At 40.0% G+C, this 41,377-nt stretch carries 46 protein-coding genes and 1 other annotated feature; of the genes, 21 read left to right on the forward strand and 25 right to left on the reverse strand.

What is annotated here, in order from left to right; translation table 11 throughout:
* Together KHB02_RS08105 and KHB02_RS08110 are read right to left on the reverse strand one after the other, a co-directional pair.
* Window positions 1–580 (reverse strand): hypothetical protein (locus tag KHB02_RS08105; RefSeq protein ID WP_241113776.1); only part of this gene is annotated, 580 nt, incomplete at its 3' end.
* A 15-nt stretch (window positions 581–595) separates the two neighbouring features.
* Complete coding sequence (locus KHB02_RS08110; protein WP_213140125.1) at window positions 596–886, reverse strand: hypothetical protein; 291 nt, start codon at window positions 884–886, stop codon at window positions 596–598.
* Window positions 887–1,072: 186 nt separating this feature from the next.
* Between KHB02_RS08110 and KHB02_RS08115 the strand changes: the two genes are divergently transcribed.
* The 4 genes from KHB02_RS08115 to KHB02_RS08130 all read left to right on the forward strand — a co-directional run bounded on the left by KHB02_RS08115 (window position 1,073) and on the right by KHB02_RS08130 (window position 5,038).
* Entirely contained in the window at window positions 1,073–2,143 is a 1,071-nt protein-coding gene (locus KHB02_RS08115; protein ID WP_213140126.1) for a CotH kinase family protein, read from the forward strand.
* Window positions 2,144–2,294: 151 nt separating this feature from the next.
* Window positions 2,295–2,810 (forward strand): hypothetical protein, encoded by a 516-nt coding sequence (locus KHB02_RS08120; protein ID WP_213140127.1) that lies wholly within the window; start codon window positions 2,295–2,297, stop codon window positions 2,808–2,810.
* A 56-nt stretch (window positions 2,811–2,866) separates the two neighbouring features.
* On the forward strand, window positions 2,867–4,183 hold the full coding sequence (locus tag KHB02_RS08125; RefSeq protein WP_213140128.1) for a hypothetical protein: 1,317 nt from the start codon (window positions 2,867–2,869) through the stop codon (window positions 4,181–4,183).
* A 186-nt stretch (window positions 4,184–4,369) separates the two neighbouring features.
* Window positions 4,370–5,038: a DUF2642 domain-containing protein gene (locus KHB02_RS08130; protein WP_213115724.1), complete on the forward strand. Its 669-nt coding sequence runs from the start codon at window positions 4,370–4,372 to the stop codon at window positions 5,036–5,038.
* 157 nt (window positions 5,039–5,195) lie between these two features.
* On the opposite strand, the gene KHB02_RS08135 is transcribed toward KHB02_RS08130, so the two are convergent.
* Window positions 5,196–6,269, reverse strand: coding sequence for an NAD(P)H-dependent flavin oxidoreductase (locus tag KHB02_RS08135; protein ID WP_213140129.1), 1,074 nt, complete (start codon window positions 6,267–6,269; stop codon window positions 5,196–5,198).
* Window positions 6,270–6,435: 166 nt separating this feature from the next.
* Here KHB02_RS08135 and KHB02_RS08140 point away from each other — a divergent pair, with 166 nt between their 5' ends.
* A complete protein-coding gene (locus tag KHB02_RS08140; protein ID WP_213140130.1) occupies window positions 6,436–6,828 on the forward strand; it encodes a thiol-disulfide oxidoreductase DCC family protein in 393 nt (130 codons plus the stop codon).
* A 59-nt stretch (window positions 6,829–6,887) separates the two neighbouring features.
* Here KHB02_RS08140 and KHB02_RS08145 read toward each other — a convergent pair whose 3' ends face one another.
* On the reverse strand, window positions 6,888–7,439 hold the full coding sequence (locus tag KHB02_RS08145) for a GNAT family N-acetyltransferase (RefSeq protein WP_213140131.1): 552 nt from the start codon (window positions 7,437–7,439) through the stop codon (window positions 6,888–6,890).
* Between the two features lie 459 nt (window positions 7,440–7,898).
* Between KHB02_RS08145 and treP the strand changes: the two genes are divergently transcribed.
* From treP to KHB02_RS08190, 9 genes are all read left to right on the forward strand, one after another.
* Window positions 7,899–9,323 carry a PTS system trehalose-specific EIIBC component gene (gene treP, locus KHB02_RS08150; protein ID WP_213140132.1) on the forward strand — a complete coding sequence of 475 codons (1,425 nt, stop codon included), beginning with the start codon at window positions 7,899–7,901 and terminating at the stop codon, window positions 9,321–9,323.
* A 65-nt stretch (window positions 9,324–9,388) separates the two neighbouring features.
* On the forward strand, window positions 9,389–11,056 hold the full coding sequence (gene treC, locus KHB02_RS08155) for an alpha,alpha-phosphotrehalase (protein ID WP_213140133.1): 1,668 nt from the start codon (window positions 9,389–9,391) through the stop codon (window positions 11,054–11,056).
* Between the two features lie 14 nt (window positions 11,057–11,070).
* Window positions 11,071–11,784, forward strand: coding sequence for a trehalose operon repressor (treR, locus tag KHB02_RS08160; RefSeq protein WP_213140134.1), 714 nt, complete (start codon window positions 11,071–11,073; stop codon window positions 11,782–11,784).
* Window positions 11,785–11,870: 86 nt separating this feature from the next.
* The gene (locus tag KHB02_RS08165) at window positions 11,871–12,548 is read left to right on the forward strand and encodes an SOS response-associated peptidase (protein WP_213140135.1); all 678 of its coding nucleotides are present in this window, start codon (window positions 11,871–11,873) and stop codon (window positions 12,546–12,548) included.
* A gap of 259 nt (window positions 12,549–12,807) precedes the next feature.
* Entirely contained in the window at window positions 12,808–13,056 is a 249-nt protein-coding gene (locus KHB02_RS08170; protein ID WP_213140136.1) for a hypothetical protein, read from the forward strand.
* Between the two features lie 13 nt (window positions 13,057–13,069).
* Window positions 13,070–13,312, forward strand: a complete 243-nt coding sequence (locus KHB02_RS08175) for a hypothetical protein (protein WP_378581689.1) — start codon at window positions 13,070–13,072, stop codon at window positions 13,310–13,312.
* A gap of 32 nt (window positions 13,313–13,344) precedes the next feature.
* Window positions 13,345–13,587: a hypothetical protein gene (locus KHB02_RS08180; RefSeq protein ID WP_241113777.1), complete on the forward strand. Its 243-nt coding sequence runs from the start codon at window positions 13,345–13,347 to the stop codon at window positions 13,585–13,587.
* 136 nt (window positions 13,588–13,723) lie between these two features.
* Complete coding sequence (locus tag KHB02_RS08185) at window positions 13,724–14,341, forward strand: RraA family protein (RefSeq protein WP_213140139.1); 618 nt, start codon at window positions 13,724–13,726, stop codon at window positions 14,339–14,341.
* Window positions 14,342–14,445: 104 nt separating this feature from the next.
* Window positions 14,446–15,552, forward strand: a complete 1,107-nt coding sequence (locus tag KHB02_RS08190) for an ion channel (protein WP_213140140.1) — start codon at window positions 14,446–14,448, stop codon at window positions 15,550–15,552.
* Window positions 15,553–15,583: 31 nt separating this feature from the next.
* Here the strand turns inward: KHB02_RS08190 and KHB02_RS08195 are convergent, their stop codons facing one another.
* Window positions 15,584–16,021, reverse strand: a complete 438-nt coding sequence (locus tag KHB02_RS08195; protein ID WP_213140141.1) for a GNAT family N-acetyltransferase — start codon at window positions 16,019–16,021, stop codon at window positions 15,584–15,586.
* A 215-nt stretch (window positions 16,022–16,236) separates the two neighbouring features.
* Between KHB02_RS08195 and KHB02_RS08200 the strand changes: the two genes are divergently transcribed.
* Window positions 16,237–17,073, forward strand: a complete 837-nt coding sequence (locus KHB02_RS08200; protein ID WP_213140142.1) for a DUF4405 domain-containing protein — start codon at window positions 16,237–16,239, stop codon at window positions 17,071–17,073.
* 55 nt (window positions 17,074–17,128) lie between these two features.
* Here the strand turns inward: KHB02_RS08200 and KHB02_RS08205 are convergent, their stop codons facing one another.
* The 4 genes from KHB02_RS08205 to KHB02_RS08220 form a co-directional block, all read right to left on the reverse strand.
* On the reverse strand, window positions 17,129–17,374 hold the full coding sequence (locus tag KHB02_RS08205; RefSeq protein ID WP_213140143.1) for a hypothetical protein: 246 nt from the start codon (window positions 17,372–17,374) through the stop codon (window positions 17,129–17,131).
* 35 nt (window positions 17,375–17,409) lie between these two features.
* The gene (locus KHB02_RS08210; protein WP_213140144.1) at window positions 17,410–17,844 is read right to left on the reverse strand and encodes an SRPBCC family protein; all 435 of its coding nucleotides are present in this window, start codon (window positions 17,842–17,844) and stop codon (window positions 17,410–17,412) included.
* A 67-nt stretch (window positions 17,845–17,911) separates the two neighbouring features.
* On the reverse strand, window positions 17,912–19,069 hold the full coding sequence (locus KHB02_RS08215) for an acyltransferase family protein (RefSeq protein WP_213140145.1): 1,158 nt from the start codon (window positions 19,067–19,069) through the stop codon (window positions 17,912–17,914).
* Between the two features lie 224 nt (window positions 19,070–19,293).
* Complete coding sequence (locus tag KHB02_RS08220; RefSeq protein ID WP_213140146.1) at window positions 19,294–20,886, reverse strand: long-chain-fatty-acid--CoA ligase; 1,593 nt, start codon at window positions 20,884–20,886, stop codon at window positions 19,294–19,296.
* A gap of 171 nt (window positions 20,887–21,057) precedes the next feature.
* Between KHB02_RS08220 and KHB02_RS08225 the strand changes: the two genes are divergently transcribed.
* Window positions 21,058–21,462 (forward strand): hypothetical protein, encoded by a 405-nt coding sequence (locus KHB02_RS08225; RefSeq protein WP_213140147.1) that lies wholly within the window; start codon window positions 21,058–21,060, stop codon window positions 21,460–21,462.
* Between the two features lie 90 nt (window positions 21,463–21,552).
* On the opposite strand, the gene pdxR is transcribed toward KHB02_RS08225, so the two are convergent.
* Window positions 21,553–22,968, reverse strand: coding sequence for a MocR-like pyridoxine biosynthesis transcription factor PdxR (gene pdxR / locus KHB02_RS08230; RefSeq protein ID WP_213140148.1), 1,416 nt, complete (start codon window positions 22,966–22,968; stop codon window positions 21,553–21,555).
* A gap of 230 nt (window positions 22,969–23,198) precedes the next feature.
* Here pdxR and KHB02_RS08235 point away from each other — a divergent pair, with 230 nt between their 5' ends.
* The gene (locus tag KHB02_RS08235; RefSeq protein WP_213140149.1) at window positions 23,199–24,215 is read left to right on the forward strand and encodes a DUF3231 family protein; all 1,017 of its coding nucleotides are present in this window, start codon (window positions 23,199–23,201) and stop codon (window positions 24,213–24,215) included.
* 24 nt (window positions 24,216–24,239) lie between these two features.
* On the opposite strand, the gene crcB (KHB02_RS08240) is transcribed toward KHB02_RS08235, so the two are convergent.
* The 4 genes from crcB (KHB02_RS08240) to KHB02_RS08255 all read right to left on the reverse strand — a co-directional run bounded on the left by crcB (KHB02_RS08240) (window position 24,240) and on the right by KHB02_RS08255 (window position 25,893).
* The gene (gene crcB, locus KHB02_RS08240; RefSeq protein WP_213140150.1) at window positions 24,240–24,602 is read right to left on the reverse strand and encodes a fluoride efflux transporter CrcB; all 363 of its coding nucleotides are present in this window, start codon (window positions 24,600–24,602) and stop codon (window positions 24,240–24,242) included.
* A complete protein-coding gene (gene crcB, locus KHB02_RS08245; RefSeq protein ID WP_213140151.1) occupies window positions 24,599–24,973 on the reverse strand; it encodes a fluoride efflux transporter CrcB in 375 nt (124 codons plus the stop codon). The genes crcB (KHB02_RS08240) and crcB (KHB02_RS08245) overlap by 4 nt, the downstream gene beginning before the upstream one ends.
* A 114-nt stretch (window positions 24,974–25,087) precedes the next feature.
* Window positions 25,088–25,228: a YrzI family small protein gene (locus KHB02_RS08250; protein ID WP_213140152.1), complete on the reverse strand. Its 141-nt coding sequence runs from the start codon at window positions 25,226–25,228 to the stop codon at window positions 25,088–25,090.
* A 155-nt stretch (window positions 25,229–25,383) separates the two neighbouring features.
* Window positions 25,384–25,893, reverse strand: a complete 510-nt coding sequence (locus KHB02_RS08255) for a YbaK/EbsC family protein (RefSeq protein ID WP_213140153.1) — start codon at window positions 25,891–25,893, stop codon at window positions 25,384–25,386.
* A 272-nt stretch (window positions 25,894–26,165) separates the two neighbouring features.
* Between KHB02_RS08255 and KHB02_RS08260 the strand changes: the two genes are divergently transcribed.
* Window positions 26,166–26,957 (forward strand): GNAT family N-acetyltransferase, encoded by a 792-nt coding sequence (locus KHB02_RS08260; protein WP_213140154.1) that lies wholly within the window; start codon window positions 26,166–26,168, stop codon window positions 26,955–26,957.
* Window positions 26,958–27,083: 126 nt separating this feature from the next.
* The gene (locus KHB02_RS08265) at window positions 27,084–27,995 is read left to right on the forward strand and encodes a DMT family transporter (protein ID WP_213140155.1); all 912 of its coding nucleotides are present in this window, start codon (window positions 27,084–27,086) and stop codon (window positions 27,993–27,995) included.
* A 131-nt stretch (window positions 27,996–28,126) separates the two neighbouring features.
* Here KHB02_RS08265 and KHB02_RS08270 read toward each other — a convergent pair whose 3' ends face one another.
* The 6 genes from KHB02_RS08270 to ilvA all read right to left on the reverse strand — a co-directional run bounded on the left by KHB02_RS08270 (window position 28,127) and on the right by ilvA (window position 34,649).
* Window positions 28,127–28,846, reverse strand: a complete 720-nt coding sequence (locus KHB02_RS08270; protein WP_213140156.1) for a YebC/PmpR family DNA-binding transcriptional regulator — start codon at window positions 28,844–28,846, stop codon at window positions 28,127–28,129.
* Between the two features lie 224 nt (window positions 28,847–29,070).
* A complete protein-coding gene (locus KHB02_RS08275) occupies window positions 29,071–29,271 on the reverse strand; it encodes a CLC_0170 family protein (protein ID WP_213140157.1) in 201 nt (66 codons plus the stop codon).
* Window positions 29,272–29,290: 19 nt separating this feature from the next.
* Complete coding sequence (locus tag KHB02_RS08280) at window positions 29,291–30,502, reverse strand: Ger(x)C family spore germination protein (RefSeq protein WP_213140158.1); 1,212 nt, start codon at window positions 30,500–30,502, stop codon at window positions 29,291–29,293.
* Window positions 30,492–31,592: a GerAB/ArcD/ProY family transporter gene (locus KHB02_RS08285; RefSeq protein WP_213140159.1), complete on the reverse strand. Its 1,101-nt coding sequence runs from the start codon at window positions 31,590–31,592 to the stop codon at window positions 30,492–30,494. The genes KHB02_RS08280 and KHB02_RS08285 overlap by 11 nt, the downstream gene beginning before the upstream one ends.
* Entirely contained in the window at window positions 31,540–33,144 is a 1,605-nt protein-coding gene (locus KHB02_RS08290) for a spore germination protein (RefSeq protein WP_241113778.1), read from the reverse strand. Before KHB02_RS08290 ends, KHB02_RS08285 begins: the two co-directional genes overlap by 53 nt.
* Before the next feature lie 245 nt (window positions 33,145–33,389).
* Window positions 33,390–34,649 carry a threonine ammonia-lyase IlvA gene (ilvA, locus tag KHB02_RS08295; protein ID WP_213140160.1) on the reverse strand — a complete coding sequence of 420 codons (1,260 nt, stop codon included), beginning with the start codon at window positions 34,647–34,649 and terminating at the stop codon, window positions 33,390–33,392.
* A gap of 70 nt (window positions 34,650–34,719) precedes the next feature.
* Window positions 34,720–34,976 (reverse strand) — a binding site (T-box leader).
* 223 nt (window positions 34,977–35,199) lie between these two features.
* Here ilvA and KHB02_RS08300 point away from each other — a divergent pair.
* Window positions 35,200–35,706 carry a gamma carbonic anhydrase family protein gene (locus KHB02_RS08300; RefSeq protein ID WP_213140161.1) on the forward strand — a complete coding sequence of 169 codons (507 nt, stop codon included), beginning with the start codon at window positions 35,200–35,202 and terminating at the stop codon, window positions 35,704–35,706.
* A 76-nt stretch (window positions 35,707–35,782) separates the two neighbouring features.
* On the opposite strand, the gene KHB02_RS08305 is transcribed toward KHB02_RS08300, so the two are convergent.
* From KHB02_RS08305 to KHB02_RS08320, 4 genes are all read right to left on the reverse strand, one after another.
* Window positions 35,783–36,364: an SCO family protein gene (locus tag KHB02_RS08305; protein WP_213140162.1), complete on the reverse strand. Its 582-nt coding sequence runs from the start codon at window positions 36,362–36,364 to the stop codon at window positions 35,783–35,785.
* Between the two features lie 62 nt (window positions 36,365–36,426).
* The gene (locus tag KHB02_RS08310) at window positions 36,427–37,434 is read right to left on the reverse strand and encodes an ABC transporter substrate-binding protein (RefSeq protein ID WP_213140163.1); all 1,008 of its coding nucleotides are present in this window, start codon (window positions 37,432–37,434) and stop codon (window positions 36,427–36,429) included.
* Between the two features lie 21 nt (window positions 37,435–37,455).
* Complete coding sequence (locus tag KHB02_RS08315) at window positions 37,456–38,217, reverse strand: ABC transporter permease (protein ID WP_213140164.1); 762 nt, start codon at window positions 38,215–38,217, stop codon at window positions 37,456–37,458.
* Window positions 38,201–38,986, reverse strand: coding sequence for an ABC transporter ATP-binding protein (locus KHB02_RS08320; RefSeq protein ID WP_213140165.1), 786 nt, complete (start codon window positions 38,984–38,986; stop codon window positions 38,201–38,203). The genes KHB02_RS08315 and KHB02_RS08320 overlap by 17 nt, the downstream gene beginning before the upstream one ends.
* A 214-nt stretch (window positions 38,987–39,200) precedes the next feature.
* Here KHB02_RS08320 and KHB02_RS08325 point away from each other — a divergent pair, with 214 nt between their 5' ends.
* Window positions 39,201–39,656 (forward strand): YndM family protein, encoded by a 456-nt coding sequence (locus KHB02_RS08325; protein WP_213140166.1) that lies wholly within the window; start codon window positions 39,201–39,203, stop codon window positions 39,654–39,656.
* A gap of 128 nt (window positions 39,657–39,784) precedes the next feature.
* Here the strand turns inward: KHB02_RS08325 and KHB02_RS08330 are convergent, their stop codons facing one another.
* Complete coding sequence (locus tag KHB02_RS08330) at window positions 39,785–41,110, reverse strand: MDR family MFS transporter (RefSeq protein ID WP_213140167.1); 1,326 nt, start codon at window positions 41,108–41,110, stop codon at window positions 39,785–39,787.
* Window positions 41,111–41,377: the final 267 nt, after the last annotated feature.

Here is a 41,377-nt window from a genome sequence, read left to right on the forward strand (position 1 = left end):
TATTTTCATAAAATACATTTTTTACAGAGTTATTATTTCTTTTTACCCTTTCCGCCCTTTTTTCCTTTGCTGCCATGACTTCCGCTGCTGCCGTGGCTTCCCGAACTGCCATGGCTTCCGCTGCTGCCGTGGCTTCCTGAACTGCCATGGCTTCCACTGCTGCCGTGGCTTCCTGAACTGCCATGGCTTCCACTGCTGCCGTGGCTTCCCGAACTGCCATGGCTTCCACCACTTCCTGAACTTCCGTGGCTGCCATGCTTTTTCGGACCAGGGCCAGGTTTTTTATGTTTTTTATGCTTTTTATGATGACCAGGGCCTCGACCCCCACTTGATCCTCCGCTGCTTCCGTGACTGCCGGTGCTGCCGCCCTTGCTTCCACTGCTGCCATGTGATCCGGTGCTACCACTGCTGCCCTTACTGCCATGTGATCCAGTGCTACCGCTGCTGCCGGTACTGCCATGTGATCCAGTGCTACCGCTGCTGCCGGTACTGCCATGTGATCCAGTGCTTCCACTGCTGCCCTTACTGCCGCCGCTTCCAGTGCTTCCGCTGCTGTGATGTTTCTTTGTACCAGGACCATGCTTCTTATGTTTTTTCAACGGGCCTTTTCCACTGCTGCCAGACTTGCCAGAACTACCGCTGCCCTTTGAGCCTGTGCTGCCAGTACTTCCGTGACTGCCAGTGCTTCCGTGACTGCCGGTGCTTCCATGACTGCCGGTACTTCCATGACTGCCGGTACTTCCATGACTGCCGGTACTTCCATGACTGCCGGTACTTCCATGACTCTTTCCGCCTTTGCCTTTCTTATGTTTACCAGCAGGATTATTATGCATAAATGCAAGTACACCATTTGCTTCTGCTTGTTGTAATAATTCTTCAACGCCAAGATTTAACACCATTTATACACCACTTTCCAATACAATTTATTTTCTCTTTCAATTTATGAAATTGGCGTTTGTTTTGATATAGACAGATATATATTTTTCAAAACTAAAAGTCATTTAGGAAACAAATACACACCTCCAATATATATTGCATATATCTAGATAAAATATGGTATAGGGGTATTAAAGTGTTAAAATACGAAATTTTAATAAATCCTAAATGGTTAAGAAAATTGGAATATGATATTTGGAATGACGATTTAGTCCCAGCTGTGTTAAAGATTGGAAACAATCGCTATAAAATCAGCCTTTCGTACCGCGGCAATGTAATTAGAGATAAGAAAAAGAGATCCTACCGGATTGTATTTGAAAAGCCATTTACAAAGAATGGCGCCCATGAACTTCATCTTAATGCCGAGTTCTCAGATATATCCTTGTGCAGGAACAAACTATCACTAGATTTTTTTGATCGGATCGGCGTTATATCTCCTCACTCACGCCATATACTTTTATACGTTAACGGATATTGTAAAGGTATTTACTTAGAAATAGAATCATTAGACCAATACCTCCTGGAAAAAAGAAATTTACCGGATGGTGCCATTATTTACGCAACCAATAATCGAGCGAACTTCTCCTTAATAACGAAAAAAAATGAACCAAAAAAGAGGCTCGACCAGGGGTATACGCTAAAATATGGCAATAAAGAAGATATGGAACATTTACGGAGTTTCATTGCGATGATAAATGTGCTAAAAAATGAGGATTTTAAAAGAGAAATCGTCAATATATTGGATGTAGACAAATATTTAAGATGGCTTTGTGGCGTGGTCTGTACACAAAACTACGATGGATTTATCCATAATTATGCACTCTACAAAAATGGAGAAACAAATTTATACGAAATCAGCCCTTGGGACTATGACGGTACCTGGGGAAGAAACCTCCATGGCCGGCTCCTTGATTATGATTACGTCCCCGTTACAGGATATAACACTTTAACTGGGCGAATTCTACACTTCCCGGAATTTAAATCGAGATATAAAGAAATTCTATCCTCTATTTTAGATAATGATTTTACCGTAGAGGTTCAAGCACCGATTATCAATGAGCTATTGGAAAAAATAAAACCCTACATCAGCCTAGATCCTTATATTGAATTGGATGAGGAAATACTGGACGAGGAAAAAAATGTCTTTTTTGAGTTTATTCGAAATAGAAATGCCTATCTTAGCAGCGAACTTTCTATTTTAATTTAGGCCTTAAGTATATGGTTTTTGACCATATTTTTTTTGCCTATTTTTCAGGTACTTGTTAAAAAAAGGCTACTTTATTAGTACAACATCATCCCATGATACATATAGATGCAGTGTAAATGTTTATCTAAATATAAGGAGGAAACTATGGGTTATGAATAAAGAGTCGATGATGCAATATGTGGGCAAAACGATTCGTGTCGATCGGGGTGGCCCTGAATCCAGGATGGGAAAAGTATTGGCCGTTTTTGAAGATTATTTTGTTCTTTTAACTGAAAGTGATGGCGTGGTTTATTACAAAACCAATCATATTAGAAGTGTGACTGAGAGTTCAAGGGATCTTTTGAAACTCGGTGTGAATATTCCAAAGAACTTCGAATACAAAACTGGCGAAAACTTTGTCAAACTATTAGAAAGTATTCGTTATCAATGGATACGAATTAACCGCGGAGGAACTGAAGCCTTAGAAGGAGTACTAAATGATGTAAGTAAAGATATTGCTTCTTTAATTGTGAAAGAAGAGGTCGTTCGTTTTTCTATGAAGCATATCCGAAACATTAGTTATGGTTTATTGCTTGAGGGCAAATCCGGCGGCAGTAAGAACGACGAGAGCAATGATGAAGATGAGAATGAGGAAGATGAAGGTTCGAGAGAGGAAAGTAACGATTAAAAATGAGTCGCTTCTCCTATGAGGAGCGACCCATAATCTCTTTAGGAGGCTGAATAATGGGATTAGAGAAATTTACTGCTGCTTTAGATTTGCTAAAAGGCTTCTATGTGAATCTATATGTAGGTGAGGAAGTTTATAAAGGTAAATTGCTTGGCGTTGAAGAAGACCATGTTGTCTTAGAAACCGACCAGAAATTTATCTTTTACTACCGAATTGATAAAATTCAGGCCATTACGAAGAATACAAGAGACTTTAAAGTTCTAAATTCTAAGACACCATTTCAAAAAACACAAAGCTTGATCGCTTTATTAAATTCATTTCAACACACCTGGGTCACGATTCTAAGTATCCATAAGCAAAGATTTAGCGGCGTGCTTAGTGAAGTAGATTCAGATTTTGTTACTTTGATTAATGGTGAAGAACGAATTTTATTAAAATTAGACTATGTGTCCAATATTCTCAAAGGATTTATAAAAGAAGAAAAAAAAGCCACGGAAAATAAGGAAGCAGCAGAAGGACAAAACAAGACAGAAAACAAACAAGAACAATCGAAGGAAAAAGCAGCTGCTAAAAAGGATAATAGTAACCAAAAATCGGATAAAAAGGATGCTGAAGCAAAAGCCGATACACACTCTGAAAAAAATGAAAAAGTGGAAATCAAGGAAAAAGATGAAATCAAGGAAAATGATGATAAGCATCAGGCGGCGGACCAAGAGCTTGCAGGCTGGTCAAAGCCATTTAAATTGGAAAGCCCGGTCGCAAATATTGAAGAGGATGAAAGTCATTCAAGTTCCGGAAATGAGGAATCAAAACCGGAGGAAAAACCAGCTCCAGTATTGCTTAAGACTGTAGTAAAAAAGAACAGCGATAATCAAAATGATAATAAATCTAAAAATCAAGAGAAAACAAAACAGGTTGTTTCACAAAAAGAAACAGCGAAAGAAAAAAATGAGCAAAAGGCAAAACAAGTGGCAAAGTCTGATACTACTGCTGCTAAAACAAAGGAAAAAACAAAATCGGAAGCTGTATCACGAAATAAGAAAGAAATGAAAACAACGGAAACCGCTCCAGCCAAATTAAAAGATAAAATAACAGCAGAAACCGCGCAATCCCCATCTGCTACCACAAAATTTGAAAAGGGCCAAAAAGAAAAGAGATTTATATGGAATGCCTTCGAGCAGGAAAAGAAATCCTCCCGTTTTGCCGGTGAAGGAGCAGTCGGTTCAAATGTAAATCCTTCCCCATTCGAGGGTGAAATCGTGTCAGGATCGATGGTGAAATCTTTACCATTTGCCGAAATCGCATCTGGCTCCAGCAAGAACTCATACTCGTTTGCTGAACCTGCAAAAATAAAGAGATTCAGAGTTTATTAATAAAAAAAGCTGTTTATTATTTATGACAATATCAAGTAATCATTCAACCATTTTAATTGTCCACACTAATCCCCTTTTACAAAAGTGAGCTGGGGTCCATTATGTTCATCCACTTTTTTATTGAAAGGGTATGTTGAAGCCCCTCTCTTTTTGTAAACGTCACTTCTTTGGAAAGGAGTGTGTGAAATGAATTTTAAAGAAGCAATTGGAAAATATATCAAAATTGAAATTGCCGGCAAGAAACTTTTAAGCGGCATGCTGATTGATGTTGGCGGTGATTTGTGTGTATTGTTTAACGGGACTGATTATCTTTATATCCCTACCATTCATATACAAAACTGGCAGTATCTCAAACAGGATGAAATTGAGGAAATCACAATCAGTAATGAACCTACCCCTATCTATAATCATAATGAAGATATCTCTTTAAGAAAAATCCTTACATCTGCGAAGGGTATTTTTACAGAAATCTACGTTACAAGTAAACAAGCACTGCATGGTTACATTATCAGCATCATGAACAATTATTTTGTGTTTTACTCACCTATTTATAAAACCATGTTTATCTCATTAAATCATTTAAAATGGCTTATACCTTACACAAATAATAAAAGACCTTATGGCCTAAGCAACTCCAATTTACCTGTTAATCCAAGCAGTATCACCTTTGCTCGATCATTCGAAATCCAAATAGAAAAACTAAAAGGAGAACTGGTTGTCTTCAACATTGGAGAAAACGAAAATGTCATTGGCAAAATCCAAAACATAAAAAACAACTTCGTCGAATTAATCTCAGCCAAAGAAGACCCAGTCTACCTCAACCTCCATCACATCAAAACCCTCCACATGACGTAGCAACTATCTGTGCCCATCTGCCCGCAAAGTAAACAAGCTCTAGGCACAAAATAAAGTGGTGTCAGGCACCGCCCGTGGAAAATTAAGAAAGGCTGAATCATATTCTTATTGTTTCTGATTCAGCCTTGTTGTTTTTTTGGTAGGCCTTTTTTCAAAGTTATAACTTTGTTTGAAGTTTTTCAGCCTCTGATATTATCCTGCCGATTAATTTGCTCACGGTTATGTTTCTAGCCAGCCTTGGACTTTGTCCGGACCAGAGTGACATATATTCGTGGTTTCCTTTGGCGGCCGAGGCTTTTCTAATTGCCTTTGTCAGTTCGTTCTGCACTGGATAGTCTGGTAGATGATCCTCCATTTGTTCATGTTTTTCGATAAACCGATTGTTAATCCCCCTAGCCATTTTACCGGAAAAGGCTTTGGTCAAAACAGTTTGGTCCTCCTCCGCTTCTAAAATTGCCTGCTTATGCAGTTTATTGGCTCCGCTTTCTTCACATACCAAGAAGGCTGTCCCCATTTGCACTGCTAAGGCGCCCAAACATTTGGCCGCCATAACTCCACGCCCGTCCATGATCCCGCCTGCCGCGATAATCGGAATACGTACACTGTCAGTTGCTTGTGGAAGGAGGGACATCAAACCGATTAAACTTTGTTGGTCCCCGCCTAAAAACGTTCCGCGGTGTCCGCCCGCTTCCATCCCTTGGACCACAACCGCATCCATCCCTGCTTCTTCATTCAATTTTGTTTCCTGTACTGTAGTGGCCGTTCCAATCAGGATAATGGTATTCTGTTTAAGTTTGGCTGTGATTTCTGCTGACGGCAGCCCAAAGGTAAAGGAACACACTGGGATTTTTTCTTCGATAATGATATCCACCTGTTCATGAAACTTCTTTAGGTCTTCTTCGAAACTAGGGAGACTTGGATTACCCTCTATTCCCAATTCCTCCTGCAGAGGTATTAAAACGGATTTGGCATTGTTAATCTTATCCTCATCGACATGATAAGTACTTGGAACAAATAAATTCACACCGAAATTACTTGAAGTTAACTCACGAATTTCATGAATTTGCTGCCTCAATTGACTTGGACTTAAATAACCCGCGCCAATCATTCCGAGCCCACCGCTATTGGAAACAGCGGCAACTAATTCCGAAGTTGTCACCCCTCCAGCCATTGGCGCCTGAATAATTGGATACTTAACTTCCAGCAACTTCGTTAAAGAATTTTCCCACATATTCTACCTCCTCTATACAAACTTAACTATAACGATTAAATTCGTTATCCTGCAAGATAAATTCGGAAAATAATGATATTTCTGGTAAGCAACAATGAGAAACCGCTCCAATATTATGGTAAGCTATCGATATAAACAAAGTGTGAATGGATAAGTGGGGGTCTAAATGGAACGAATTATTTTGTATGATGGGGTCTGTAATCTTTGCAATAAGAGCGTCCAATTTATTATAAAAAGGGATTCCTCAGGCCAATTCAAATTTGCATCCCAGCAAGGTGTCGCCGGACAAAACCTGCTCAAGAAATTCACCTTACCCCCTAAGATGAACAGTTTTGTGCTAATAGAAAATGAAAAAATCTACCTTGAATCAACGGCAGTACTTAAAGTTTGTAAGGATCTTTCAGGGGCATGGAGACTCCTCGCTGTTCTGTTCGTCATCCCCCTCCCCATTCGTGACCGGCTTTATAAAACAATTGCCAGCAACCGATATAAGTGGTTCGGAAAAACAGAAAGCTGCATGCTTCCAAAACCGGAATGGAAAAATAGATTTTTAGATTAATGCTGCTAAACTAAAACAAAACAGCCCCTCTAGGTGCTGTTTTTTCCTTTTTAAAGATTTCAAGAACCGGTAAACGACCTTTTATGAAAAGCACCAATATACTTAAAAATTTCCTCACCGCTATCAGGCAGCGCAGTGTCAGGCCCTAATTTAATAAACATGGCCCGATAAGGTTCAGGTACCCATATATAATGATGAATGTAATCAGTTATGATAAAGCCGCATTTTTCCCAAAAGCGAATTCTTGCGAGGTTTTCGTCGGTCTGGTCAGATTCAACCTCTATAACAAGATTCTCACATTGGCCTTCCTGTGCCGCCCATTCTTTAATATAAGTAACCATGTTTTTACCAATTCCCTGGTTTTGATACTCCTCTGGGACAGCGAGGTAATCAATTAATAACGCAGATATTCCAGCAAGTTTTCCGCTGATTGCCATTGCCGTTGCCTGATTATCCAAAAATCCCACGTGCAAACAACAAAGCTTCTTCCTGAACATGTTTCGGATAATCTTCTCCGGCTTTGCTCCCTTACCAAGAAAAGCCTCTTCATAAATAGGAAAAACCTTACCCCATATAGCCTCATCAAAGTAGTCAATTGTTTTAAATTCCAATAATGGACAACCTCCATAAAGTACTTTCTATCATCATACACATAAAATTCCATTTAAAAAAAGACCCTTGAACAAAGTCAAGGGCCAAAGCGAGAACCTAGCGGTCACAACTAAGTCTCAAATTAGGAGGTCTAAACTCAGAAGAATTTAAACAACTATAGTGTAACATTTTCTAAAAATTCATTCAATAGTTTAAAGTGTTAAAGACTAAAAGTATTTTAAAAATTCAGGAAAACACTATACTTTTTTACCAACCCTCCCCATCATTTACTTAACTTTTCCAATAAAATTTCATTATTGACAAACATGTATATACAAGTCATAATGAAAACGTAATCAAAACTTGTATATACAGGTAGAAACCAACAGGTAAACTCATACAAAACCTGTATAAAATTAAGGGTTTGATAAAAATATAGGAAACAAATGGGTATTACCCATTCGTTAGGGGGAAATCAGATGAGTAAATACACAGATCCTTCAAAGGAATTACTCAAACATATTGGCGGTAAAGAAAACATTGCTGCCGTTACTCACTGTGTAACTAGAATGCGGTTTGTTTTAAAGGATCCATCGAAAGCCGATGTAAAAAGTATTGAATCAATCGGACTTGTTAAAGGTACATTTACCCAAGCTGGCCAATTTCAAGTCATTATTGGAAATGAAGTTTCTAGCTTTTATAATGAATTCGAAAAAATTGCAGGTGTTGAAGGCGCTTCAAAAGAAGAAGCAAAAATTGCAGCGAAGAAAAATCAAAACTGGCTGCAGCGGATGATGGGGCATTTAGCCGAAATCTTCACACCATTAATTCCAGCCCTTGTTGTCGGCGGTTTAATCCTTGGATTCCGAAATATTATTGGCGACATTAAACTATTAGATGATGGAACAAAAACAATTGTAGAAGTTTCTCAATTTTGGGCCGGAGTCCACTCATTCCTTTGGCTGATTGGTGAGGCGATTTTCCACTTCCTCCCTGTCGGCATCACCTGGTCTGTAGCCAAGAAAATGGGCGCATCGCAAATTCTTGGTATCGTTCTCGGAATTACCTTAGTATCACCGCAATTGCTAAATGCTTATGCCGTTGCGGGAGCGAAAGAAATTCCTACATGGGATTTTGGTTTTGCACACATTAAGATGATTGGTTATCAAGCTCAAGTAATCCCTGCGATTCTAGCTGGCTTAACTTTAGGCTTCCTTGAAACGAGACTGCGTAAAGTAGTGCCAAATTCAATTTCGATGATTGTTGTGCCATTTTTTGCACTGGTTCCGACTGTATTAATTGCTCACACAATTTTAGGGCCGATCGGCTGGCAAATTGGTTCAGGCATTTCTCATGTGGTTTATTCAAGCTTAACCTCTTCCTTCGGCTGGTTGTTTGCAGCAATCTTTGGATTTGCTTATGCTCCACTAGTCATAACAGGCTTACACCATATGACAAACGCAATTGACCTTCAATTGATGAGTGAGCTTGGCGGTACAAACCTATGGCCAATGATTGCTTTATCCAATATCGCTCAAGGTTCAGCCGTTCTTGCGATGATTTTCATCAACCGTAAAAACGAAGAGGAAAAGCAAGTTTCAATCCCGGCGACCATTTCATGTTACCTTGGGGTGACGGAGCCGGCAATGTTTGGTATTAACCTGAAATATGGTTTCCCATTCTTAGCAGCCATGATTGGTTCCATGGTTGCAGGCGTTGTATCTGTAGCAAGCGGTGTTATGGCTAACTCAATTGGTGTCGGTGGTCTTCCTGGCATCTTATCGATACAAGCAAAACATATGGCGATGTTTGCTGTCTGCATGGTCATTGCCGTTGTTGTTCCATTCCTGTTAACAACCATCTTTGCAAAAACGGGAATGAACAAATTTTCTTTGAAAAAATAACTCCAATCAAGGAGGGAGAACAGCTCCCTCCTTTTCACATTAAATACATTAGGCAGGTGCAAAAAATGTCAACAGCTTGGTGGAAAAATGCAGTCGTTTATCAAATTTATCCAAAAAGCTTTAAGGATACAACCGGTAATGGTACCGGAGATCTTCAAGGCATCATTGAAAAACTCGACTATCTGAAAAAATTAGGTGTCGATGTTCTATGGCTCACCCCTATATATCAATCGCCACAGCGAGATAATGGGTATGACATTAGCGATTATTACAGCATATATCCCGAATATGGCACAATGGATGATTTTGAACGGTTGCTGAATGAAGCCCATAAGCGCTGTTTAAAGATCATGATGGATATTGTCATCAATCATACCTCAACAGAACATGAATGGTTTAAGCAGTCAAAATCCTCAAAAGATAACCCGTACCGTGACTTCTACATTTGGAAGGATGGTGTAAACGGAGCACCGCCAAACAACTGGCAGTCTAAATTTGGCGGTTCTGCTTGGGAGTATGACGAAACGACTGGCCAATATTACCTTCATCTTTTCGATGTGACCCAAGCGGACCTCAATTGGGAAAACGAAAAGGTCCGCCAAGCCTTATATGAAATGATGCATTTTTGGCTTAAAAAAGGAGTCGATGGCTTCCGTCTTGACGTTATCAATCTCATCTCAAAAAACCAGCAGTTCCCGCAGGATGAAACGGACGGACGCAAATTTTACACTGATGGTCCAAGAATCCATGAGTTTCTGCACGAGATGAACGAAAGGGTTTTTTCAAATTATGATTTAATAACGGTCGGTGAAATGTCGTCTACCTCTATTGATCATTGCATCGATTACACAAAACCCGAACGGGAAGAATTAAATATGGTGTTTAGCTTCCATCACCTGAAGGTTGATTACCTGAATGGCGATAAGTGGACGAATGCGGATTTCGATTTCGATGCCCTTAAAAAGATTCTGTCTAACTGGCAAATAGAAATGATTAAGGGAGGCGGCTGGAATGCCCTTTTCTGGTGCAATCACGACCAACCACGCGTGGTATCGCGATTTGGGGATGATGTGAAATACCATAAAGAATCAGCGAAAATGCTAGCCACTGCGATCCACATGATGCAGGGCACCCCTTATATTTACCAGGGGGAAGAATTCGGAATGGCCAATCCGAACTTTAATTCCATTGAGGACTACCGTGATGTAGAATCCTTGAATATTTTTAAAATCAAGAAAAACGAGGGAATGAGTGAACAAGAAATCCTTACTATCTTGAAGCAAAAGTCACGGGATAACTCAAGAACACCGGTACAATGGGATTCCAGCCGCAATGCTGGGTTTACGGCAGGTACTCCATGGATTAATACAGCGGAAAATTTCTTTGATATCAATGCCGAAAACGCCATGCAAGATCACGATTCTATTTTCTATTATTATCAAAAACTTATTCAGCTTAGAAAAAATCACGATATCATAACAGACGGAGACTTTGAATTAATTTTAGAAGATGACAAAGAGGTTTTTGCGTATGTTCGTTCCAATGGCGTTGAAAAAATGCTTGTTCTAGTTAATTTTTACGGGAAAGAAAAAGCGGTCACTCTCCCATCTCACTTACATCTTGATGGTGAACATTGTGAAATGTTAATCTCTAATTATGAGGATTCAGCTGCACTTGGGAGCCAAATTCATTTGCGGCCATATGAGTCCATCGTTTACCTTATGAAGAAGTGATTGGTGATGTCTTTATGACAAACAAATATTTAACCATCTACAATACGATTGTCGAACAAATTAAAAGCGGAGAAATCCTACCTCAGACGCTCCTGCCTTCTGAGAATGAATTAACAGAACACTTCCAGACATCAAGGGAAACTATCAGAAAAGCGTTAAATTTGCTATCGCAAAATGGATATATTCAAAAAGTCCGCGGCAAAGGTTCCATCGTCATCGATGTCTCCAAGTTCGACTTCCCTGTTTCCGGACTAGTCAGCTTTAAAGAGCTTGGCCAAAAAATGGGCCGGAAACCGAGAACCATCGTGAATGAGTTGGAATTAATGAAACCGGACGGCTATATTCGCCAGCAACTCCAGCTGTCCGGGAAAGATCAGGTCTGGAAGGTCGTGCGGACACGAGAAATCGGCGGAGAAAAGATCATTTTAGATAAGGACTTCCTAAATAAAAAGTTTGTTCCAGAATTAACAGAAGAAATTTGCGCAGATTCTATTTATGAGTATTTGGAAGAAGACTTGAATCTTACCATCAGTTTTGCGAAAAAAGAAATAGTGGTCGAAGAACCGACGGATGAGGACCGTGCCCTTCTGGATCTTGATGGTTTTCATAACATCGTTGTTATTAAAAACCTTGTATACCTGGATGATGCCAGTCTATTTCAATACACGGAATCCCGGCACCGCCCCGATAAGTTTCGGTTCGTCGACTTTGCCCGAAGGACAAATTGATTATGAATGGAAATCTCTTGTAAAAGAGGTTTCCTTTTTGATTTTTTGCTACAATAAACCTAACTTAAGAACCTGAGGTGAAAAGTATGTGCGGGCGATTTACCTTAACAGCAACAATTGATCAGATTCTTGACCGGTTCGATATACAAGCTTTCCTTGACGAGGAAAATTATTTGCCAAGCTTTAACATTGCCCCCTCTCAACTGGTATTGGCAATCATCAATGATGGCACGTCCAATAGGATGGGCTTTTTAAAATGGGGGTTGATTCCTCCCTGGGCCAAGGACATGTCGATTGGTCATAAAATGATCAATGCTCGGGCAGAAACTTTAACAGAAAAACCAAGCTTCCAAAAGCCGTTCCAGAAAAAGCGCTGCCTTATTATTGCGGATAGCTTTTACGAGTGGAAACGAAATGATGATAAAACGAAAACACCAATGCGGATTAAACTGAAGGATGATAACCTTTTTGCGATGGCCGGACTTTGGGATAAATGGAAATCCCCCGAAGGGCAATCTGTCTTTTCCTGCTCTGTCATAACAACTGCCCCGAACGAATTGATGAAGGATATTCATGACCGAATGCCGGTCATTTTAAAACCGGAGGACGAACATAAATGGCTTGACCCCTCGATTACGGATACGAATTTCCTTAATCAATTCCTGGTGTCATTTAATAAAGATCAGATGGAAGCATACGAGGTCTCTTCGCTTGTAAACTCGCCAAAAAACAACTCGATTGATCTCATTCAAAAAATATGCTAACGCACATTTTTTCCGACTATGGACAAGTTGCCTATATGCACGTCCACATTCTGTCATATGATGTACTAACCCATTAAGTTTTTCCTTCTTTTAAGTGGCCGGAAGCCACTTTCTTTTTTTGTCCGAAAACCCATCCGTATAAATGGTCTGTATCACATATAAAGTGAATACAATGTAAAATACCATCAACAAATAACCAGGGGCCCCCCACTAAATTGCAATGACTTGTTGATACCTTTTGTTTTTAGAGGTGAGATGATTGGTTTTCATTCCAACAAATTTGAATATTTGTTATTTAAAAGTTGGCACACCTGACCATAAGAGCGCTGTTTCCTTTGGTCAAAATATTTATTTGGGAATCAATACAGTTGGGAAGAAAAATCAGGGATTCGGCCAGCAGATGGCCGATGATTCTACAACCGTTTTTCCTATCGGAATCATATTTGATGATGAAATGATTGATATGCCTTCGATTAAAAGCGAACCCAAGCCGGGGCCGCACGCCTAAAAATTGAACAGGAGTGATTGGTTTGAATATTGCACCTATGGCCATTAATTTCATTGGTTTTAAGATTAACGCAGTGGATAATACCTCTGTCATCAACTTTGGGCCGAACCAATTTATCGATCAGTTTCTATCTTATAAAAGAAACCAAGGAGTCGGCGAACAAAACGGTGATATCTCCCCTGTCAACATTCCGATTAACTATGTAATTGATCCAGACATTAATGATAGTGGAACAGTCAAAAACAGTGTTGTATAAATTTATGAACGAAAAACTTAATCGACAACGAGGTGAACCTTTTGATCTTTGCACCAATGAACATCAATCTTGGTGATATAAAAATTAATGTTTTCGACCACGCCTCCGTCATGAACATGGGCCCCAATCTATTTATCGACCAATTTGTTTCCTATAAACGGAATCAAGGCTATGGAGAGCAAAACGGCGACTTTGTACCGCTTTATATTCCAATTTGCACGGTATATGACCAAGATATCAGTGACAGTTGGTCAGGAAAAAGCAGTTTTATTTAGTATATCGATATGGCCGTCTGGCTTTTCTGCCGACGGCCATTTTTATGTCCTTCTCAAACTAATACTTTGCTAATATTCCAATTTGTTAGAATAGTAGTATAATAGAGGAAAATTTACATAAAGGAGAATCGCTAGTATGGATAACCTATTAATCGAATTTAAGAATCTGCCGACAACCTGCATTTCCGATGGAATGGATGGCCTAAATAACCTCCACCCATCCATTAAACCTCTTAAAGAAGAGTACAAGCTTGCAGGGCGGGCCTTTACTGTCAAAATCCCAGTCGGTGATAATTTGGCCGTTTTAAAAGCGATTCGTAACGCTCAGCCGGGTGATATCTTGGTTGTCGATGCCAAAGGAGACCAATACCGTGCCATTGCCGGCGATTTTGTTGTCGGCATGATGCAGACCCTCGGAATCGGCGGCTTAGTGGTTGATGGTGTCATCCGTGATATTGTGGGTATTAAAGAATTAAACTTCCCTGTTTTCTCCCGAGGAACGGCGGTCGCTGCAAGCGGCAAAGCAGGTGTCGGTGAAATCAATGTGCCGATTTCCTGCGGCGGAGTCACGATAAACCCTGGTGACATCGTTGTTGGAGATGCCGATGGAGTAGTTGTCGTCCCTCAATCAATTGAACAAGAGATTTTAACTAAATCTCAAAACAAATTGAAAAAAGACCAGCTAAGAGAAGAAAAGATTTCCGGCAATCGTGAAGCGATTATTAAACATTTGGATGAAATGCTTTCCAAATAAAAATGCCCCCTTTTTCCTATTTAGGAATGGGGGTTTTATATTTTTTGATCCTACTTTAAAATTGTGCCTGACCGTTTTCAATTCGTATACTTATTTGGCGAAGTTTGGGAAATATAAAGTTTATAAATGTAGATTTTTGGCTGGGATGGTTGCTTGTGGGGATGAAGATTAAAAAGATTCTTTATCATTTAATTATGCTCAGGGATAAAATATTAGTCCCTTTTGTGCTTTTATACATATTATTGGCGGCGCTTGGGATTTTCTGGATAGAACCAAAAACCTTTGAATCGTACATTACCTCAATATATTGGGTATTAACCACGCTGGCAACTGTAGGTTTCGGTGACTATGCGCCAGTAACAGATGCAGGAAAAATTTATACCATCTTCCTTTATATCACCGGCATTGGGTTAATAAGTGTATTTGTTGGTAAAGTCATTAATACCGTATACGTAATTGATAAGCTTAAGGTTGGAGGAAAAATGAAATATACAGGGAAACATCATATTATTCTGATTGGCTGGAGCCCGAAAACAAAATTAGCCGTAAAGGAAATTCTTAAGACAGACAAAAAGACGGATATAGTCATTATTGATAATTTAGAAAAAGCTCCAATTACCGAGGAACACCTGTTTTATGTCCGCGGTGATGCGACCGACGAGGAAACGCTCCTAAACGCCAACCTTCCAAAAGCTAAGGGTGTAATTATTTTTGCTGACCAGATTGCACAGGATAACTTTTTAACAAAAGACCCTCTTCTTGTGGATGGCAAAACCTTATTAGTGGCGACCGCGATCACAACGCTTGAGGAAAAATTAAAAAAAGATATTCATGTCACGGCAGAAGTTATCAATGAAAACCATATCCAATTGTTCAAACATGTTCAGGTCGATGAGTTTATTCCAACCCAGGAAATGATTTCGCACGCTGCCGTCCGCTCCTTATTCTCACATGGCGTTACCCATATGTATTCAGAATTAATGAGTACACAGTATGGAGATTCCATGTATGAAATTCCAAAAAAGAAGGAATGGAAAACGTACCGTGATGCTTTTTTTGAACTGCTTAATAAAGGGGCAACGTTAGTAGCCGACCGTGGCGACATGCACATTAATCAAAAGCTGGACCAAATGATTCCCGATGATGCCCAGCTGTTTGTCATTTGTGATAAGGAGACCATCAAACAATTGACTAAAAGTGTTGAAAAATAATTTAAAAAAGGGGTGGATAAATCATACACCCCTAAATAGAAAAATAATAAAAGTAATGGCTTTCTCTTTTGAAGCCAATTTTTTCATAAAGACCTTGCGCCGGAATATTGTCAGAGGCTGTCTCAAGCAGTACACCTTTTGCTCCAGTATCCTGTGCCATTTCAATAGCCTTATTAATTAATTTTTCACCTACACCCTTGCCACGGTATTCTTTTTTCACATACAAATCATTCAAAATCCAAGACCGTTTCATGCTAACTGATGAAAAGGTTGGATACAGCTGCGTAAAGCCAACCGCCTCCCCACCATCATAAGCGATGAAAATTACCGATTCCCCATTTAATATTCTCGACTTTATAAACTCCCGTGCTCCTAAGGTATCAGGCGATTGCTCGTAAAATTGTCTGTATAAATCAAAAAGCTCCGTTACAGCATCTAGTTCTTTGATTGTGGCTTTGATAAGGTTCATTGATGCACCTCTCCCCCTTTTATTTTCCCTTTTTCCTATTTATGGTACACTTTATTGTACTTCAATTGGATTCATTTTTGATAGTCATTTTTATTCCCCCAAAATGAAAAGTTCTATTTTCAAAAATAAGGATTTATTTTTTGGCTTAAGGATTTCTTAAGGTTCACGCACCATAATGGGAAAAAGTTAAGGTGAATGAATTTGGAGGAATTAAGATGAAAAAGAATTATACAAAAATTGTTCTCGATTTGTTGATGGCCATCACGTTTGTGCTGCTAATGAATCCAAGAGTATTAGATGGACTGCCGTTTCATGAAATTGCCGGCCTGGTAATTGGGGGCGCTATTCTAGTACACATCGGCTTGAACTATCGCTGGGTGGTTAATACAACGAAAAAGATCTTTGACCCGAAGCTTCCTAATAAAACACGATTTAGTTATCTTTTAAACGTACTGTTGTTAATTTCGATGGCAGGTGTTATTATCACTGGCATATTAATTTCTAGGGTTGTATTACCAAGTCTCGCCATTCAGGGAAATCACACTATTCGTGAATTACATGGATTATCTGCTGATGCCACACTTGCATTTGTTGGACTTCATGTTGGTGTACATTGGCAGTGGGTAATGAGTATCTGTAAAAAGGCATTTAAAACAAAGGAAGGGATACTTAGGAAAGGTGTTATTGCATCCGTTGTCCTGTCACTCGCTATTTTAGCAGGGGGAATTCAATGGTTCGCTTCAACAGCTACATCAAGCATGGGTGAGTTCAAACCGATGCAAATGCAGCAAAGCACTCAAACATCTAATAATGGAAATACGATAAATACAGAGAACTCAACTGCGCTGACAAAGCAAGGACCTCCTAATGGAGATTTTCGAAATGAAAAATTCCATGCTAAAGAAGGACATGGAGGATCAAGCAACCCATTTCTCGTAGTTCTTAACTATTTTGCGATTTGGGCAGTAATCATCATTCCTACTTATTATATTGAAAAGCGAATTTTAAGGAAAAAACGGAAATCTAAATTAGCCCATCCTCAAATGACATAAAAATGTATATGTGATTAAAAAAAGTCCGGTTTATTGTTCCGGACTTTTTTACTTCTTATGATAATTTGAGATGATATTCATTCATCCAATTGTTACTTTTCCATTTTTCAGAAATAATATCATTAATTGCAGGGGGATATGGACTTATTCTAATATGTTCATAAATACTTCCAAGTACGGACTTGTAATCTAATTCGGCACAAACGCTAAACCATTGCTGGACCGTTTCATTTTTTGCCACAAAAAGAGGATATACCCTTTCAATCAAGACAATCAGATTAAACGCCTCTTGTTTAGTCAATGAAATTTCTCCTTGAAAATCCCTAGGAATTATGATTATTTCTGTAATCCGCCCCGTAATTGATTCACGCCAAATTCCAGGTAAGCTTTTAAACAGGTCAGCATAAATACCCAACCTTCTTTATTGTCCAGTATATTATGTATTAAGGCAGTGTCATTCTCTTGAAAGCCGTCTTCCATTATTTCAATAATCGTGCTGGAAGAATTCATTTCTTTTAAGCTGATGGTTACGGTATGTTCGTCCTCCGGCGGGCCCCAAAGGAAGACAATTTTTTTATTCTCCTCTACTTCAACAACTTTAATTTCCAATTGCGCATTGTACAAATCATATTCCAATTTGATGGTCTTTCCCGCTGCCCATCTTTCTGAACTCGATGAGAACCAAAAATTCCCGATTTTCGAAGGATCGACAAAGGCCTCAAATACATCTTTGGCAGGCTTTTTAATTTGAAACTTTGTTAAATTATTCATTATAATCCACTCTCTTTCACCTATTAACATAATCAGGGTTGTCTCATACGGTTTATTTTATACCATTTTAACTTTTTCTTAATCCACTATCCGAATAAATTTGTTTATCTTGTTTCGGTTTCACCTTTACACCAAATATCCATCTCGTTATGGCTGTCCGCTTGATGATAAACTCATATATTAGCCAAGAAATAAGCACAGTCAGGACCATAATGAGGAAAAACGACAGAATCATACCAAGATTGATTTTTAAAACATAGTAACCTATGACAACTAACACACTCTGGTGAATAATATAGATAGGGAATGCTGCTTCATTCATGTACGGGATAGCCTTGTGAGAAAAATTCAAAAATTTGTGACCGAAACCCAAAATCACCGCAAGCGTCAGCCAAACATTGAAAGTTCTTAAAATAGATATAAGTATATCCACACCTGGAAAAATCTGCCTGTCCTGATTCATTTGCAGCAAGATAACCCATGCCGGAACCAAAACAACCAGTGCTGCCAATCCCTTCACGCGAATTCGATTGAACATATTTTGATAGCTTTGATGGGAACAAGTAATAAAGCCCATTATAAAAATGAACAAGAAAAAGAATGGATTTTGACCGCCTGGTGCCGGGAGTGCCTGTGTCACAAACAAACCAATGAATAGTAGGAAAAATACAGGTGGCCTGCTACATACTTGATTAAATTTTTCATGTTTGCTTTTTCTCATGGGGTTTTTAAAAAAGTTGAAAACCGGCAGCGCCACAAGCGAAAGGACAAACAAATAAAGTATGAACCAAAGGTGCGCCGGTGTGAAGGTGCCAAAATAGCCGGATAGATCAGTGAAATCAGTAAAAAATGTTCTTAAAAAAGTGAAATAGTTCCCTGCTGTTCCTGTGTGATTTAATTTCGCAAAATACCCCTGTGGCGGAATGATAAACAAAACGCCAAAAATCAAGGGAATCAACAATCGATTCACGCGATCTTTTATGTATTCCTGGTTCGACCTCCTCTTTAGGGCGTACCAGCTCGCTGACCCTGCCAGCCAAAAGAGCAGCGGCATAAACCAATAACTAGTTACGGCAATGAACCAACTAAGCCCCCAGCTTAATTCCCCACTTTTCACATAAAACGGATCCCAATAATCAAATACTCTCGCTGAATGAAACGGAAATAACAGCAGGATTCCCAGATTTCTCAGCCAATCAATATCATATCTTCGATTCTCACTCACTCAGACTCCCCCAGTCTAAAACCAATTTTTTCCTAGATATATTGTAGTGATTCCAACTGCTTCTTACAAGGAAAATTTACCTAAAAAAGCAAAAAACTCCCGACAATGGGAGTTTCATATTAGGGTTTTATGAAAAAGTAGTAGCATGACATTCTTGTAGAAAATATAAAATAGCGGACTGGAAACAAAGATCCAACCCGCTTATTAATTCTATGAACCTTTTTTTAGTTAACGAACCGTCCTGTTTTACCTTTTGAGCTCCAGTATTCATTACGAAGGTGGACCTTTTGGATTTTTCCAGAGGCAGTCTTTGGCAGTTCCTTTACAAAGGTGACGCCTGTAACCGCTTTAAAATGAGCCAATTTTTCACGGGAAAACGAAATGATGTCCGCTTCGCTGACTTCAGCACCTTCGCGCAATACTACATATGCATGGGGAGTTTCGCCCCATTTTTCATGTGGAACTGCAATGACGGCAGCCTCTAATACCGCAGGATGCTCGTACAGCGCCCCTTCCACTTCAATGGAAGAAATGTTTTCTCCGCCGCTGATAATAATATCCTTTTTCCGGTCAACGATCTCGATATTACCGTATTCATCGACCGTTCCCATGTCACCCGTGTGGAGCCAGCCGTTTCGGATTGTTTCCATGGTCGCCTCCGGGTTTTTCCAATAGCCAAGCATAACACCGTGGCTTCTTGTGACGACTTCACCAATCTCCTGACCGTTATGGGCTACCTCTTCTCCATGCTCGTTGACTACTCTAACATCAGAACCAATCATTGGATAACCCGCTTTTGCTTTGATGCGTGCTTTCGTTTCGGGTGACAAGTGTGTAAGCTCCGATCGGATTGTTGAAACCAAGCTAAGAGGCGTAGATTCTGTCATTCCGTACACCTGAATAAACTCCCAGCCAAGCTCTTGTTCAACGCGGGTCACGAACGCTGGCGGCGGTGCAGAACCCGCTATAACCACGCGAACGTCATGCTCTATTGCCGGTTTATTTTTTTCATAGTATTGCAGCAAAGAATTCAGCACTGTTGGTGCCATGTGCAGCACTGTCACCTTATGTTCCTGGATGGCCTGAAAAATTGATTCAGGAGTAGCCTTTTTCAAGCAAACATGTGTCGCACCATTTGCCGTATAATAAAATGGCGAGCCCCAGCCGTTCACATGGAACATCGGAAGAACATGAAGATAGACATCTCGGTCGCTCACGCGCAAGTGGTGCATCGTGCTTAATGCATGAAGATAATTATTGCGGTGTGTCAGCATAACTCCTTTAGGGTTTCCTGTTGTACCGCTTGTATAAAGAAGGCTGCAGACGTCATTTTCATCAAGTTCTGCACGATTGAAATTGCCTGATGGGTGGCCTGCCAGCCATTTCTCATAATCCACCTCATCGGTTTGATCATCTTTATATTGAACAATGATATGTTTGACTGTTTCGAGCTGCTCTTTAATCGGAGTGATTAAATGGTACAAGTCCTGGTCAACCAACAGTACTTTGGATTCACTATGGTTTAAAATAAACAAGTAATCTTCAGGCTTCAAGCGGATATTGAGCGGCACCATGATGGCGCCAAGCTGGAAAATTCCATAAAAACCTTCAAGCATTTCAACAGTGTTTGGCGCAAGATATGCAACCCGTTCCCCTTTTTCTACACCTAATTCCCTTAACCCATGAGAAAGCTGGTTTACTCTGCCATTCAGCTCGGCATATGTAAATTGGCGTTCATCGCAAAAAACAGCCTGCTTGTCTCCATAAAGAGAAACGGCACGATCTAAAAATTCCGGAAGTATTAAAGGTACATTCATTTTTTTCACCTCTTTTTAAAATTTAGAATATTCCAATATAATATTATTCTATCATATAATTTTTAAATAAAAATACAAAAATTTGTCTAAAAATAAATAATTGCACCTAAGTACTAATCTGTTGGAAAATCCCATAAAATAGAATGTACGTTCGTAGAGGAGGGCGAGGAAATGCTTAAGAGCAATGATTCCTTGATTACAGGTGAAATGTTAGTCAAATATTACGAACTAAACAAGAAGAAAAAAGAAATCGAACTGGAAATGGATGAATTAAAGGAAGTGTTTCAAAGCTATTTTAATAATTTAGTAGGAAAGGACATGAAAGGCGAAATTACGGTGAGTGGTTTTAAATTGCAAAGGCAAATTCGCAAAATGGAAAAATTCCATGAGGCGGAAACGGTGAAAAGGTTGGAGGAAATGCAATTGAACGACCTCATCCAATTGGTGAAGAAGCCCGATGATTCAAAAATAAAAGCGGCGCTCGAACTGGGATTAATAAAGCCAAATCAACTAGAGGGCTGTATTGTTACTTCTCTTTCCCCTGCTATCTCGGTAAAACCAGTGACCCCGCGATAAATACAGACAGAAAGTTTTATAACGGTAGTGCATATGGAGGAACTTCCCAATCCGTTGAGTGAAGGACAATTTCCTACTCGATTTTGTCCTTCATCTGCATTCCTTAAAGCCCCATGCATCAGCCAGAACCCGTATCCCCTCTTTAATTTGATTCTCTGACAGCCCGCCGTACCCAAGTAAAACCTTGGAATCCATCCCGCCAGCCAACTCCGCATCATAGACAGACAACGGATACACCTTTACTCCAGCAGCCATCGCCCTCCGTACCAACTCCTCCTCCCTCATCCCATTCCTAACGTCCAAAACAATATGCAAACCCGACTTTTCACCGATTACCTTCACCCATTCACCCATAAAATCATGAATCGCTGAAATCAGGAAGGCTTGCTTTCTCCGGTAAAGTGTCCTCATTTTATTTAAATGGGTTTGCCAATGGCCGTCGTGCATAAAACGATAAAGCGTATCCTGATGGAGCCGGGAGACTGCTTGTTTATAAATGGTGAATTGCTCCCTGTACCTGGCCAACAGTTCTTCAGGCAGGACCATATAACTGATTCGCAAGGATGGTATCAACGACTTTGAAAAAGTGCCTAAATAAACAACTCTACCGGATGAATCCAGCCCTTGCAAAGCTGGAATCGGTTTTCCTTTATATCGGTATTCCCCGTCGTAATCATCCTCAATAATGTATCCGCCCCTTTCTTCTGCCCATTTCAACAATTCCATTCGTCGAGCAATTGGCATAACCATTCCCAGCGGGAACTGATGGGATGGAGTGACATACACGACACGGGCGCCGCTCCCGTGCAAACATTCTACAGCAATCCCTTCTTCATCCAAAGGAACCGGAACAGTTCTGGCACCTAAATCTTGCAAAACTGCCCTTGTCCGGTGAAATCCAGGGTTCTCCAAGGCATAAATTTCATCCCTGCCGATTACTAAACAAAGGAGTCCCATCAATACCTGTGTTCCCGCACCAACAACAATTTGCTCAGCTTTGCAACGAACACCTCTAGACTGAAATAAATACTTGGCAATTTCCCCGCGAAGCAGCCTTTCCCCTTGCGGATTGCCGGTATAAAACAAATCCCCCTTATCCTCATATAAGGCTTGAACCGACAGCCTTCTCCATAAACTGAATGGAAAATGTTCAAGGTCGACCTTTCCCGAATTAAAATCTATTTTTACAGCAGGATCCGTCAGCTCCTCAACCATCCTTACAGGCTCCACCTTATCATGTCTTACCATTAAATCCTCCAGCAGCTCAACAACAAACAAACCTGAACGCGGACGGCTTTCCAGAAACCCTTCCGCACAAAGCTGGTCATAGGCAGACTGAACCGTATTCAGACTTAGTCCCAAATAATTAGCCAAATTTCGTTTGGATGGCAATTTTTCCAGAGGTTTAATATTACCTTTAAAAATTTCATCTTTGATAAAGTTCGCAAGCTGCATATATAAAGGCGTTGGGCTTTTATGATCCAATACAGGCATTATCTCAAGCATTGCCAATCCCCTCCAAAAGCTGACCCTACTAAAATCATTTAATCTGATATCTTTGATTATACCAGTTTACCAATTAAACTTGAGTTCACATCTAAGATTTTTTATATGTGAATCCGTAACTTAATCTCTAAAATTTTTCCAACAAAGAAGGATTGTTCCTGCTTTTTTCATGAAAAAGGAAATTTTGTAAATAATATAACTATGACATATTGTGAAATGGGGTCATGTAAATGAATCATGCCAATATTAAGCTTACAGCATCTGAAATTGCCTGTGTTTGGACCACCTATATAAACGATTGCATGTCAAAGTGTGTTTTAACCTATATGCTGAAGCATCTTGAAGATGAGGATATCAAACAGATTATTCAGATGGCCCTGGGCATTTCCGAGACCCACCTTGATTTTTTAACTACCCTATTTAAAAAAGAAAATTTTGCCGCACCTAATGCCTTTAACGAAAATGATGTAAACTTGAACGCCCCAAGGCTATATACTGACTCTTATTGTATAAGCTATGTCAATCACATGGCAAAAGCTGGCATGCTAGCTTTTAGCGGTATGGTCGCCATGAGCGCCAGGGAAGACATTCGTTCCTTTTTCACAACAGCCTTAACCGAAACAGCATCTCTTTATAACAATAGTTCGGAGGTTTTGTTAAGCAAAGGTTTGTTCGTCCGGTCTCCATATATTGAGGTCCCTGGAGAAACCGACTACATCGACAGCAAAAAATATTTGAGTGGGCTAAATCTATTCGGTGACAAAAGACCGTTAAATGCTATTGAGATTTCTCATTTATTTTTAAATGTGCATACTAATTCAATTGGTGCAAAAATCTCTCTTAGTTTCGCACAAACCTCACCATCTAAGGAAGTTCAGGAGTTCATGTTACGAGGCAAAGAAATTTCACAAAAACATGTCACGATTTTTGCGCAAACTTTACTAGAAAATAATTTACAAACACCTGAATCTTCAGATATTGGAATCACAGATTCCACTATACAAGTGTTCTCAGAAAAACTTATGATGTACCATATGGCACTGTTAAGTGCCGCCGGATCGGGGAATTATGCAACTGCAGCAGCAGCCAGCCAGCGAACAGATTTATTCCAGACGTATGACCGACTGTCACTGGAAATTGCCAAATTCGCTAAGAGTGGTGCCGATATTATGATCAAAAACAGCTGGCTAGAACAACCGCCCGGGACGAAAGACAAAGAGATGCTGTCTAAAAAGAAGGAAGGGTAAACTTAATCCGAACTATTTTTTTCTTTATTGAAATTGGCTGCCCAATAAATATCCCAAGTAAGCAAGAAAAATTCCGATTATGTAGGTTAAGAATGTATAAAGATAAAATTGCCATTTTTGTTTTTTCAAAAGGAATTCTAGCATTTCCAATTTTAACGTAGAAAATGTGGTAAAGGCTCCCATGAACCCGGTTCCAAATAATAGAGCGAGCGTTGGGTCGGCCTTTGCCCCGCTAATCATTCCTAGAAGAAATGCACCGGCTAAATTAACAGTTAAAGTTCCTAGCGGAATTGCTGCCTTTGCATTTAACTGCTTGCTTATCAAAAAACGGGCAATTGCGCCAAAAAATCCCCCTAATCCGACCATTATTAAATGGACAATTGTCATGATTTTTGCACCGCCTCACTGCATTTAAATCCTAATCGGCTCATTATAAGGCCACCGATAACACTAATAGCAACGTATAATACGGCTAAAACAATTTTTTCATCATGAAACAATTGGACGGTTTCAACACTAAGCGTGGAAAATGTGGTAAATGAGCCGACGAACCCTGTCCCAATCGCAGTTGTAATCATAGGTGGCAACGAAACCCGTTTAAACAAATTAGTCGTGAACCACGCCAGCAGAAAACTCCCGATTAAGTTAATTGTTAGAGTGGAAAAAGGAAAAGAAGCGCCTTTAAACAGCGAGATCCCTATCCAATACCTTAAGATTGCACCTAGCGCCCCGGCAATGCCCACTAAAAAATAAACCAAATGAAATGCCCCCTTGGCTTCGATATAAAAAACTCCTGCAAGGAAACACCCCGCAGGAGATAACAACAAATTTATTATAAACCCTGATTTTTGAAAAAGAAAGATTCCCTTATTTTAGAAAAATAAATGCGAGGAAATTTGCCGGTCCTTATGTTCCTCATATAGCTGATCGACCAACTCTTGGTGTACGGCCTCTTCCATGGTCACATTACGTTTTTTTATTGTTATGGTAAAAAACAACATATTCAAGTTCATTTTAAGTTCCTCCTTCTAATGTTTTCTTTATTTATCTCTAGTATAGAAGGATTTCCCATATCTAAAATCGTGACTATGATGGAGATTTTTCTACTCCTTTAGTCTGAGAAAATAGTTTATCTCGTTTGAACATTTTATGTACAGAATAAATCTTTTTAGCTGCGTACTGCTACCTTTTCCGGAAGCTCTACCCCTTCCCAATCTTTGCAAACATCGACCCAATCCTTGGCGAAGGAATATTCAAAAATTTCATCACCTGTCAACTCGATTGCAGATTTTGCGCTTCCGCAAGCTGGAAAGAGAGTTTCAAAACGTTTCATGGAAACATCTAAATATACATCTAAATCATTTTTTAAACCAAATGGACATACACCGCCTACAGCATGTCCCGTTTGTTCCAACACTTCTTCGGCAGATAACATGCGGGCTTTAAAGCCAAAGGTTTGCCTAAATTTTTTATTATCAATTTTTGTATCTCCGGCCGCCACAATCAGAATGGCTTTTTCTTCTTCCCCTCTGAAGGACAAAGTTTTAGCAATACGCGCCGGAATAACGCCGATGGTTTCAGCAGCAAGATCCACTGTTGCACTCGACGAATCAAACTCCATCACATCCTGTTCCCGTCCCCATTGCTTGAAATGGGCTTTCACACTTTCTAAAGACATCCTATTCCATCCTTTCCCATCAATTTTATGAAGTATAATAACAATTTTCGTGGCGCAAAACAAATCAAATGCTTATCTTTGAAGCTTTTCGGCACTTAGGGACACCTGCAACCATATTGTTAGATACTGCTATCATTTATCTACTTTAACAATATAAAATTGATATATATTTGCAATCACAATGGGAGTATGGACATTTACCTATTTTTGTAGTCTCTCCATCGCTGATTATGATTTAATGGAAATAAATACACAAAATGGGAGGTAATTAAGTGAATTCATTATTTAGTAAAGTTTTAGAATTAGACCTTGCTTATCTGGATACCTTTTCGAATAGAATCGAAACATCCTGGGGGTACTTGTTTTATAATGAAAATCAGCCAGCCTATTATGACGCCAATCATGCACATATCCATGAAGCTCCTTCTAATCCAAAGTCTGTCATCGAAGAGGTACTGGATTTTTATCAAAAAAGAAACTTGACCCCAAGATTCTATATCTTCAATATTGAAAATCAAGGACCTTTAATCAAAGAATTGTATGCCAGCGGCTTTCGATATGAAGAGCTCGTCTCCCCTGTCCAAATCTGGAATAAAGAATTAACATCACGACAGCAAAAAAACAGAATACAAATAGAGAGAGTTACAGAGGCCAATTATACAGATGCATTAGAAATCGAATGCCAAATTAAAGAGTTTGGCGGCCGGGGGGTGCGGGAAAAAGCCTTTGCCGTAGAGTTTAAACATCCATCATTCAGCCGCTATCTGCTTAAGATGGATGGCACTGCCTGCTCCACTGCCTGTTTATTCGAGCATAGGAATCAAGTCCGTTTGGAACACGTTGCCACACTTGAAGAATATCGCGGCAAAGGCTTAATCGGCGACCTCATTTATTTTCTTCAAGAAGAAGTAAAGAAAAAAGGCTTGGAGAACTTGTGGGTTTTCCCTATCGATGAGCGGGTTGAGAATGTATATGCCAAATACGGATTTCAATCGTTAGGAAAATTTATTACAGGGCATGCTTTTTTGTCTGGAAAAAGTGTGATGGAAATCAGGGGCAGCTAATGGTGTCCCTAATCAAATAATTAGTTTATTCGAAGTTAGGTAGAACAAATTCCCCTTTTAAAACGTTTGAAACTTTTGTAATATTAAGAGATTGAGAGCTTAGAAACACCTTTGGGGGGGATACAAATGAATTCACATGGTGCAGTTTTGCCATATCCACGGGCAAAGGGCATTATATTGGTGATTATCGCAGCTGTCTGCTGGGGCGCTTCCGGTACAGTTGCCCAATATTTATTTCACAATAAAGGCTTTAACTCAGGCTGGACGGTTGTCATTCGACTCCTTCTCTCCGGGACAGGATTATTATTTTTTGCACAAACTGTTGCGAAACAAAATATATGGAATGTCTGGAAAAACAAACAGGATGTGGTCCAGCTTGTCTTGTTTGGAATCTTCGGCATGCTTGCCGCTCAGTATACCTATTTTGCAGCGATTGAGTATAATAATGCAGCTGCCGCAACGGTCCTTCAATACTTGGCACCTGTTATGATAGCTTCTTACCTTTGTCTGAGGAAAAAAAGATTACCGTCAAAGCTTGAATTGATGGCCATCTTGTTCGCATTGGGCGGAACATTTTTGCTAGTTACAAAAGGGAATATTCATGCGTTAGCAATCTCTGTACCTGGTTTTACTTGGGGAATTCTTTCAGCATTTGCGCTTGCTTTTTACACACTATACCCGGGCCGCCTGCTTGCAAAGTGGGGGTCGCTCATTACGGTTGGATGGGGAATGATGATCGGCGGTATCGTCTTCAGCTTTGTCTATCGACCATGGCAGTTTCATGGTGATTGGTCCGGGACGTCATTTTTGGCGATGGTGTTTGTCATCATTTTCGGAACAATCATCGCTTTTTTCTGTTACATGGAAAGTATGAAGTATATTAATGCATCAGAAGCGAGTCTTCTTGCTTCCGCAGAACCGTTATCGGCAGCTTTTTTATCTGTTGCTTGGCTGCAGGTTTCGTTTGGACCCGCTGAATGGCTTGGCTCCTTCGCCATCATTGCAACAATATTTATTTTATCGGCTGTAAAACAATAAGGATAACCCAAAGGGTCGTTGAATAACGACTCCTTTGGGTTATCCTCTGTTTTGGCTAATAAGAAAGTATAAATTCAACTACGCCTCATGAACCGTCCTATCGGACTCGCCAATCGGCGAGTTTTCATTTATTATTCCCCTAAATCAACGTTATGATAAACCTGTTGAACATCATCAAGATCTTCAAGCGTATCGATTAATTTCTCGAACTTAGCAACAGCATCTTCCGGAAGCTCAACCTCGTTTTGCGCAAGCATGGTAAGTTCGGCTGTAGTAAATTCTGTTATACCAGCATTTTTGAAAGCTTCCTGCATAGCGTGGAACTGGTCTGGCTCAGCATAAACGATGACCTGGTCCTCTTCCTCAACCACGTCACGAACGTTCACGTCTGCTTCCATAAGGATTTCAAGGACGTCCTCTTCAGATTTTCCTTCTAAGCCAATTACAGCAGTGGCATCGAACATATATGCAACAGAACCGCTGACACCCATATTTCCGCCATTTTTACCAAATGCAGCACGGACCTCTGAAGCGGTGCGGTTAACATTATTAGTTAAGGCATCAACAATAATCATCGAGCCATTCGGACCAAAGCCTTCATAACGAAGTTCATCAAAGCTCTCATCAGAACCGCCTTTTGCTTTATCAATCGCCTTATCAATAATATGTCTTGGCACGCTGTAAGTCTTGGCACGCTCCAGGACAAATTTTAGACCCTGATTAGCCTCCGGATCGGGTTCGCCGCGGCGTGCTGCCACATAGATTTCACGGCCGAATTTAGCATAAATACGACTTGTATTTGCATCCTTTGCTGCTTTTTTATCCTTGATATTGTTCCATTTACGACCCATATGAACACTCTCTTTCTGGTTTGAATCTATCCAAAATTATTTATGAAAAAGCTGTTACAATTCAACCTTTTCAAAAATAGCTTTTGGGAGTCTATTTTCTAAATATACACAGATAATATTATACCTAATTTAGCTCATTTGTTAAGAGTTTGATTATCAAAAAGAAAGAAAGTTCATTAGAACATGATCATTACCTACACCTCTGCAGGTGTTAACGCCATTCATTACCAAAAATAATAACGAGAAATCCACTGTACTGCCAATAACGCAATGCCCGTACTGATGTTTATCCAGCCCAAAAAGAGTGATGCTATTTTTTCCTTTTTCATATTTGCATTTTTATATGCTTTACTGTCGGTAAGGAGAATTAAAGAGCCTGTTAAAAATAAGATGACGATGACATAGCCTAAAAACCCAATATACATGCATTACACCCTTCCAAAGTTATTTTGCTTTCATACCGACACGATGTATATGGGTACTTACCTGAACATCATAGGTAAGATATTTATATTCCTTTTCCCATTTATCTTTGGTTTTCACCTTGTCATTCCAATAATTTGGAAGTTTCGCTCGAAAATGTTCTCCAAATCCAAACACGTCAGATTCAGCTTTTTGTGTCTTTGCGATCAATTTTCGAATAGCTTGAGCGACTCCCTTAGAAGTTTCATTTTCTATTTTCTTAATTATGCGCGAGTTTGTTAGCATAATCTTCGGACCTTGTTTTTCATCAATTTCACTTTCATAACGAATTTTGATAACGACATGTGGTTTTCCGTCCTTAAGACTAACATTTATTTTCGTTTTGCGGTTTATGGCCCTAACGATTACCATTTCATCAGTGTCCGGTACATTTACGAAGGCACCATACCCTCCTTTCCCTATACCAAGGATTGCCATGTAGATGCCAATTTCTAAAGGTGTGGTCTTTCCTGCCATCTTGTCCCCCTTGAAGTAAGCAAGACCATTCAGTTGAATATTTTCTTTACTTTTAATAGCTAAATAGGGCAAGTATGGATCCTGTCCTTTGCTTGATTGAATCGTCCAAAACAAACCAATAAAGCTGGAGGGGAATCTTCCCAAAGCTGATAAATTATCAACCATATCTGCTAAATAAAGGGATGGGACCCGCTCAAGTTCCGGAGACAGCTTCATATAGGTGGCCGCAGGCTCTTTAGAAACAACAAGGGAAGCCGTTCTTCGAATTTCCGGATTGCGCCTAAGAAAATCGTTAAATCTTAGTGTTCCTCTTTTTGCCACTTTTTCATTTAATACGATAATTCGTAAGTGACCTAAAAACAATTCATCAGCAATCTCCTGCTGAAGATTGAGCATTGCATCTTCAAAAGTATGTCCTATCACATTAACAACCAGAACAGAACTTCCTGAACCTTTTGTTTGTTCAGGACCTAATGGAATTCGACCGGGAACAGCAACTTGAGCCGTTAATTTAATAATATCTTCCTTTGGATTGGGAAATTTACTTCCTAAATGAGCAATCGCTTCTTCTTTATTCTTTTCATTTTCATCTGCTTCATCGATTCCAATTGCCAAAACATTTGCGCGTTTTTCAATTTCCTGGCTATCCCAACAGCCGCTGAGCAAAGGAATGACTAATATGGTTGCGATCAGTATTTTTATATAATCATTCCTCACGTTTTTTCTGCCTCCATCCCTTTAAAAGGTCAATTGTTAATAACAATAGCGGGTACATGATGGTTATCACTAGACCCGCTCTGCCAATCATTTGGATTACCTCATACATATGTAAGATGTTTTGAGGAAGCATGGCTAGAACAAACACAATAGGCATGATGAAATAGGAAAGAGCTTTATGGTCCTTTAACCTAAAAAGTTCTTTTATAGAATGAATAGTAAAAAAATAGCTTGAGAAAAGGGTGGTAAAAACAGCTGTTACCCAAACAGCTAAAAAAATGACATCCAGTCGCTGTAAAATATTACCTGGCACGCTCGTTGTTCTTGCCAATTCCAGAGTCGGCCAGAACAGATGTTTGATTTCTTCAGGTCCGAACACAGAGACAGTTGCAATGACAATTAATAGGTATAACCCTCCTGAAACGAATATCCCCCAAAAGCTCGCCTTAATGGCTTTTTGAGGTTTTTTCATTGCTGGAATTATCATTGTTATGATAAAAGAACCTTGTAACAAGGCAGAAATGGTCAACATTCCAGCCATCATTTCCTTAAAGTTGTTTCCAACCATCGGCCGTAAATATAGGATGTTGGCATTTTTTAGCGATAAGGCCACGACAATTAAAGCCGGAGCCAAAATCATTGGAAAATAAAAATTATGAATGTATGCAAACACATTGATATTGTTCCGGCAGCTTATACATGCAAGAGATAGCATCACGATTACGGTCACTTCCAACGGCGTTTCTCTCAATACTGCCGTTACAACAACAGCCCCAAATTCGCGTGCTGCTAGGCCAGTTAATACTAAAAAAAAGGAAATAACGAATAGGCTGCAAAATCTCCCAAGCCACTTACCTACTATATCCTCACTGTACATAATGATCGTTTTATCCGGATGACGGATTCCAAGATACGCGAGGATAAATAAGCCGATGGCCGCAAAACCAATTCCTAATAATGTGACCAATGGTGCACCTGAATCCCCTGCCCGAACGGCAAACAAAGGCAATGGAAGAACTCCTACCCCGATAATGGTACTAATTAAGATCGTTGTTGCCTGAAGTGTTGTAATCTCCTTTGGATCCCCCATTATTCGAAGCCTCCCGTTGATCGTTACCAACCTTGTTATGTTTTAATACAGTATTTTCATTTTTACCAAGTCTGGTTCGATTTGCCGAATGCAGAAACTCCGGCCTTTTTGGCATCCACCACAATGGGCTGCGGATTACAACATCCTTCATGCCTTGATAATTTTCTGGTGAGACAGGTGACATGTACGGGACGCCAAAAGATTTTAAGGACAACATATGATTAAAAATAAAGATGATCCCAATAACGACGCCATATAATCCCAAAATTGATGCCATGATCATAATCGGAAATCTAAGCATTCGTAGGGCAAAAGCAGCCGAATAGGCAGGTGTCGCAAATGAGCCAATCGTAGTTAATGCAATCACGACTACTGTAATAGGACTTGATAGCCCCGCCTCAACTGCAGCCTGACCAATGACCAAAACACCCACAATTGATAAGGCTCCGCCTACTTGTTTGGGAAGACGAACTGTTGCTTCTCGTAAAATTTCCATCGAAATTTCAATGGTTAATACTTCAATTACAGCAGGATAAGGGACACCCGCACGTCCACCCGCTACCGCTACAGCAAACTCAGTCGGCAGAAGTTCGGGGTTAAATGAAATTAGTGACACATATAAGGACGGAAAAACAAGTGAAAATACCAGAGCTAATATCCGGGCGAGCCTGACAAAGCTGCCCATTAAGAATCTTGACGAATAGTCCTCAGTTGTTTGGTAGAATTGATTAAAAACAACTGGAACTAACAAAGCAAAAGGGGAGCCATCGACAAGAATGGCGACTCTCCCTTCAATCAAATTGGCTACTGTCCGGTCAGGCCTTTCCGTAGACTGCGTTTGTGGAAATGGTGAGAAGGGGTTATCTTCAATAAATTGTTCCAAATAACCCACATCCAAAATGGCATCTATATCAATTTCAGACAGTCTTTTTTCCACTTCCTTGACGACCTTCTCATTTGCAATTCCTTTAATATAGCAAATGGCTACAGTTGATTTTGTCAAACGGCCAATTTTCATCGATTTAACTTGGAAATCAGGGGTCGGAAGACGATATCGAAGCAGCATAATATTAGTTGAGATATTTTCTATATACCCTTCCCGTGGTCCCAAAATAACCTGCTCCGTCTCCGGCTGGTCAATGGAGCGTTTTTCAATCCTCTTCGTTCCTATATGAATTGCTATAGGTATACCGTCAATTAAAACAACGGTTTCTCCGCGTAAAAGAGCTTCAATTAATTGTTCAGTATTCCTCCCAGTATCTGCAAGGCTATGATATAGAGTTTCATTCATAATGATGTCAATCAAATTATCAGGCTGTATTTTTCGCCCTAATAAATGATCAGGTAAATACATAAGTGGCTTTAAAATATCCTTATTAATGGCCTCTTGATTAACGATATTGGAAAAATAAAATAGCACCGCTTGAAATTGCCCAAAAATTTTGAATGGCTTTATGGTGAAATCGTCATTATCTCCTAAAATTCCCTTAATATATTCCTCATTTTCTCTAAGTGTACTGCTGATGGGTCTGTCACCTTGTTCCTCCTCCATTTCGCTATGAAACTTCATATATGTATTTTTTCTATTTTTATTTTTACTCTTTCGATTTTTAAATAAGGTCACTTCACCACCGCCTTACCGATAATTTTTGTCATTTTTCGGTAAATATTCCTTTCTGTCTTGCTCTGCAATAATAAATATTTTTACATATAAAAAAAGCGGTCCACTTTTTAAGTGAACCACTTACAACATTGCTTATATTAATATTGGTGTCCTTCAACATTTTTTTCGGAATTTTACACCAACATTTGAAATAGCGTACTATCCTTATTTACTTCCCTGCAGTTAAAACCTTTCGTCTTGATTCGTTCTATTAAAGGGAAATAGTCTTCTCTATCCTTCAGCTCGATTCCAACTAATGCCGGTCCGGTTTCACGGTTGTTCTTTTTCGTATATTCAAAATGGCTGATATCATCGTTTGGTCCAAGGACCTCTAATAAGAACTCCCGCAGTGCACCTGGGCGCTGTGGAAAATTAACGATAAAATAATGCTGCAGTCCTTCATAAAGCTTTGAGCGCTCCTTGATTTCCTGCATCCGGCCGATATCATTGTTCCCGCCGCTGACGATACATACAACAGTTTTACCTTTAATCTGTTCAGCATATGTATCCAATGCAGCAATAGATAAAGCACCTGTAGGCTCAACAACGATCGCATTTTCATTGTATAAAGATAAAAGCGTCGTACAAACCTTTCCTTCAGGTACAACTACGATATCATCGATAAGCTCTTTACAGATATTAAAAGTCTTCGTACCGACTGTTTTAACCGCCGCACCATCAACGAATGGGTCAATTTTATCAAGCGAGGTGACTTCCCCTTTTAAAACCGATTCCTTCATCCCAGGGGCACCTTCAGGTTCAACACCGATTAATTTAGTTTCTGGAGAAAAATGCTTCAGGTAGGTACCCACACCAGCCATTAGACCGCCGCCGCCAATTGCTCCGAATAAATAGTCGATATTTTCATGACAGTCATTTAGAAGCTCGACACCTACTGTACCTTGCCCGGCAATGACGTCATAATCATCAAACGGATGGATAAACGTTCGGTTTTCTTCGCGGCTGCATTCTATTGCTTTTTCGTAAGCATCATCAAAGGTATCGCCTACCAAAACGATTTCGACGCTGTCCTTGCCCCAAAACTTCACTTGGTTTACCTTTTGTTTTGGTGTCGTATTCGGCATAAAGATTTTCCCGCTAATGTTTAATAGGTGGCAGGAATAGGCAACCCCCTGTGCGTGGTTTCCAGCGCTTGCACAGATAATGCCATTCTCTATATCCTCGGGGCTCAACCTCTTAATACGATTGTAAGCTCCACGGATTTTAAAAGAACGGACACTCTGCATATCTTCACGTTTTAAGTAGACATGGCAGCCATAACGCTCAGACAATAAATGATTGTATTGTAGCGGAGTCGGCGAAATCACATCCTTGATGGTGTGACTAGCAATGATGATATCCTCCACATTAAATGTTTCGACCTGTTGACTCATGGTCAATTTCCCTCCTCAAGTTTGAAAAAATCTCAGCTTTTATAAACAATAAAAAACCCGTCCCCATTGGTATAGGGACGAGTTAGCTCGCGTTACCACCCTACTTCCGCAGCATCCAATAAACAACTTGCTGCGGCTCTCGATCATCCGTACATTGTAATATACGTGTTCCATTGTAACGGCGGACTTCCCGGTGCGGCTTACTGGAAATATTTCAGCAGCACATCTCAGAGATGATTTTCAGATAAGGCCTGTCATCGGCTTCCACCAACCGCCGACTCTCTTTAGACAAACAGCAAATCCTACTCTTCTCGTCATCAATTTTATAAATCAATTTTTAATAAGGTTAACACCGAAAAAAGGGTCTGTCAATATTTTTAGACTATTTATATTATTTAGACAATTATTAAAGCGCTTTCATTTCCATTTCAGGACACAGATGTCATTTTTTAAAAGACAGCTTCATTAAAAAGGACAATTACCCTATATTTCCACTAATTATGTTATAATGAAATATAAAAATATTCTGATATTTAGAGGAGAGGTAAAAATGATTATTCCCTACAATGGCAAAACCCCTTCTGTTCATGAATCTGTATTCGTCGCTCCTGGAGCTTATATCGTTGGCGATGTTACCATCGGCAAAGACTCCACCGTTTGGTTTAACGCTGTTCTACGGGCAGATGACGGTCCGATCATTATCGGAGAACGCTGCAGTATCCAGGATAATTCCACCATACATATGTTTGAATCCTGTATCATCGAGGACGATTGCACGATTGGCCATAATGCCATCCTCCACGGCTGTAAAATTGGCAGGAAGACAATCGTCGGTATGGGCTCTACCATATTGGACAATGTCGAGGTTGGCGAGGAATGTATTATTGGAGCCAATACCCTGCTGGCAGGCGGAATAAAGATTCCGCCCCGCTCCCTTGTGTTAGGTTCACCGGGAAAAGTGGTCCGCGAGCTGACCGAGAAGGACTTGCAAATGCTGCAAATGTCCAGTGCCCACTATGTCCAGAAAGGGAAAGAATTTAAGGATATATTAAAATAACATTAATAAGGGCACTTGCTTAAGCAGTGCCCTTCAGATAAAAATATAAGTTTACATAATATTATTATACTAAATATTATTGTAATGATTTAATATCCTTAATGATCTGCTCATAAGGTACATCCGTTGCACCTTCGTACTTCTGAACAACAAACCCCTTTTTGTTTACTAAATAAAACGAAGTGCTGTGCACATATTGATTTGACCCTTCTAGCTTCGCTGCCGGGGCCATAAACGACTTATTAGCAAAGCTTTCAATAAACTCCTGCTTATAGCCCGTGATTAAATCCCAGTTTGCGAAATCAGCCTGCACTCCACTCGCATATTGCTTTAGGACTGCAGGCTGATCCTGCTCTGGATCAATGCTAAAGGAGACGAGCCGGGTGTCCACACCTTCATCCGCCAATTTTCGCTGCAGCTCGGCCATATTGGCAGTCATTGGCGAACAAACCGTGTCACAGTTCGTAAACACAAAATCAGCCACCCAGACCTTACCCTTTAATTTTGATAGGCCAACTTGTTTCCCGTCTTGATTGATTCCTTCAAATCTCTCCACCTTCATGCTAAGCGGAAACTCTACCTTCTCCTTCTTTTCTTTATCCGCCGAACAAGAAGTAAGAAGCAGGACGGAAAATAATACAATTAAAAAACGTTTCATTCTCACAATCCCCTTTTGCTTAAAAAAAGTGCCGAGCATCCACTCAGCACCTTCTTTCATTTTTAGTTAATAAATTCTGTATCAATTAATGATGCAAAATCAGGCTTTTCCTTCAAGAATTTAAGCTCTACGGAAGAGTTAGCAAACTCTTGAATCACATCTTTATTGACATCAGTCGTGAAATGAATATTTTCCCAAGCAGCATCGACGACATCCTTAGCAAGGTCTTGCTTTGTAATCTCTTTAATGCTCTTAATTGTGATATCTTTTGCTTCTTCCGGGTTTTTTTCAATAAACGCAATAGCTTCATCTTGTGCTTTCACAATTTTAGCAATAACATCTTTATCATCTTTAATTTTCTTGCCGCTTGAAACTAAGATTGTGTTTGGCAGAGTTTTACCAAAAGAAATTTTAGAGCTGTCGACGATAATTTTCGCGCCGCCGTCTTTCACTAACTGTGATGCCCATGGCTCTGGAACAGCCGCGATATCCACTTTTCCGGACTCAAACATGCTTGCATACTGGGCAGGGTTACCGGTTACATGCTTCAATGTACCGCCAATCCGAGCCGAAGAGATTCCAAAATCCTGTAAAAATGTTTCCATCTGAACATCATGTGTACAGCCAACGCCTGGAGTAATAAACGTCTTTCCGTTGAAGTCTTCAACAGAATTAATGCCGCTCTTCTTGCTTGCTACAATGGCTGTACCTCCTGAAGAGGCACCTGCAAGGATTTTAACATCTGCGCCGTTTGTAAAGTTATTCATAACTGGGCCAGGTCCAACTAAACCAGCATCAATATCGCCAGTTTTAAGAGCGGTCATAAATGCTCCGCCGTCCGGGAATGTTTTGTATTCCACTGTTACATCTTTACCCAATTCTTTTTCATAATAGCCTTTCGCCTTTGCAACCATAGCCGGAGCATGATCAATGTTTGGAAAATAACCGATGACTACTTTTTTAGCAGCCTTTTCTGAACTGCCGGAACTAGCTTCTTTTGAGCCACAGCCCGCTAGCGCTCCGAATACCAATAATAGAATAATGCTGATGATAGATACCTGCTTTTTCATCTTTTTCTCCCCTTTTAATCTCTAATTGCTAGTTTCTAAACCCCAGCGGCGCATGACATTTTTTTCAACGCGCTGGAAGAAGGTAATATCAACAATCGTTCCAATGACGCCGATGATGATCATAATCGCGATAACAAGGCTCATATTGCCAAAATCGGAGGCAAATTTAAGTGTATAACCAAGCCCCGGACCGCTGCTTAAAAGTTCCCCCGCCATGAGCGCTCGCCAGGCAAATGCCCAGCCAAGTCTGGCACCCGTCACGGCGTATGGGATGGATGCCGGAAAAATAACCTTAAGGAATAAGTCTAATCCCCCTGAACCCATCGTTTGTGCGGCTTTAATATATAGAGGCGAAACGTTTTTAATCCCCATCCGCATATTGATGGTCATTACCAAGGTTGCGCCAAGAATGACGATAAACGTAACGGCTTGTTCGTTTAAGCCGAACCACATGATTGCAATCGGCAGCCAGACGATGCTCGGTACACTTTGCAGGGCCAAAATCAAAGTTCCAAGAGTCTCATCAGCGGTTTTATTTTTTGCTAAAAGAATGCCAAGACCGACACCAATTACGATGGCAAGTGACAATCCAATAGCTAAGCGCCGCAGGCTGGCAAGTATATCGTAGATTAGTGTTTTATCAGAAAAACCTTTGGCAAGTGCTTCGTAAACATCCGTTGGTGCCGGCATTAGCGCTGGTGAAATGTCAAAAATTCTTACTGCCCCCTGCCAGATGATTAAAAGCAGTGCAAAGAATATGGTGCGTTTAATTGTTTGCTGCATATGCGAGTTCCTCTTTCACAACTTTATCAATCTCGGATTGTAGTAATCCCATAATCTTTTCTTCCAATTTGCCCACCATTTGCGGATGGTTTGCGCGCGGCCTTGGGATTTTTACGTGAATATCCTCGAGAACCACTCCTGGACGCGTTCCCATCACAACAATCCGGTCTGATAGCTTAATAGATTCGCTGATGCTATGGGTGACAAATAGGATTGTTTTCCGTGTTTCAAGCCAAATTTTTTCTAACTCGGTATGCAGTCGCGAACGTGTCTGCTCATCAAGCGCACCAAACGGTTCATCCATTAAAAGGACCTTTGGATTCATTGAAAGCGCACGGGCGATTGCCACGCGCTGCTGCATTCCGCCCGATAGTTCATGCGGTGAATGCTTTGTACAGTTGCTGAGCTGCACCATTTTTAAAAATTGGTGGGCTGTTTCCCTTGCTTCCTTCTTTTTCATCTCTTTGCGGAGAGGGAACATAACATTCTCTTCCACGGTCATCCACGGGAATAGAGCAGGCTGCTGGAACACCATGCCGCGGTCTCGGCCCGGTTTGGTAATAGGCTGGCCATTCAAGAGGACCTCGCCGCTGGAGGGCTTAGTCAACCCGGCCACAATAGATAATAAGGTCGATTTCCCACAACCGGACGGCCCAAGAATCGAAACAAATTCGCCCTCTTTTATTTCCAGATTTATATCTGAAAGAACAGTACTTACCTCATTTTGATTAAGAAACTGCTTATTTACCTCATTAATGTGAAGAAACACTTCGCATCCCCACTTTCCCTATAATTCGCATTAATTTTATCGGATTTATATTGATTAAAATTTATTATAAAGGTTCTGTGGGTAAAGTCAATTATTTTTCTGCAAATTTTGCAAATTAATGATTGTGGGTTGGGTAAAAAAGGTGCAGGCTCCTCTGTATTTGTATATTTGGAAAATTCAAGGGGAAATCTACAGGAAAAAGGAGGATTCGTTGATGCAAAATGTATATCGTTTGGCAGCCAAGTTTATACCCTGCTTGATTATACTTGGGATCATTCTCGGTTTGTTTTTTGATTTTAGTTTTGGAGATGTCCTTTTGATAACGGCTGTACTGGGGATTGTCAGTTATGTAGTAGGAGATTTACTGATTCTTCGTAAAACCACCAACCTCTTGGCAACCGTGGCGGATTTTCTAGTTACCTTTTTGGTGGTGTGGTTAATGGGGCGAATGCTGACAAACGAAAATAATCTAATTTGGGCCTCGTTTATTTCAGCTGCTGCCGTGGCCTTATTTGAATACTTTTACCATGGTTTTCTTACGAATGAGAAAAACAAACAATTTACAAATACCTCGAGGCCTATCCAACAACAACCACATTTCCAAACAGAAGCTGCCGAGGAGTTTACTCCGGTAAAGCCGGACGTCAGGAGTTCGGACGAGAATAAGTAGAAATAACCTAATTCAGAGCATGGTTAACTCTTATAAAAAAAAGTCCTCATGGAACAATTCATGAGGACTTTTACCATTAGATTTACATAATATTTTTATGTGTAACCTTCTTATCTAGTCATATGTTGTTATCCCTCACTCAATTCTGCAGTCTTCGCAGGAATGAGGAAGCTTAGCACAACCGTGACCATACTTAAAATTAAGGCATAGAGAAAGACATTCTGCATGCCATTTACAATATTTGCAGTATGGTTAATAATCAACCCCATCACGGTAACGCCAATCGATGTACCGATGTTCCGCAAAAACATCTGCAACGAGGTGGATACTCCTTTAATATTGGCTTCGGCGAACTCCTGCGAAGCAATCGTGCCGACTGCAAACAATAACCCAAATGAAAAGCCCTGTACTGTCAAAATTAAAAACAAATTCGTATACGACAAATCTTTAATAAACATAAACAGTGCAAGTCCTGATAACGCAGTAATAAAACTGCCGATAATAAATAACCGTTTATAACCGAATCGGATAATCCATTTTCCAGCAGGTGTACTGCCAAACATCCAGCCGACCGCAATGCTTAATAAAATCAAGCCGCTCTTATAAATACTCATATGCGAGCCCTCTTGAAGAAACAGCGGTATATAATTAGAGGTGCCAAAAAACGATAAACAGTACACTAGCATAAATAGATTCGTCATCAGGATGCCTTTATTTTTAAAAAGGGAAACAGGTAAAAAAGGATGCGCTTCCTTTCTTTCTACCAAAATAAAAATAATCATGCCAATTATGCCCGCTATCACATACCAGATGGCGTTGCCTACATTGGTAGATAATAATAGAAGGCTGACCGAAGCCCCAAATAAAAAGAAACCTTTATAGTCAATATGAGTTTTCTTAAATTCTGTTTGCTCTTTATAAGGAAGCAAACATAATACAGTTGCTATACCAATCGGAATATTAATAAAGAAAATCCATCTCCAAGTCAGAGTCTCGACGAAAAAGGAGCCCATCACTGGCCCGACAATTGAAGAAATGGCCCAAATACTGCTGAAAACCGCTTGGATCTTGCCGCGCTTTTCAATCGTGAACAAATCTCCGACAATAATCATCGAGAGTGGAATCATGCCGCCTGCTCCCAGGCCTTGAATACCTCTATATATAACTAAGGAGACCATTGAGTTCGCCATGCCGCATAAAATGGAACCTAATGTAAAAATTCCAACCGCAATCATCAACAGATTTTTTCGTCCATACATATCCGATAATTTTCCGTACAAAGGTACGGTTACTGTACTTGCCAGCATATAGACAACAAATATCCACGCAAACAACTCCATTCCGCCAAGCTGTTTGACAATAGTAGGACTAGCTGTCTGCATAATATTGGCGTCAAGCGCCGAAATGAGGGTCGTGATGACCAGCCCCCAAAATACATATTTATTTTTCCCCATATAAACCTCCGTGAAAAAGCCAAATATAACTCTTCCTAATTTTTTACATATATATGATTTCAGACTAAACTATTATAGCAAAAGGTTTACTAATTTTTTATTTTTTAAAAAATAAGAATAATCGGCGCCGGAATATGTTGCATTAGAACCGCCCCATACCTCTCAAAAAAAAAATCAGTTCTCATGCAAATGATGCACAAACATACTAAGATTAGTAGCACAAACCAAGGCCATGGTTTGTGCTACTATTTTTTTATAGTAGAAGTG

It is taken from the genome of Neobacillus citreus, assembly GCF_018343545.2.
Taxonomy (GTDB): Bacteria; Bacillota; Bacilli; order Bacillales; family Cytobacillaceae; genus Neobacillus; species Neobacillus citreus.

Excerpts from the sequence above, each read along its gene's own strand:
- KHB02_RS08120 (WP_213140127.1), top strand. The coding sequence starts at position 2,295 with ATGAATAAAGAGTCGATGATGCAATATGTGGGCAAAACGATTCGTGTC.
- KHB02_RS08125 (WP_213140128.1), top strand. The coding sequence starts at position 2,867 with ATGGGATTAGAGAAATTTACTGCTGCTTTAGATTTGCTAAAAGGCTTC.
- KHB02_RS08130 (WP_213115724.1), top strand. The coding sequence starts at position 4,370 with ATGAATTTTAAAGAAGCAATTGGAAAATATATCAAAATTGAAATTGCC.
- KHB02_RS08135 (WP_213140129.1), bottom strand. The coding sequence starts at position 6,269 with ATGTGGGAAAATTCTTTAACGAAGTTGCTGGAAGTTAAGTATCCAATT.
- KHB02_RS08140 (WP_213140130.1), top strand. The coding sequence starts at position 6,436 with ATGGAACGAATTATTTTGTATGATGGGGTCTGTAATCTTTGCAATAAG.
- treP (WP_213140132.1), top strand. The coding sequence starts at position 7,899 with ATGAGTAAATACACAGATCCTTCAAAGGAATTACTCAAACATATTGGC.
- treC (WP_213140133.1), top strand. The coding sequence starts at position 9,389 with ATGTCAACAGCTTGGTGGAAAAATGCAGTCGTTTATCAAATTTATCCA.
- treR (WP_213140134.1), top strand. The coding sequence starts at position 11,071 with ATGACAAACAAATATTTAACCATCTACAATACGATTGTCGAACAAATT.
- KHB02_RS08165 (WP_213140135.1), top strand. The coding sequence starts at position 11,871 with ATGTGCGGGCGATTTACCTTAACAGCAACAATTGATCAGATTCTTGAC.
- KHB02_RS08185 (WP_213140139.1), top strand. The coding sequence starts at position 13,724 with ATGGATAACCTATTAATCGAATTTAAGAATCTGCCGACAACCTGCATT.
- KHB02_RS08195 (WP_213140141.1), bottom strand. The coding sequence starts at position 16,021 with ATGAACCTTATCAAAGCCACAATCAAAGAACTAGATGCTGTAACGGAG.
- KHB02_RS08200 (WP_213140142.1), top strand. The coding sequence starts at position 16,237 with ATGAAAAAGAATTATACAAAAATTGTTCTCGATTTGTTGATGGCCATC.
- KHB02_RS08210 (WP_213140144.1), bottom strand. The coding sequence starts at position 17,844 with ATGAATAATTTAACAAAGTTTCAAATTAAAAAGCCTGCCAAAGATGTA.
- KHB02_RS08220 (WP_213140146.1), bottom strand. The coding sequence starts at position 20,886 with ATGAATGTACCTTTAATACTTCCGGAATTTTTAGATCGTGCCGTTTCT.
- KHB02_RS08225 (WP_213140147.1), top strand. The coding sequence starts at position 21,058 with ATGCTTAAGAGCAATGATTCCTTGATTACAGGTGAAATGTTAGTCAAA.
- pdxR (WP_213140148.1), bottom strand. The coding sequence starts at position 22,968 with ATGCTTGAGATAATGCCTGTATTGGATCATAAAAGCCCAACGCCTTTA.
- KHB02_RS08235 (WP_213140149.1), top strand. The coding sequence starts at position 23,199 with ATGAATCATGCCAATATTAAGCTTACAGCATCTGAAATTGCCTGTGTT.
- crcB (WP_213140150.1), bottom strand. The coding sequence starts at position 24,602 with ATGACAATTGTCCATTTAATAATGGTCGGATTAGGGGGATTTTTTGGC.
- KHB02_RS08250 (WP_213140152.1), bottom strand. The coding sequence starts at position 25,228 with ATGAACTTGAATATGTTGTTTTTTACCATAACAATAAAAAAACGTAAT.
- KHB02_RS08255 (WP_213140153.1), bottom strand. The coding sequence starts at position 25,893 with ATGTCTTTAGAAAGTGTGAAAGCCCATTTCAAGCAATGGGGACGGGAA.
- KHB02_RS08265 (WP_213140155.1), top strand. The coding sequence starts at position 27,084 with ATGAATTCACATGGTGCAGTTTTGCCATATCCACGGGCAAAGGGCATT.
- KHB02_RS08270 (WP_213140156.1), bottom strand. The coding sequence starts at position 28,846 with ATGGGTCGTAAATGGAACAATATCAAGGATAAAAAAGCAGCAAAGGAT.
- KHB02_RS08275 (WP_213140157.1), bottom strand. The coding sequence starts at position 29,271 with ATGTATATTGGGTTTTTAGGCTATGTCATCGTCATCTTATTTTTAACA.
- KHB02_RS08285 (WP_213140159.1), bottom strand. The coding sequence starts at position 31,592 with ATGGGGGATCCAAAGGAGATTACAACACTTCAGGCAACAACGATCTTA.
- KHB02_RS08290 (WP_241113778.1), bottom strand. The coding sequence starts at position 33,144 with ATGGAGGAGGAACAAGGTGACAGACCCATCAGCAGTACACTTAGAGAA.
- ilvA (WP_213140160.1), bottom strand. The coding sequence starts at position 34,649 with ATGAGTCAACAGGTCGAAACATTTAATGTGGAGGATATCATCATTGCT.
- KHB02_RS08300 (WP_213140161.1), top strand. The coding sequence starts at position 35,200 with ATGATTATTCCCTACAATGGCAAAACCCCTTCTGTTCATGAATCTGTA.
- KHB02_RS08305 (WP_213140162.1), bottom strand. The coding sequence starts at position 36,364 with ATGAAACGTTTTTTAATTGTATTATTTTCCGTCCTGCTTCTTACTTCT.
- KHB02_RS08310 (WP_213140163.1), bottom strand. The coding sequence starts at position 37,434 with ATGAAAAAGCAGGTATCTATCATCAGCATTATTCTATTATTGGTATTC.
- KHB02_RS08315 (WP_213140164.1), bottom strand. The coding sequence starts at position 38,217 with ATGCAGCAAACAATTAAACGCACCATATTCTTTGCACTGCTTTTAATC.
- KHB02_RS08325 (WP_213140166.1), top strand. The coding sequence starts at position 39,201 with ATGCAAAATGTATATCGTTTGGCAGCCAAGTTTATACCCTGCTTGATT.
- KHB02_RS08330 (WP_213140167.1), bottom strand. The coding sequence starts at position 41,110 with ATGGGGAAAAATAAATATGTATTTTGGGGGCTGGTCATCACGACCCTC.